Annotated in this window: 61 protein-coding genes, 2 tRNA genes and 1 pseudogene; 44 read left to right on the top strand and 20 right to left on the bottom strand. The window is 46.9% G+C overall.

Translation table 11 applies throughout. The annotated features are described in order from the left end of the window. Window positions 1-40 precede the first annotated feature (40 nt). From L3N51_RS09265 to L3N51_RS09225, 9 genes are all read left to right on the top strand, one after another. A complete protein-coding gene (locus L3N51_RS09265) occupies window positions 41-1,306 on the top strand; it encodes an MBL fold metallo-hydrolase (protein ID WP_238026866.1) in 1,266 nt (421 codons plus the stop codon). Further along, complete coding sequence (locus L3N51_RS09260) at window positions 1,303-2,463, top strand: threonyl-tRNA synthetase editing domain-containing protein (RefSeq protein WP_238026865.1); 1,161 nt, start codon at window positions 1,303-1,305, stop codon at window positions 2,461-2,463. The genes L3N51_RS09265 and L3N51_RS09260 overlap by 4 nt, the downstream gene beginning before the upstream one ends. After that, complete coding sequence (mvk, locus tag L3N51_RS09255; protein WP_238026864.1) at window positions 2,450-3,400, top strand: mevalonate kinase; 951 nt, start codon at window positions 2,450-2,452, stop codon at window positions 3,398-3,400. The genes L3N51_RS09260 and mvk overlap by 14 nt, the downstream gene beginning before the upstream one ends. Window positions 3,401-3,416: 16 nt before the next feature. Then, complete coding sequence (gene glmS / locus L3N51_RS09250; RefSeq protein WP_238026863.1) at window positions 3,417-5,204, top strand: glutamine--fructose-6-phosphate transaminase (isomerizing); 1,788 nt, start codon at window positions 3,417-3,419, stop codon at window positions 5,202-5,204. Continuing rightward, window positions 5,201-6,259 (top strand): sugar phosphate nucleotidyltransferase, encoded by a 1,059-nt coding sequence (locus L3N51_RS09245; RefSeq protein WP_238026862.1) that lies wholly within the window; start codon window positions 5,201-5,203, stop codon window positions 6,257-6,259. Before glmS ends, L3N51_RS09245 begins: the two co-directional genes overlap by 4 nt. Window positions 6,260-6,334: 75 nt before the next feature. Further along, window positions 6,335-6,736 (top strand): DsrE/DsrF/DrsH-like family protein, encoded by a 402-nt coding sequence (locus L3N51_RS09240; protein WP_238026861.1) that lies wholly within the window; start codon window positions 6,335-6,337, stop codon window positions 6,734-6,736. Continuing rightward, window positions 6,733-6,951: a sulfurtransferase TusA family protein gene (locus L3N51_RS09235; RefSeq protein WP_238026860.1), complete on the top strand. Its 219-nt coding sequence runs from the start codon at window positions 6,733-6,735 to the stop codon at window positions 6,949-6,951. Before L3N51_RS09240 ends, L3N51_RS09235 begins: the two co-directional genes overlap by 4 nt. Before the next feature lie 37 nt (window positions 6,952-6,988). Then, window positions 6,989-7,882: a cysteine synthase family protein gene (locus L3N51_RS09230; RefSeq protein WP_238026859.1), complete on the top strand. Its 894-nt coding sequence runs from the start codon at window positions 6,989-6,991 to the stop codon at window positions 7,880-7,882. A 147-nt stretch (window positions 7,883-8,029) separates the two neighbouring features. After that, a complete protein-coding gene (locus L3N51_RS09225) occupies window positions 8,030-8,692 on the top strand; it encodes a serine/threonine protein kinase (RefSeq protein WP_238026858.1) in 663 nt (220 codons plus the stop codon). Here L3N51_RS09225 and L3N51_RS09220 read toward each other — a convergent pair. After that, complete coding sequence (locus L3N51_RS09220; protein ID WP_238026857.1) at window positions 8,676-8,861, bottom strand: hypothetical protein; 186 nt, start codon at window positions 8,859-8,861, stop codon at window positions 8,676-8,678. The genes L3N51_RS09225 and L3N51_RS09220 overlap by 17 nt on opposite strands. 38 nt (window positions 8,862-8,899) lie before the next feature. Between L3N51_RS09220 and moaA the strand changes: the two genes are divergently transcribed. From moaA to folE, 3 genes are read left to right on the top strand one after another with little or no spacing between them, the layout of a single operon-like run. Further along, window positions 8,900-9,853 (top strand): GTP 3',8-cyclase MoaA, encoded by a 954-nt coding sequence (moaA, locus tag L3N51_RS09215; protein WP_238026856.1) that lies wholly within the window; start codon window positions 8,900-8,902, stop codon window positions 9,851-9,853. Next, window positions 9,834-10,898, top strand: coding sequence for a M24 family metallopeptidase (locus L3N51_RS09210; protein ID WP_238026855.1), 1,065 nt, complete (start codon window positions 9,834-9,836; stop codon window positions 10,896-10,898). Before moaA ends, L3N51_RS09210 begins: the two co-directional genes overlap by 20 nt. A gap of 54 nt (window positions 10,899-10,952) precedes the next feature. Further along, a complete protein-coding gene (gene folE, locus L3N51_RS09205) occupies window positions 10,953-11,582 on the top strand; it encodes a GTP cyclohydrolase I (RefSeq protein ID WP_238026854.1) in 630 nt (209 codons plus the stop codon). Window positions 11,583-11,643: 61 nt separating this feature from the next. Here the strand turns inward: folE and glnA are convergent, their stop codons facing one another. The 4 genes from glnA to L3N51_RS09185 all read right to left on the bottom strand — a co-directional run bounded on the left by glnA (window position 11,644) and on the right by L3N51_RS09185 (window position 15,584). Next, entirely contained in the window at window positions 11,644-13,056 is a 1,413-nt protein-coding gene (gene glnA, locus L3N51_RS09200; protein WP_238026853.1) for a type I glutamate--ammonia ligase, read from the bottom strand. Between the two features lie 120 nt (window positions 13,057-13,176). Further along, a complete protein-coding gene (locus L3N51_RS09195) occupies window positions 13,177-13,782 on the bottom strand; it encodes an ATP-binding cassette domain-containing protein (RefSeq protein ID WP_238026852.1) in 606 nt (201 codons plus the stop codon). Between the two features lie 61 nt (window positions 13,783-13,843). Then, entirely contained in the window at window positions 13,844-14,242 is a 399-nt protein-coding gene (gene trxA / locus L3N51_RS09190; RefSeq protein WP_238026851.1) for a thioredoxin, read from the bottom strand. Beyond that, complete coding sequence (locus tag L3N51_RS09185; protein ID WP_238026850.1) at window positions 14,235-15,584, bottom strand: class I adenylate-forming enzyme family protein; 1,350 nt, start codon at window positions 15,582-15,584, stop codon at window positions 14,235-14,237. The genes trxA and L3N51_RS09185 overlap by 8 nt, the downstream gene beginning before the upstream one ends. Window positions 15,585-15,920: 336 nt before the next feature. On the opposite strand from L3N51_RS09185, the gene L3N51_RS09180 reads away from it, so the two are divergent. The 3 genes from L3N51_RS09180 to L3N51_RS09170 are packed head-to-tail and all read left to right on the top strand — an operon-like array spanning window position 15,921 to window position 18,323. Beyond that, complete coding sequence (locus L3N51_RS09180) at window positions 15,921-16,775, top strand: beta-ribofuranosylaminobenzene 5'-phosphate synthase family protein (RefSeq protein WP_238026849.1); 855 nt, start codon at window positions 15,921-15,923, stop codon at window positions 16,773-16,775. Window positions 16,776-16,806: 31 nt separating this feature from the next. Continuing rightward, complete coding sequence (locus L3N51_RS09175; RefSeq protein WP_238026873.1) at window positions 16,807-17,802, top strand: RsmB/NOP family class I SAM-dependent RNA methyltransferase; 996 nt, start codon at window positions 16,807-16,809, stop codon at window positions 17,800-17,802. Window positions 17,803-17,804: 2 nt separating this feature from the next. Next, a complete protein-coding gene (locus L3N51_RS09170) occupies window positions 17,805-18,323 on the top strand; it encodes a DapH/DapD/GlmU-related protein (RefSeq protein ID WP_238026848.1) in 519 nt (172 codons plus the stop codon). Here the strand turns inward: L3N51_RS09170 and xerA are convergent. After that, a complete protein-coding gene (gene xerA / locus L3N51_RS09165) occupies window positions 18,320-19,180 on the bottom strand; it encodes a site-specific tyrosine recombinase/integron integrase (protein ID WP_238026847.1) in 861 nt (286 codons plus the stop codon). The two genes, L3N51_RS09170 and xerA, sit on opposite strands and share 4 nt — an antisense overlap. A gap of 47 nt (window positions 19,181-19,227) precedes the next feature. Further along, complete coding sequence (locus L3N51_RS09160; RefSeq protein ID WP_238026846.1) at window positions 19,228-20,859, bottom strand: hypothetical protein; 1,632 nt, start codon at window positions 20,857-20,859, stop codon at window positions 19,228-19,230. Window positions 20,860-20,946: 87 nt separating this feature from the next. Between L3N51_RS09160 and L3N51_RS09155 the strand changes: the two genes are divergently transcribed. Then, window positions 20,947-21,945, top strand: a complete 999-nt coding sequence (locus L3N51_RS09155) for a DUF711 family protein (RefSeq protein ID WP_238026845.1) — start codon at window positions 20,947-20,949, stop codon at window positions 21,943-21,945. A gap of 49 nt (window positions 21,946-21,994) precedes the next feature. Beyond that, window positions 21,995-23,044, top strand: coding sequence for a phosphate signaling complex PhoU family protein (locus L3N51_RS09150; RefSeq protein ID WP_238026844.1), 1,050 nt, complete (start codon window positions 21,995-21,997; stop codon window positions 23,042-23,044). Here L3N51_RS09150 and L3N51_RS09145 read toward each other — a convergent pair whose 3' ends face one another. Continuing rightward, entirely contained in the window at window positions 23,045-24,211 is a 1,167-nt protein-coding gene (locus tag L3N51_RS09145) for a nicotinate phosphoribosyltransferase (protein WP_238026843.1), read from the bottom strand. It abuts the gene before it with no gap. A 60-nt stretch (window positions 24,212-24,271) separates the two neighbouring features. Here L3N51_RS09145 and L3N51_RS09140 point away from each other — a divergent pair, with 60 nt between their 5' ends. The 16 genes from L3N51_RS09140 to L3N51_RS09065 all read left to right on the top strand — a co-directional run bounded on the left by L3N51_RS09140 (window position 24,272) and on the right by L3N51_RS09065 (window position 34,806). Then, window positions 24,272-24,742 (top strand): 30S ribosomal protein S19e, encoded by a 471-nt coding sequence (locus L3N51_RS09140; protein ID WP_238026842.1) that lies wholly within the window; start codon window positions 24,272-24,274, stop codon window positions 24,740-24,742. 8 nt (window positions 24,743-24,750) lie between these two features. Beyond that, on the top strand, window positions 24,751-25,104 hold the full coding sequence (locus L3N51_RS09135; protein WP_238026841.1) for a DNA-binding protein: 354 nt from the start codon (window positions 24,751-24,753) through the stop codon (window positions 25,102-25,104). Continuing rightward, on the top strand, window positions 25,101-25,256 hold the full coding sequence (locus tag L3N51_RS09130) for a 50S ribosomal protein L39e (RefSeq protein WP_238026840.1): 156 nt from the start codon (window positions 25,101-25,103) through the stop codon (window positions 25,254-25,256). The genes L3N51_RS09135 and L3N51_RS09130 overlap by 4 nt, the downstream gene beginning before the upstream one ends. A gap of 3 nt (window positions 25,257-25,259) precedes the next feature. Further along, window positions 25,260-25,523 carry a 50S ribosomal protein L31e gene (locus L3N51_RS09125; RefSeq protein WP_238026839.1) on the top strand — a complete coding sequence of 88 codons (264 nt, stop codon included), beginning with the start codon at window positions 25,260-25,262 and terminating at the stop codon, window positions 25,521-25,523. Further along, a complete protein-coding gene (locus L3N51_RS09120; protein WP_238026838.1) occupies window positions 25,523-26,194 on the top strand; it encodes a translation initiation factor IF-6 in 672 nt (223 codons plus the stop codon). Before L3N51_RS09125 ends, L3N51_RS09120 begins: the two co-directional genes overlap by 1 nt. 1 nt (window position 26,195) lies before the next feature. After that, window positions 26,196-26,456, top strand: coding sequence for a 50S ribosomal protein L18Ae (gene rpl18a, locus L3N51_RS09115; RefSeq protein ID WP_238026837.1), 261 nt, complete (start codon window positions 26,196-26,198; stop codon window positions 26,454-26,456). Window positions 26,457-26,461: 5 nt separating this feature from the next. Further along, window positions 26,462-26,896, top strand: coding sequence for a prefoldin subunit alpha (gene pfdA, locus L3N51_RS09110; protein WP_238026872.1), 435 nt, complete (start codon window positions 26,462-26,464; stop codon window positions 26,894-26,896). Beyond that, the gene (gene ftsY, locus L3N51_RS09105; protein WP_238026836.1) at window positions 26,893-28,011 is read left to right on the top strand and encodes a signal recognition particle-docking protein FtsY; all 1,119 of its coding nucleotides are present in this window, start codon (window positions 26,893-26,895) and stop codon (window positions 28,009-28,011) included. The genes pfdA and ftsY overlap by 4 nt, the downstream gene beginning before the upstream one ends. Window positions 28,012-28,285: 274 nt before the next feature. Then, entirely contained in the window at window positions 28,286-28,465 is a 180-nt protein-coding gene (locus tag L3N51_RS09100) for a preprotein translocase subunit SecE (protein ID WP_238026835.1), read from the top strand. An 11-nt stretch (window positions 28,466-28,476) separates the two neighbouring features. Beyond that, window positions 28,477-28,938 (top strand): transcription elongation factor Spt5, encoded by a 462-nt coding sequence (locus L3N51_RS09095; protein ID WP_238026834.1) that lies wholly within the window; start codon window positions 28,477-28,479, stop codon window positions 28,936-28,938. 11 nt (window positions 28,939-28,949) lie between these two features. After that, window positions 28,950-29,456, top strand: coding sequence for a 50S ribosomal protein L11 (locus L3N51_RS09090; protein WP_238026833.1), 507 nt, complete (start codon window positions 28,950-28,952; stop codon window positions 29,454-29,456). 4 nt (window positions 29,457-29,460) lie between these two features. After that, complete coding sequence (locus L3N51_RS09085) at window positions 29,461-30,117, top strand: 50S ribosomal protein L1 (RefSeq protein WP_238026832.1); 657 nt, start codon at window positions 29,461-29,463, stop codon at window positions 30,115-30,117. Next, window positions 30,114-31,112, top strand: a complete 999-nt coding sequence (locus L3N51_RS09080) for a 50S ribosomal protein L10 (protein WP_238026831.1) — start codon at window positions 30,114-30,116, stop codon at window positions 31,110-31,112. The genes L3N51_RS09085 and L3N51_RS09080 overlap by 4 nt, the downstream gene beginning before the upstream one ends. A 42-nt stretch (window positions 31,113-31,154) precedes the next feature. Beyond that, the gene (gene rpl12p, locus L3N51_RS09075) at window positions 31,155-31,463 is read left to right on the top strand and encodes a 50S ribosomal protein P1 (protein ID WP_012021579.1); all 309 of its coding nucleotides are present in this window, start codon (window positions 31,155-31,157) and stop codon (window positions 31,461-31,463) included. A 51-nt stretch (window positions 31,464-31,514) separates the two neighbouring features. Beyond that, the gene (gene alaS, locus L3N51_RS09070) at window positions 31,515-34,226 is read left to right on the top strand and encodes an alanine--tRNA ligase (protein WP_238026830.1); all 2,712 of its coding nucleotides are present in this window, start codon (window positions 31,515-31,517) and stop codon (window positions 34,224-34,226) included. Next, on the top strand, window positions 34,186-34,806 hold the full coding sequence (locus L3N51_RS09065; RefSeq protein ID WP_238026829.1) for a DUF434 domain-containing protein: 621 nt from the start codon (window positions 34,186-34,188) through the stop codon (window positions 34,804-34,806). Before alaS ends, L3N51_RS09065 begins: the two co-directional genes overlap by 41 nt. Before the next feature lie 330 nt (window positions 34,807-35,136). Here the strand turns inward: L3N51_RS09065 and L3N51_RS09060 are convergent, their stop codons facing one another. From L3N51_RS09060 to L3N51_RS09050, 3 genes are all read right to left on the bottom strand, one after another. After that, entirely contained in the window at window positions 35,137-36,540 is a 1,404-nt protein-coding gene (locus L3N51_RS09060; protein ID WP_238026828.1) for a hypothetical protein, read from the bottom strand. A gap of 224 nt (window positions 36,541-36,764) precedes the next feature. Further along, window positions 36,765-36,855 (bottom strand) — tRNA-Arg (locus tag L3N51_RS09055). A 163-nt stretch (window positions 36,856-37,018) separates the two neighbouring features. Next, complete coding sequence (locus tag L3N51_RS09050) at window positions 37,019-38,365, bottom strand: hypothetical protein (RefSeq protein WP_238026827.1); 1,347 nt, start codon at window positions 38,363-38,365, stop codon at window positions 37,019-37,021. 430 nt (window positions 38,366-38,795) lie between these two features. Here L3N51_RS09050 and L3N51_RS09045 point away from each other — a divergent pair, with 430 nt between their 5' ends. The 10 genes from L3N51_RS09045 to glyA all read left to right on the top strand — a co-directional run bounded on the left by L3N51_RS09045 (window position 38,796) and on the right by glyA (window position 48,585). Beyond that, complete coding sequence (locus L3N51_RS09045) at window positions 38,796-39,359, top strand: hypothetical protein (protein WP_238026826.1); 564 nt, start codon at window positions 38,796-38,798, stop codon at window positions 39,357-39,359. Then, window positions 39,356-40,909, top strand: coding sequence for a hypothetical protein (locus L3N51_RS09040; RefSeq protein WP_428846162.1), 1,554 nt, complete (start codon window positions 39,356-39,358; stop codon window positions 40,907-40,909). Before L3N51_RS09045 ends, L3N51_RS09040 begins: the two co-directional genes overlap by 4 nt. After that, on the top strand, window positions 40,906-42,492 hold the full coding sequence (locus L3N51_RS09035; protein WP_238026825.1) for a hypothetical protein: 1,587 nt from the start codon (window positions 40,906-40,908) through the stop codon (window positions 42,490-42,492). Before L3N51_RS09040 ends, L3N51_RS09035 begins: the two co-directional genes overlap by 4 nt. Before the next feature lie 8 nt (window positions 42,493-42,500). Then, window positions 42,501-42,932, top strand: a complete 432-nt coding sequence (locus L3N51_RS09030) for a hypothetical protein (RefSeq protein ID WP_238026824.1) — start codon at window positions 42,501-42,503, stop codon at window positions 42,930-42,932. 100 nt (window positions 42,933-43,032) lie between these two features. Next, the gene (gene speD / locus L3N51_RS09025; RefSeq protein ID WP_238026823.1) at window positions 43,033-43,419 is read left to right on the top strand and encodes an adenosylmethionine decarboxylase; all 387 of its coding nucleotides are present in this window, start codon (window positions 43,033-43,035) and stop codon (window positions 43,417-43,419) included. Between the two features lie 77 nt (window positions 43,420-43,496). Beyond that, entirely contained in the window at window positions 43,497-44,543 is a 1,047-nt protein-coding gene (locus L3N51_RS09020) for a hydroxymethylglutaryl-CoA synthase (RefSeq protein ID WP_238026822.1), read from the top strand. A gap of 9 nt (window positions 44,544-44,552) precedes the next feature. Beyond that, window positions 44,553-45,635 (top strand): thiolase family protein, encoded by a 1,083-nt coding sequence (locus L3N51_RS09015; protein WP_238026821.1) that lies wholly within the window; start codon window positions 44,553-44,555, stop codon window positions 45,633-45,635. Between the two features lie 4 nt (window positions 45,636-45,639). Then, window positions 45,640-46,047, top strand: a complete 408-nt coding sequence (locus L3N51_RS09010; protein WP_238026820.1) for a Zn-ribbon domain-containing OB-fold protein — start codon at window positions 45,640-45,642, stop codon at window positions 46,045-46,047. Further along, window positions 46,034-47,266, top strand: coding sequence for a hydroxymethylglutaryl-CoA reductase (NADPH) (gene hmgA, locus L3N51_RS09005; RefSeq protein ID WP_238026870.1), 1,233 nt, complete (start codon window positions 46,034-46,036; stop codon window positions 47,264-47,266). The genes L3N51_RS09010 and hmgA overlap by 14 nt, the downstream gene beginning before the upstream one ends. A gap of 23 nt (window positions 47,267-47,289) precedes the next feature. Beyond that, window positions 47,290-48,585 carry a serine hydroxymethyltransferase gene (glyA, locus tag L3N51_RS09000; RefSeq protein WP_238026819.1) on the top strand — a complete coding sequence of 432 codons (1,296 nt, stop codon included), beginning with the start codon at window positions 47,290-47,292 and terminating at the stop codon, window positions 48,583-48,585. Window positions 48,586-48,712: 127 nt separating this feature from the next. Here the strand turns inward: glyA and L3N51_RS08995 are convergent, their stop codons facing one another. The 6 genes from L3N51_RS08995 to L3N51_RS08970 form a co-directional block, all read right to left on the bottom strand. After that, window positions 48,713-49,918, bottom strand: a complete 1,206-nt coding sequence (locus L3N51_RS08995; RefSeq protein WP_238026818.1) for an ATP-binding protein — start codon at window positions 49,916-49,918, stop codon at window positions 48,713-48,715. 357 nt (window positions 49,919-50,275) lie between these two features. Continuing rightward, the gene (locus L3N51_RS08990) at window positions 50,276-50,683 is read right to left on the bottom strand and encodes a universal stress protein (RefSeq protein WP_238026817.1); all 408 of its coding nucleotides are present in this window, start codon (window positions 50,681-50,683) and stop codon (window positions 50,276-50,278) included. 4 nt (window positions 50,684-50,687) lie between these two features. After that, a complete protein-coding gene (locus L3N51_RS08985; RefSeq protein WP_238026816.1) occupies window positions 50,688-51,710 on the bottom strand; it encodes a phosphorylating glyceraldehyde-3-phosphate dehydrogenase in 1,023 nt (340 codons plus the stop codon). Further along, a complete protein-coding gene (locus tag L3N51_RS08980; RefSeq protein WP_238026869.1) occupies window positions 51,707-52,948 on the bottom strand; it encodes a phosphoglycerate kinase in 1,242 nt (413 codons plus the stop codon). The genes L3N51_RS08985 and L3N51_RS08980 overlap by 4 nt, the downstream gene beginning before the upstream one ends. A 41-nt stretch (window positions 52,949-52,989) precedes the next feature. Beyond that, a complete protein-coding gene (locus L3N51_RS08975) occupies window positions 52,990-53,733 on the bottom strand; it encodes a hypothetical protein (protein ID WP_238026815.1) in 744 nt (247 codons plus the stop codon). Between the two features lie 92 nt (window positions 53,734-53,825). Continuing rightward, entirely contained in the window at window positions 53,826-54,011 is a 186-nt protein-coding gene (locus L3N51_RS08970; RefSeq protein ID WP_238026814.1) for a hypothetical protein, read from the bottom strand. A 37-nt stretch (window positions 54,012-54,048) separates the two neighbouring features. Between L3N51_RS08970 and L3N51_RS08965 the strand changes: the two genes are divergently transcribed. Beyond that, complete coding sequence (locus L3N51_RS08965) at window positions 54,049-54,243, top strand: hypothetical protein (RefSeq protein WP_238026813.1); 195 nt, start codon at window positions 54,049-54,051, stop codon at window positions 54,241-54,243. Window positions 54,244-54,488: 245 nt separating this feature from the next. Here L3N51_RS08965 and L3N51_RS08960 read toward each other — a convergent pair whose 3' ends face one another. From L3N51_RS08960 to L3N51_RS08950, 3 genes and pseudogenes are all read right to left on the bottom strand, one after another. After that, window positions 54,489-55,004, bottom strand: a complete 516-nt coding sequence (locus L3N51_RS08960; RefSeq protein ID WP_238026812.1) for a PaREP1 family protein — start codon at window positions 55,002-55,004, stop codon at window positions 54,489-54,491. A 929-nt stretch (window positions 55,005-55,933) separates the two neighbouring features. Beyond that, window positions 55,934-56,006: transfer RNA gene (locus L3N51_RS08955), tRNA-Gln, on the bottom strand. Window positions 56,007-56,204: 198 nt separating this feature from the next. Continuing rightward, window positions 56,205-56,694 (bottom strand): annotated as a pseudogene (locus tag L3N51_RS08950) (hypothetical protein); the annotation flags it as partial.

The following is a 56,694-nucleotide window of genomic DNA, read 5'->3' as shown; positions in this document are numbered from 1 at the left end:
ACTCAAACTTAATATTTGCGGTTAACCTTTACTAACAGATATGGAGTATAGCATAAAGATACTTGGCGGAGGCAATGAAGTAGGCAGAGCTGGAATTGAAATTTCCAACTCCGACGAATGCCTAGTTCTTGACTACGGAGTAAATTTTAATCAAAAAGATGAACCAAACTTCCCACTTCAGGAAGCGCCATCCAAGGTCAGGGGATTCGTGGTTTCACATGCTCATTTGGACCACGTTGGGGCCTTACCCATTTACCAGATATCCAGCAGTAAGCCGGTTTACGGAACAGGGATCTCAAAGTATATCACGGAGTTGATGCTGAAAGACTTCATAAAGCTGTCAGGACCTAAGGTTCCCTTTGAATGGGTGGAAGTTAAGAAAACCATGGATAACTTCAGGACGTTTAATTACGGTGAGGAGGTGGAGATAGGAGGCTTCACCATAACAACCTCTAGCGCGGGCCACATACCCGGAAGCGCCATCACCGTGGTGAAAACGGAGAAAGGAGACATTGCGTATACTGGTGACATAAACGTGGCAATGGCAAAACTTGTGAAGCCTGCAGAGCTAGACGTTATGAAAAAGTCTAGGGTTATAATCACTGAGGCCACGTACGGGAAGTTCAACCATCCCACCAGGAAGAGCGTTGAGGAGGAATTCTATACCTCTGTCATGGAGGTGCTTGAAGGTGGGGGAACAGTCCTGGTCCCTGCGTTCAGCCTGTCCAGAAGTCAAGAGATACTTTCAATCCTTGCGGAGAAGAATATACCCTATCCCGTCTATTATGACGGTCTTGCTAGGACAATAATGGAGATCATGATAGATAATAGCCAGTACATAAATAACAAGGAAGCGCTAAGGAAGGCCTATGACGAGTTCCAGTACGTAAAGGGGTGGGAAGACAGGAGAAAGGCCTGGAGGTCTAATGGAGTCATAGTTGCCAGCGCGGGAATGCTCAAGGGTGGACCAGCCGTATACTATTTCAAAAAAATAGCTGATAGCCAGAAGAACGCAGTGTTCCTTGTGAGCTACCAGGCTGAGAACACGCCCGGAAGAAAGCTTTTGGAGATGGGTAAGTTTGACGACTCTTCGCCGTTGCTGAAGGCCAGACTTCAGATGTTTGATTTCTCAAGTCATGCAGGGAAAAACCAGCTACTGGACATTGTGAAGACCTCTGAAGCCCTCGAGAAGATAGTAGTGGTGCATGCGTCTCCAGATAGCGCACAGGCGTTCTCAGATTTCGTGAAGGAGAAGTTGGGAGTAGAAGTTTTAGTACCGGAGAATGGACAAGAAATCCGGCTATGATACTGTTATTCATACACGCATCCAGTTTCTCCTTTGAGGTAAAGCAGAAGGCACTGGAGATTGCTGAGGACCCAAATCCCGGCTCTTTCTCTTCCCAAAATACGCTAGTTACATTTGTTTCCGTTGAGAAGGGGGATGACCAGGAGATACTTGAGAGAGCCCTAGAGAACGTTAGAGATGTGATGAATAAAACCAGGCCTGATACTCTTGTACTCTATCCCTACGCCCATTTATCCTCAAATCTAGCTGACCCAAGAACGGCAATCCAGGTGCTTAATTCCCTTTACGAAAGGCTCAGAACTGAGAAGGAGAAGGTGATTAAGGCGCCTTTCGGATGGTATAAGGCCTTCACGGTGAGCTGTTACGGTCATCCGCTCAGCGAACTGTCAAGGAGAATAACCAAGGCCGTGGAATATCAGAAGAGCAAGGAAATGGAGGTTTGTTCCAAGTTTGGATTTCCAGGATCTCCGGAGTCCACGTTCATGAAGATGGCAGTTCTGGAGAGGATAAAGAGAGATTCGGGTGTCAAGGGGATCATTTACGGTGAGACCAATACCAAAGGTTTCTTGAGCGTGAGGTTTACAAGACCGGAGGGTAGAGCACTTCCGTGCGTCAACGAAGATCCTCGTATTGAGGTTGTGTATGAGAGTGATAGGGACCCCGATTTTCCCAGGGAATTTCAGGACTCAACAAACAAGTTTCAGATCTGGAATAGGAACGGAGATAAGGTGAGAATAGATGTTGGCCTAGCGCTATATTACATTCTTCTGAAGGCCAGGGAGAAACAAACGCCCACCTTACCCCTGTGGCTATCACCAGTTCATGTGAGGATACTGAAGGTCAGGGAAGAGGATAACGTGGAGGACATGGTGAATTCCTTGAGTGAAAGGGGAATAAGAGTGCAGGTAGACGACCTGGAAGACGGGCTGGGCAATAAAATACGTAGGGCAGGGATGGACTGGATCCCATTCGTGGCCATAGTGGGGGAGAGGGAACTCAAGACGGGGAACCTGACCGTAAGGATAAGGGAGACGTCCGAACAAAAACCCATGACACTAGATGAGATAGAGAGAGCAGTTAAGTCCACGGATGATCTCCTCCTACCATCTAACCTGCCTGTGAGCCTGAAGGAGAGGTTAAGTAATGAGAAGGGTTGAGGCTATAGTTCCCCTTAAGCTTACTCTATTCGGGGAACATGCAGTAGTGTACGGAGAACCTGCTATAGCCATGGCAATATCAGAAACAATGAAAGTTCGCGTCACGGAGAGCGACAGAACCATCGTGTCCTCCTCGTCCCTCAACATCGGGAACATAAAGGTGGATTTAAGGGATATGAGGGTGGAGAGCGAGCAGGTTGGAAGGGCGCTATCGTTTGTCTTGGAAGCGCTTAACTATTTTGAGGAGAAGGAACCTGCTCTAATCTCCATAGAATCATCAGTAGATCCCTCAGTTGGATTGGGCACCAGCGCTGCAGTGATAGTGGGAGTCGTCTCCGCTTACTCCAGGTTTCTCGGTTACGATATGACCAACTTGGAGATAGCCAAGGTATCACGGCACATTGAGAAAAAGGTCCAGGGTTTAGGCAGTAGAATGGATACCTTCACTACTTCGCTGGGAGGTATTCTATACTTTCCGAGAAATTCGGAGGACGTGGAAAGGGTAAACTCGTCATTGAGCATCTCAGGAGGATATGTGAGACGCATCTCCTCTACCGCTGAAATTCTGAAGAGGGTCAAGGCGGTGAAGGATAGGAGCAGGGAATTCGACGATATACTTCACTTGATAGGGAAATTGGTGGATGAGGCTAGATGGGGAATTGAAAGAGAGGACATCGAAACTGTGGGACAATTAATGTATGTGAATCATGGACTGCTGATGTCCCTAGGAGTTACTTCACCCGTGCTGGACGAACTGGTTTCCACCGCGAGAACCATGGGACTTCCCGGTTGCAAAATGAGTGGCGGAGGAGGGGGTGGGTCCGTGGTCTGTCTCAAATCACCAAAGGCTGAACTTCTTTTAGAGTCAAGGGGCTTCAAGATTGTCAATACTGAACTAAATCAAACAGGTGTGGTGATAAAGGAAATAAATGATTGAACATTAACCATGTATTATGTGCGGAATCATCGGAGTGGTCTCCATTGGGGCCAAGGACGCTGCTTTAGCCAAGATCACTTTGGATGCATTGAAGAGCTTGGAATATAGAGGATATGATAGCGTGGGAATGGCCTCCATGGACAGCTCTCACCTGGAGGTAAGAAAGGCAGCAGGAAATGTGGAGAAGTTTGAGAGGATAAAGAGCCCATTGAGCATGAAGGGAAACATTTTCTTGGGCCATACCAGGTGGGCTACTCACGGCGAGCCTAACGATATCAATGCGCATCCCCACCTTGACTGTACAGGGGAGATAGCAGTTATACATAATGGTACAGTTCTCAACTTTCTGGAACTCAAGCAGGACTTAATTGCCAAGGGACATAAGTTCGTTAGCGATACCGACACTGAAGTGATTGCCCATCTCATTGAACACTACAGAAAGCTTGGAATGGACAACTTCTCCGCATTTAAACAGGCGATATATAGCATCCAGGGAGATCACGCTGTTCTGGCTATAATAAAGGGGGATAATAGAATATTCTTCTCCAAGAAGAACAATCCCCTTATAATAGGACTAGGAGATGACATGAACCTCATATCCAGTGACGTGTGGAGCCTTGTTAGAGTTACCAACAGGACCATAACCGTTGGTGACGATGAACTGGGTTACATAACGGCGACCTCAGTTTACGCGGAAAAGATTACGGGAGAGAAGGTCAACCTCGCATCCAGGCTCATTATTCAGCAGATAGATGGATCTGCCACATCCCTTCAGGGATACGAATCATTTATGATGAAGGAGATCAGGGAAAGCTGGGGAGCTGTCAGGGATACCATTGTTTCCCTTATGAGCGATATGGAGAACATGGGTAAGGCTGTAAAGGCTATGGATAAGGCAAGGAGGATATTCGTGGTTGCAGCTGGAACGAGTTATCACGCTGGACTAATATTTGCATCTAGGTTGATGAGGATTGGAAAGACCGTTATCCCCGTCATAGCATCAGAGCACGATAACGTGAAGACGGGAGAGGATGATGCTGTCCTGGTCATTAGCCAGAGCGGAGAGACCATGGACTCGCTTCTGGCAATGAAAAGCTACAAGAGTAACGGTTCCTTTGTGATCTCGCTTACCAACACCCTTGGAAACAGCATATCATACCACAGCGATGTTGCACTTCATACTAGGGCAGGACCAGAGATAGGCGTGGCAGCTACTAAGACCTTCACCTCTCAGGTAGGAGCTTTACTGCTGATCTCCTCCCTAATGCTGGGAGAAAGCTTGGATTATCTCAAGGAGGCTGAAAGCACGGTATCGAACAGCTTCTCCAAGTCAATTGGTTACGCGGAAAAAATAGGAGTAGAGGTTGCAAAGAAGCATAGCTTATATTACTTGGGAAAGGGACTTGGGGTTCCCATGGCCATGGAAGGTGCGCTGAAAATCAAGGAAATTGCATACATTCACGCGGAAGCATATCCCGCAGGGGAGAGTAAACACGGACCAATTGCGCTGGTAGAGAAGGACTTCCCTGTAATCTTCGTGAATACAGGCGAGCATGTGGATGAGCTCAGGAATAACCTGAAAGAGATGCAGAGTAGAAAGGCTAGAGTATACGTAATCAGTGCAGGTTCCGAGCTCAGGAGCGATCAAGAAATTACTGAAATAATGGTTGACATTAATGATAAAAGACTGGCGCCACTGGCGCTGGCACCCCCTTTGCAGCTAATCGCGTATTATGCAGCAAAGGAGAGAGGATTCAATCCAGATAGACCCAGAAACCTGGCTAAAACGGTGACCGTTAGATGAAGGGGTTAATATTAGCAGCGGGTAAAGGAGAGGGGTTGAGCCCTTACAGCGAAAAGATACAGAAGGAGACTATACGCGTTGTTGGTAAACCTGTCATAGAATATGTGATAGATGGGCTCACCTCCGTTGGAGTGACCGAGTTTACCATCGTGGTGAATGAGAAGGAGGAACAGGTTTTACAGGCAGTGAAGGACCTTAACGTGAGGGTGGAAACGGTTAGACAGAAGTCTCCAGGAATATCAGGGGCAATTCAAGATGGGATGGAATACATGGATGACATGTTTGTTCTGGCCTTTGGAGATATAATAGCGCCCAGGGATTTCTACAGGGAACTCATTACCACATATCACAGGTCCGGTTCGCCCGTGTTTTCTACTGTTCCTGTATCCACGGGTCTAGATACATATGGTCTTGTGAAGGTTGATGAGGGATTACGAGTAGTGCGTGAGGGATCAACTCTCGCGTTGGCAGGGGCCTATGTGATACCCAAGAAACCATTCAGGGACTTCCTTCAATACCTAGATGAGGTAGCCAGGGACGCTGACTATTTCGTATGGACAGGAACGTGGGTGGACATAGGATATCCAGAGGACTTAATCCAGGCAGTGGAAGAGTTGCTGAAATCTGAGTCATCAAGAATCTCCAACAAGGCTAGCATAGCCAGCACTGCAGTAATTGGAAAGAGCGTGATAATTGAGGATGGGGCAGTGGTGGAGGACTTCGCCATAATTAAGGGCCCGGCGTATATTGGAAGAAATGCTTACATAGGGTCCTTCTCTTTGGTCAGGGATTTCTCCTCCATAGAGGAGGGAGCAGTGGTCGGAGCCTATGCGGAAATAGCTCATTCGTTGTTGGGACCATACTCCGTCACTGGATCAAAGTCATATATTACTCACAGCGTGGTTGGAGATAGAACCAAGGTGGGAGCTTCTGTCATTACTGCTAGCTATCCCGCGACAACTAAAAGACAGGTTTCCGGGAAGTTCGGCGCCCTCATCTCACCAGATGAGAACATACCCCACGGAGTCGTGATTGGACCTTCCTACAGGAAATAACGTCAACTCAATCCAGTCTCTGGTAACAGGCAGGTCTTTCTGCATCTTTTTAATTCGGTCACATTATCTTCAATTATGGGAAAACTAACAATTCTCCTTGCGGATAACAGCATGGATAAACTATATCACGGACTCGTGTTGGCGCTGGACGCCAGATCTATAGACTGGACCGTGAAGTTCTTCGTAACATCTCAGGCCGTGTCCATCTTTACTAAACGCTTCAAGGGGAAGTCGAAACTGAGGCTCGGATTTCTGGCTAGACTTTTTGTAGAATCAGAAATGAAAAGAATGGGACTTCCGGATACTTCCGTCCTCATAGAGGAAGCCATAAAGGAAGGTGTTGAGTTTTACGTGGATGAGGTGGGACTTAAGATAGCACACTTGGGGAAAGAGGATCTCCTTGATAACGTGAAACTCTCCGGAGGAATCACGTATCTGAAGGAGGCCCAAGATTCCGATGTGGTGGTAACATTATGAAGGAAATAGAGACTAGCGAGGTTTGCCCAGTAGTAATTCTTAAGGTCATGAGGGAGTGGAGAAACGTCAAGGGGGAGGAAGAACTGGTAGTTAAAACTCCGTGGGAGGCTGTAACTCAAGAGCTTGAGAAGTGGTGTAATGAGACTGGGAATCAGTTCTTAGGTTACACTAAGGAAAAGGGAAAGTTCGTAATCAGGTTGAAATTAAAAAGATAGATTATTATATCACCCAGATTTCCTTTTCTAAGGGTAGATGCGTATTGTGTCCTCAGATAAGGTATACTTCGATCCTATCCAGCTTTTAGAGGAGAGCTGGCCCACTCCCCTTCTCAAACTTTCAATTGGTCAAGATGTGTGGGCTAAACTTGAGTTTTTCAATCCCTTTAGCAGAAGCATAAAGGACAGAACTGCCCTTTTCCTCTTCAGGGAGGCACTCAAGGAAGACGCAAAGCAGATAACGGAAGCAACTTCGGGGAACATAGGTGTTGCCTTATCATCACTTTCGGCCATATATGGCAGGAAATTCGTGGCTTTTATCCCAACGCAAGCTCCAAGGGCGTTCAAAATCGCTATGAAGGTGCTTGGAACCGAGGTTATAGAGGCTGGAAAGTCCACCAACGATCTATTACCACTTGTGAAGAATTACGCAAAAACCTCGGGAAGCTATCATCTAAACCAGTTCAATAACCCCCTCAATGTCAAGGCACACATGGAAACTACAGCTAAGGAGCTTGATGAACAGCTGAGGTCCGTGAACAAATTTCCAGAGAGAATAATTGCAACTATGGGAACTGGAGGACATATTGCAGGGATATCCAGGTATTTTAAGGAGAAATATGGGGATGAGGTGGAGATAGTTGGTGTTCAGCCAGCGGAGAATGAGAGGATACCTGGAATAAAGAGGCAGAATGGCGACACACTGATCTCTTCTGTAAAGGTAGACAGAGTAATAGACGTAACTTCTAAGGAGGCGGTGGATGGAGTAGTTAAGGTAGCGAGAAGTTCTGGCATACTTGTGGGACTTAGTTCCGGGGCCACGATAGCGGCGTATCAAAGGTTGAGCGATGAGAAAACCACTGTTCTCATTTTCCCAGATGACGGCTTCAAGTATCTTGATGAAATAGAAAGGCTACTTAACGGAGCTTAATCTCCTGAAACTAAGATGCAGATTTACTTTTTCCTGAATGGATTCGCACTGGACCTTGGGGGATGGCGAAAATACCAGATAGCTTTCAAACCCACATACTGCTTGAAAACACCATTAGTTAAAAGGTCAAGAATTCTATAAACTACCATGAAAATAGAAGACGCCATCAGAGTGCTTTATGCTCAAACTAAGATTCTGGAGACTCAAGGGCAAAAATACGTTGTAAAGTGCTATGACTCTAGCGTAGCATTGAAATGGTACTTCATTTCCTCCATGTTCAGACCCTTCCCTTACGTTGCCAATGCTCTTACCAGGATGAGCAGGGAAATGGAGTTCATGACCTATCCTTGGAAGAACCTAAGGGTCCCAAAAATAATAGATTTCGACATCAAGGAAAAATGCGTTATCAGGGAATTCGTGGATGGGAGAACTCCCAGCACAGAGGATGATTTCATAAATCTGGCGCCCGCGTTAAGGGAAATACATGATAACGGATTCGTTATGGGAGACACTAAGTTTGAAAATTTTCTAATAAATGATACAATTTACGTAATAGATGCGGAGGAAGCCATAGTGAGCGATGAGCCGGAGTTGAGGGCATGGGACATCTTGGTGTATTTCCTTTTCGTCGCTTACAAGTATATACAAGATCTAAAGGGATTTGAAAAGATTACCCGGGGATTCCTGGAGATGTACAAACCGGGTAGAGACGTGGCCCTTAACGTAATGAGTTTAAGAAACGTTCAGCTTCTTTCCCTCTTCCCTCCAATTCATCTGAGCGTGCTCAGAAAAATTATTTCCGAATTTTAATCAACAGCGTGTTATCTGCCCTTTCCAGGGCAATTTCTGAGTCAGTCAACTTGGTACCACAGGCAGGACATCTATAGAAGTATCTGATTATCTTTCTGTTATTTGTCGTCTCCGCCTCTGAGATGAATTCCATCTTTACCCCGCATCTGGGACAAATTACCTCGTTCATATTCGAGTTTATAAGTTTCCTCACGGGTATAAAACTTAATGATTGACAGGTATGGAAGGCCTCTAGAGGACTTGAGAGTTACATTGACTCACGTATGTAACTTTTCCTGCTTCTTCTGCCACATGGAAGGAGAAGGTACTGAATCCATGCAGGGATTATCTCCCTATCAGATAGGCCTTGTCTCTAGGGTGGCTGTGGAATTTGGAGTGAAGAGTGTAAAACTTACAGGCGGGGAACCGACCCTACGAAGGGACCTGCCAGAGATCATAAGTGAAATCAAATCCTCAGGCGTTAGCGACGTCTCAATGACCACCAATGGATTTCTTCTGGCAAATATAGCAGGTAAATTGAAAGATGCGGGTCTGGACAGGATCAATGTTAGCCTACATGCTCTAACGAGGGAAAAGTTCAAAGACGTCACTGGAGTTGATGGGCTAGACAGAGTAGTAGCAGGGATAAGGGAGGCAAAGAATCAGGGTTTTAAGCCCATAAAATTGAACTTTGTGCTAACCAAGAGAAATAGCGAAGAGGCCAAAAGAGTAATAGAGTTTAGTGAGGAAAACGGTATTGACGAGCTTCATCTCATAGAACTACATCCGGTGGGTCTTGGCAAATCAACCTTTTCCTATCATAGGAGCATGGAAGATCTGGAGAGGGAAATAGCCAAGATGGCTGTGAAGTCTGAGATAAGAGAGAAACACTTTAGACCAAGGTATACATTGCCCTCAGGACTAGTGATAGAGATAGTTAAACCGTATGCTAACCCGATCTTCTGTGCAGGATGTAATAGGGTGAGGTTAACTGTTGACGGTAAGCTGAAGACGTGCCTCTACAGAGAGGACAAGGTAATAGATGTCATGTACGCGTTGTCCAGTGAGGATCTAACCTATGAGGAGAGATTGGAGCTATTGAGGCATGGATTTGAGGCAACTATTTCTATTAGGGAGCCTAACTTTAAGTACATGACGAAAATTGAGGCTCAACAAGCTTGAGAAAATAAAGGAAAAATTCAACACTAGAAACCTGGCCATAGTGGGAGAGCCTAACCTTTTCTACTTTACGGGATATAGAGGAGTTGGAGGTTTACTGGACTGCGACGGTACCAGGACCCTTCTTGTACCACTACTGGAAAGGAACAGGGCCTTGGGAATCAAGGATATGGATGTGAAGGTATACTATCCTGTGAAACTCGAGGTAGACGTAATTGAGGGTACTCTAGTTTCAGCAATGGAAAAGATTTGCCCTCCCTCCGAGGATAAGAGACTCTTGATGGATCTGGGCTACGCCTCCGTAGATTTATTCCTTCAGCTGAGTTCCAAATACGAGGTAAAGAACATTACAGACGAGATACTGCAAACTAGGGCGATAAAGGAGGAGCAAGAAATAGAAGCTATCCGCCGTGCACAGAGTGCAACTGCAAACGCAATGAGGAAAGCGAGTGAATCCCTTATGGATGGGGTGACCGAAATAGAGCTTGCCGGTATAATTGATGAGGCCATGAGAAGGGGTGGCGCAGAGGACTACGCTTTTCCCTCCATAGTGGCATTCGGAGAGAACTCAGCTGAACCTCATCATATTCCCTCTGAAAGACGTTTACGAAAAGGAGATACGGTGGTAATAGATATAGGAGCAAAATATAGCGGATATTCCTTTGATAGCACTAGGACGTTCCTGTATGGAGTCACGGAGAAAAGTAAACGGATATATAATGTTGTTCTTGAGGCCCAGCTGGAGGCCATAGATGCCATTCAAGAAGGGATAGAAGCCTCCCAGATCGACAGAATAGCCCGCTCCAGAATAGAGAAAGAGGGTTTTGGAAAACTCTTCGTTCACTCCACAGGGCATGGGGTTGGAATAGAGGTCCATGAAAATCCAGCAATCTCCATGAAATCTAAAGATGTTCTAAAGGAAGGGATGGTGATAACGGTGGAACCTGGAATCTACGTTCAAGGAGAACTGGGAGTTAGAATTGAAGATACAATAATAGTCAGGAAAGGGAAACCTGAGGTCCTTGAAACTCTTTATAAGAGCTTGTAAGTACATTTAATATAAGAATTTTTAGTAGATGCATCTTAAGATACCTGTTTGGCCATGGAAACTTCATTGAGCAAAGAAAAACTAGAAGAAGAGATAGCCAAAAGAGTTAGAGAAATTCTAGAACTTTTGGGAGAAAATCCTGATAGGGAGGGACTAGCAGAAACGCCCAATAGAGTAGCCAGGGCATTTCTAGAAATGACATCAGCCCTGAGAACTTCTCAGCCTGAGATAAAGGTATTCAAACTAGGGGAAGATGGAGTCTCATACGAGGAGGATCAAATCGTTTTGGCTTCCGATATCCAGTTCTCATCCTTGTGCGAGCACCATCTCCTACCCTTTGTGGGGAAAATACATGTTGCCTATGTTGTTGGTGAGGAAGGGAAAGTTGCAGGTTTTAGTAAGATAATAAGAATTGTGAATTATTACGCCTCTAAACCACAGATTCAAGAGAGACTGGTTAGCGAAATAGCTGATGCCATAATGCAGAGCGATCTACATCCTAAGGGCGTAATGGTAATAGGAGACGCTGTTCACATGTGTTCTTATGTTAGGGGAGTGAAGGATAAGGAGGCTAAGTTGTTATCCGTAGCAAGCAGGGGGATCTTCAAGACTAATAGGACCTTAAGAAACCATGTATTTAGAATGCTTGAAGTGTCAAACAGAAAGGGATTCAGATTAGGATAATTTTCTTAGAAACACTTTAAATCACTCCAGAAAAGTATTATAGAAATAATTAAGGAAAAAGTTAGACATCCAGGTAGTAGTATATTTCCATTGGGTGTGGATACATCTGAAGAGTTCTGCTTTCATCCCTTTTCATGTCTATATAGGTCTCCAGTATGGATGAGTTGAAGATGGGTTTCAGAAACTCCATATCTGATTCCAGTTCATCTAATGCCTCATCCAACGAACGCGGTAACTCCTTTATTCCGAGTTCCCTTCTCTTTTCCGGAGTTAAATGATAGATGTTAGTATCTACAGGATTGCCTGGATCGATCTTCTTTTTTACTCCATCTAGGGCTGCTGCAGCTATAGCTGCAAAAGCTAGATACGGATTGGTTGAGGGATCTGGAGCCCTGTACTCTATTCTCTTAGCCTTTTCCATTCCCTTATAGTAAGAGGGGACCCTGATCACGGCACTTCTATTTCCCTTACTCCACGCCACGTAAACGGGCGCCTCAAATCCGGGAATTAACCTTCTGTAACTATTAACGGTGGGAGAGACTATAGCTGATAGAGATCTTGCGTGGGACAAAATTCCGCCTATAACATATCTACCAAATTGACTAAGTTCTGCGTACTCATCATTAGGGTCATACATCAAGTTCTTGCCATTCTTGGTCCATAAACTGAAGTGAGTGTGCATTCCTGTTCCATTATCGCCGAACATGGGCTTGGGCATGAACGTTGCAACAAGACCATATTTGGCTGCTACGTTCCTGATAACATACTTTAAGGTTTGCAGTTTATCTGCAGTATCAACCATGGTAGAGAATCTGAAATCTATCTCTCCCTGACCTGCAGTTGCAACTTCGTGATGTGTGGCCTCTACGGTAAAACCAAAGTATTTAGTCAACGTCTGAACAATATCTAGCCTTACATCCATGAGCTGATCCACTGGGGGAGCTGGGTAGTAACCTTCCTTGTATCTTATAATATATCCTCCACCACCGTTCCATGGGGCCTCCTTAGCGGTTATCTTATAACCTGTGCCCTGTTGGGGAGTCTTGACGTCTACATCGACCCTGTCAAATAGGAAGAACTCCAATTCTGGTCCATAATAGGAAACGTAACCTTCACCTGACAAGACACTTTCTGCCGTCTCCGCTACGTATCTGGGATCCCTTTCAAATCTCCCCTTTCCTCCACCCCAATAGACTTTGGTCAGAACTCTGGCCACTGAAGGAGACCAGGGTAAGGCAACAAGACTCTCTAGAACGGGTGAAAGAACCATGTCGCTTTCATATATTGTGGTGAAACCCTTGATACTGCTTCCATCAAGTTTCCCAAAGCCGTTCTTTATCTCCTCCACTGTGAAATCGGAAGCAGGTATGGTAACATGCTGTAACCTACCCGGTAGATCTGTAAATTGCAAATCTATCCATTCTACCTTATTTTGTTTCACGTATTCTACCGCTTCTTCAGGTGTCTTAGGCATGTATTTGGCATAATTGACTGAGTATAAAAGTCTGTTTGTATTTATGATAAAAAGAGTTCAGGAACTTAAATTCTAAATTAAAAAGTACTTCCTATATAGCGTAATCTATAAAGCAAGAAACTAGAACCTTTTCATCAAAGAACCATTGCTCATCACGTAGTGATGGTCCGCATAGTTCGCGTCTGAAATGTCCTGAGTGGTGAAGAGCAGGTCGAAACCAAAGGACTTTCTTACCTCAATCAGATTTTTGATGAATTTCTCTTTATCACTGATGTTGGCCATGGCCTCATCTATCAGGAGTAGACGTGGCCTTCTCAAGATCGCCGTAAGTATGGAGACCCTTTCCCTTTGTCCTAGACTCAGTTCTTTCATTCTCCCTGTGAAGTTTATGGAAAATAGGTTCTTCAGTTCCTCCATCTCCTTATCCGTTATTTGATAACCGCCAAGTTTGACGCCGAAATATAGGTGATCGTCCACCTTCATAGACGGAATATAGGATTCTTGGGTTATCAACACGATTCCCCTCTTTTCTGGAGGAAGGCGAGTTACGTCTTCCCCAAACAGCTTCACGTTACCCCTGTCCGGTTTAATGAAACCGGCTATTATGTTCAGGAAAGTGGATTTCCCGGATCCGTTGGGACCAGTTATGCACACGATTCCTTGGTCGTGAAGTTCGGCATTCAGCGTAAAATTTCCAAGTTTCTTGAGAGCCACAACGTCAAGCATGTTGTATTTACTAGGAGAAAAAGAGATAAAAATCTTCATCGGGTAAATTCACTAGGTGAAATCAGATATATTTCTTAAGAGCGCTCTCCAGGGTATCTTCATCAACTGCTCCAACAAGTGTCTCTTTAACCTGTCCATCCACTAGGATGAGGGTGGTCGGTATGTTCATTATTCCGAACTTATCTGCGGTCTTGGGATTCTCATCCACATTTAACCTACCAAACAGAGCCTTTTCGCCATACTTTGATGCTACTCTCTTAAATACAGGTTCGTAGAGGTGGCAAGGAGCGCACCACTGTGCCCAGAAGTCTATTACCACCACCTTATTCTTGGAAAGTATCTCTTCCAAGCCATCGTCAGTAATGGCAACGATCTTCTCATCGCTCCTCCTCTCTAGGGAGGATGCCTTCCTTTTTAGTCTCTCCGAGATTTCCTTGGCTAACTGTTCAAGCTCACTCAAGTTTATTCACTATGTAGACTCTCTTTAACTTCTTATAAAATGCTACCTTTGAGTTAACGTAATCTAGAAGCTCCTGCTCGCTTACCCTGTCTCTCAACACGACCTTGGCTACCGGCTGTTGCCCCATATTGCCCGCATCCTCCCCGATTACCCTCGCTTCCTTGACTGCTGGATGGGTGAGAAGAATGGACTCTAGGTCCTTGGGAAATATGGGATAACCCTTGTATTTGAGCATCCTTTTCTTCACTCCCTTGAAGAAGAGAAGTCCACGCTCATCAATTGTGACTAAATCTCCTGTCTTGAGCCAACCATCTTGCCAAACTGAGGCGTTCTCCTTGGCATCCTTGTAACCCAGCATTAGCCAGGGTGCTCTAACCCATAGCTCACCTACTTCCCCTGGTCCAGCGTCTTTACCGTCATCCTTGACTATTCTGATGTTCACATGTTTAAGGGGCTTCCCAATGGTTATCACCCCCGTTACATCCCTGGGTTGAATCGTTAAAACCAGCCCCTCAGTGAAACCATACTGCTGAATAATATCTTTGCCAAATTTTTCCTTGAACCCCTTGACAGTGTTGGGGAAGAGAGGTGCAGCGGTGCTTATACACACTTCGAGGGACCCCAACCCGTACCCCTTCTCTATAAGGGAGTCGTAAACCATTGGCACGGTTGCCAGAAAATTAATGTCGTGTTTCTTTACAATTTCACTCACCTCAACAGGATCGAACTTTTTGATTGGTATGATTTGTCCTCCAGCCTCCAGTGCAACTCCAAGGACACTGTTTCCTAGAACGTGAGCTATGGGCACGGTTAGAATGGTCGAGATGCGTGAAAGTCCTATGGCATCATACAGGACTTTATCGTTGAGTTCTACCCTAGACCCGCTATGGATGACCTCCATTGTCCTTCCAGCTATTCCCGCATAATAATAGGATAGGCCGGGAGTATTATCGTCGTAATCTTCAGGCCTCTCCCTCATCTCACCATCAAAGGATGGTATTATAGCCTTGTAGTCCTTCAGAACTTCCTTCTCCCTAGTGAGGGTTTCTTGATCCACAAAAACGAGGTCCGGGGAGCTGTCCTCCAGAATGAATCTCAGATCCTCTGCTGAGGTTAATGGATCTATGGCCACTACTTTAGCGCCGGCCCAGAATCCTGCAATATAGGAAAGCACTGATTCCACCGAGTTGGTCATGAAATGTGCCACAACGCCACGTTCGGGTATACTTGAGGCAAGCCTGGCTACCTTGTCCTTCGCCTGCTCATAAGTTATTATCCCTGGCACGAGGTAATTGTTGGGTCTGACTTTACTCCACTTCTCAAGAACCTTAGCTATGCTCATTTCCAAATCCATTTTCATTCTCTTTTAATAGCTTTTTAATCTAGCCTGTGTGAGTTGCGCCAGATGAGTTGGGGGACCGAATCATATCCTGTCTTGCCGGCCCCAGAGATACCATATTTGTATACTTCACTAACGTTTCCAGTGAACAATGAGCTTGCAGGCCTGCAGTTAACTGGAATCGCATGCTACAGTAGTGATGATTCTCAAGATTTTGTTATCCTCTGTTCTGGATTAGATTCGGAGATGCATCGGGTAAAATCTCGAACTAGGTACAGTGAATTTTCCCTGACCTCAAAGGAAAGGGTTTAAGATTCTGTCGCTTCCTGAGTCTTAGGGATGCTAACAGTTAGGGGGCTTTCGAGAATCCACATAACCCTGTTCGATCTGGAAGGAAAGCATGGCCGAATCGATGGGGGTATGGGGGTTGCACTTAGATATCCACGAATAGTGGTGAACTCAGGCAATTGTGAGGAGGTAAAGGTAGGAGACTCACGCGCGTCTATCTGCGTTAAGGAGGATTACGAATCCCACGTGGGATTGGGACATACGACTCAGTACCATCTTTCAGTGGCTAAACTGGTTTCTGAGCTTAACTTTGAGAGAAAGAGTGCCTATGAACTTGCCAAGCTGGTGAGAAGAGGTGGAACTTCAGGGGTTGGAGTTCACCTTTTTGATAGGGGTGGATTCGTGGTTGATGGAGGGCATTCAACAAGGATCAAGAACTCACCGTTACCTTCTGATTACTCCAGCGCACCTCCTCCTCCCATGTTGCTCAGGGTGAACTTCCCGTGGTATATTTACGTTAACATACCATCGGGGAGAAGGATATTTGGACCGGAGGAGCTCAAGGCTTTCAGGCAACAGGCTTCAGGTTTTGACGAATTGGCCAGGGTAGTTCTCATGGAGTTCATCCCATCGGTCGTGGAGAGGGATCTGTCAGGAGCTCTGGATGGATTATGGAAAATTCAGGGTTTAGGTTTTAAGAAGGTAGAGGTGGAACTGCAATCTGATACTGTTAGGGAGTACATGTTGAGACTTTACAAAATGGGATTTCCCTCCGGTCTATCCTCTTTCGGACCCGCCATTTTCACCTTCACCTCATCAAGGAGGGAAGGAGAGGAACTGGTTTCCAGATTTGGAGGATGGGTCACAGAGCCCAACAATAGGGGTGCTGAAGTTGAGTGGTCCTGAACTGGTGTATGACGAATACGTACTGGAGGAATTGAGGAAGGTATATGGAACTTCGCTCAACGAGTTCTTGGAATCTCTGGGGAAACCTAACCCCAGGCTTTATCTTAGACTCAATACATTAAGGAAGAAGGAATTGAAAGATGAACTGGATGCTTTTAAACAGGATGAAGACTTTGAGGAGGCCTATTTTGTGGAGGTGAAGGGACCAAACTCTCTGGAGCTGTACAACACAAAAGTTGTGGTTGACAAGAAAACGGCTGAAAGCGCGCTACTTGGCTCCAATGTGTACAGGCCTGGAATAAAGAAAATTGAAGGAAACGACTCCAAGGTTTCCGTCATCTCGGAGACTGGACAGCACGTGGCCAACGGTATTCTAAGAAAGGATAATATGACGGTGGAGGTTACGGAGTCCCTTTATTCCTCAATTAAGGTTGCGGAACTTGACGTGGTTAAGAAGGGGCTGGCCATCTCTCAGGGAAAGGCCTCCATGTATGTGGCCAAGCTGTTGGATCCAAAACCCAACGAGTTGATAGTGGACATGAATGCGTATCCAGGAGGGAAACTCACCCATGTTTATCAGCTTGAACCTAGGGCTAGAATCGTGGGTTTTGATCATACAAGGAAAAAGATAGAGAAACTAAGGAACATTCTGGATATTCTCAAGATGAAGGTGGATGTATATGTGGCTGACTCACGATACCTCTATGAGGACCTGGGAATTAGGGATGTGGACAAGGTTATGATCGACCCACCCTGTTCTGCGCTCGGCGTCAGACCTAAAATCTTCGACCAGAAGACCAGGGATGATATACAGAACTTCTCCTCATACCAGAAACAGTTTCTCAACTCAGCATACAAGATCCTGAAGCCTGGGGGAACAGTAATCTATTCCACATGCACCACTACTCTGGCTGAAAACGAGGAAGTCGTCACAGATCCGCGTTTTGAAATTGAGCTCATGATAAGGTTCCATCCCAACGTTCACCAGATGACCGGATTCTTTATAGCGAAGCTAATCAAAAGGTGACTATGCCCGTTGAAGAGTTCTTAGGTAAGAAGCCAAGGATATCTCCCAGGGTCTATCTCCACCCTACATCCTATGTTATAGGAGATGTTGTAATAGGAGAACTAACTAGCGTATGGCATTACGCTGTGATAAGGGGCGACAACGATAGTATAACCATTGGGAAGAAAGCGAACATCCAGGAAAACTGCTCCCTTCATACGGACAAGGGATTCAAGATAGAGATAGGGGACCTAGTAAGTATTGGCCATAATGCAGTGGTCCATGGGGCGACGATCGGCAATAACGTGATTGTTGGAATGGGGGCCATCCTACTCAACGGTTCCAAGGTGGGAGATAACGTTATCATTGGAGCAGGCGCGGTCGTGACCGAGGGCAAGGAAATACCATCCAACAGTTTGGCTTTGGGCGTTCCAGCTAAGGTTGTTAGAAAATTGACGGAGGAAGAAATACACATGATAGAGGCCAACGCCATGGAATACGTCCACGAGATACAGTTACTTCTTGGAGGGCAGAAAGTCTAGGTTTCGAAGGCCTTCCTGTACGCGTTTTCTAAATCCTCGGTGATGAGATGGGTGTATATCTGGGTTGTCTTGATGTCCTTATGTCCCATGAGCCTCTGCACGGCAGGAAGCGGGATACCTCTCCTTATGGCATTCGTGGCGAACGTGTGTCGCAATATATGTGGTCTTAACCACGTTAGTCCTACCCTTTTGCCGAGCCTTTTTATCAGCTTGTATAAAGCTTGATATGTCATATTGAACAACGGATCGTTTTGGTCGCTTTCTACACGCGTCTTCCTTAGATACTGTTTGAGAAGAGTTGCAGTCCTAGATGTGAAGAAAACTATCCTCTCCTCGCCGTTCTTTGTCTCCCTAACTCTTATCACCATTCTATCCAAGTCAACGTCACCTCTCTTTAACGAAAGTAACTCCGAGGAACGAAGGCCCGTATCCACTAGGAGCGAAATTATCACCTTATCCCTCAGTCTCTTACATGCCGAGAGAAGAGCCGTGATATCCTCCTCCCTGAGGGCTACTCTTTCAGGGCCCCTAATCCTTGGAACCGGGGGCCTCACATTCACCCCCAGCCACTTCAGGAACCTCCTTACTGCTATCACATAGCTCCTTATGGTCGCTGATCTACCCCTTCTATCAGTCGTTCTCGATCTTCCCTTTCTGGAGTTAAGGGAACTGATCCAGTTGATCACGTCCTGAGTGGTCACGGTCCTGGGATCTTTCTTCACAAACTGCAAGAAGTCCTGAATTGCGGTGGAGTACAGCTTTATGGTTCCCTGCCCGGCCCCAGAAAACCTTAGCGACTCCATAAAATATTGGAAGGGATCCGCATCAGCAGGAGGTTCACCAAGCTGAAGTTTCATAAAAAGATCATTGGATGTGAGATCATAAAAGCCAGAGTGCCACGTTACTAGTATGCTTTGAGGTTCAGGTAAAGCTCACCTCCGCTTGATAGAGGTAGGGAAACCGAGTAATACTGTCCCTGGTTCAGGGAGGGTGATACTAGGTGACCACCCAAGGCAACATATGAGTATGTAGTGCCGAAGTAAAACGTGTAGTTGTGTATACCCGGATATATTGCAACTCTTTGCTCATTAGGTGAGAAATAAGACCACGTGCCAGTGTAGTACTGGTTCCCGTTGAAGTTTACCGGTTCGGCATAGACCACTGAAGGATATGTGGAGTCTAGGGTTACATTAACCTGATAGAAATAGATTGTGCCTTGCGTATTCCAGCAGAAGATATTGGTATTAACCAGAGTTATTCCTCCGTTACCTATCTGAAACACTGATCCAGGGGAACCATTCAGCTGAGTGCCGTTAGCTATACTGAGTTTATTTAACAGGATCACGGCGTAAGGTCCATTGGTAAGCGAGACGGGGTTACTTGCTACAACATAGTTTCCACAGTAGGCCTCATCACCAGCCGGAAGATTCAAGATCGCCTCTCCGTGGAGTAGATGTTCAGGTATGAAAGGAGTGTCATATTCTGTAACGCCATTCCCCGTAACGGTGTTAAATACAAGGGGTTGACCATCAAGGAGTATCTCTATCCCCCTAGGCGTATCCTGTATAGTCATGTTAAGGCTCCCAATAAATGTTTGAGCCTGAGAGGTAGCAGTTATTGAACCGACCCTGACTGTGTAATAGCCTATGTTTGGATTGTCCATTACATTCGCTGGAGAAAAGGCAGCCACAAAGGCTAACGGAGTAAGGAAAGAAACCGGATAGCTATGATACTCCATCCATATCACTTGCGTCTGCTGGGGAGTATATATGACGAGCGAGATGGGGAGAGTGGCATATCCTAAATCGAGGTAACCGTTAATAGGGCCAGACTCGTAACAATTACTATATCCTCCAGTTTCCCATATCCTTCCTAGTGTCCAAGAAAACTGTAGTTCTAACGCCGATCCATTGTAGAATGGGAAGAGAATTGAGGAATTGTAAATAGACCCATAAAGATAATGGCTAGGAAAAGTGTAGGTGAAACCCTGACTCATTAGTGGGTCAAATCCAGTGAAAGTTGAGGAAACATATCCCTGAAAAGATGAAGGTATAGTGGATCCTATGTCATATTGCCCAGGCACATAATAATAGACCTTACCTCCATATTGATATGAATATCCGCCCACTAATGAGCCGGAGGGAAGCCAAGGGAATATTGACTGTGAATCCCCTCCAGACAACTGTATATTGGAGATATTAAATACCTGTCCCTGATCTGTTACAGCTAGAGCCCAGCCGTAACCTCCTAGGATTGAGCCTATATACTTGGGCTGGGCTCCTATCTTCATGTTTACCTTTTCAAATTGACCGTTTGGAAATATTACATATGATATATTTACTGGTTCGTTTGAGTAGATCTGGCCTCCAGGCAATTCCACCACCGATGCTGGCACATTATCAACTTGTGAAGCCACGTACGAAATACCCTTAAAGGTAGAGTTCTGTACGTAAAGAATTACGCTCACAGCTGAGACAAAGATTATCACCAATATTAGACTAGAGATTATTCCAGATATACCCCTCTCCTTCTTCATGAACACCTGATGATTTCACGGTTAATTTAGAATAGACGCTCAACCGAAACTTAATAGATTTATTTTGATCCACCCAAAGCAATAGTCATGAGGATTAGAGCCTTCACGGCCTTCCTTAATAGAACGTCCCGCGATATAATTCAGGAAAATGTAGAAAAATTGACCTCTATAAAGGTTGAAGCTTTTTCCAAAAGATTAACCCTCCCTCATCCCTCCAGGGATCTTACACTAGACAAGATCGTTGATATGTTGCCACAGGGGGATATCCTTTTCTCCCTAGGAGGACTGAGAGACGACGACCCCAGGATAGAGCAAATTCCAGACGTTCTGTCCACCTCAAATAACGTCTTCATTCACGTTCTACTGAAAAATCATGACAACATTTCCACGATAGTTAAGGTGATGTCTAAACTTGAACCAGAGCAAGCAACCAGATTTGCCATTCTACTCAACGAGGAATTCCTCCTTAGCCCCTATTACCCCACATCCTCCGGAGATGGTATTCACAAGGGATTCGGGATGTCCCTGATTTACGTTAACGAGGTCATGAGAGGAGAAATTACCTCCTCCATCATCAAGGCCAAGGAAATAGGTGAAAAGGTTGAGAAGGACATCGGACTGCGTTTCCTTGGGATAGACCCTTCTATTTCGCCCTGGATGGAGGAAAGTGTTGGGGACCTTATTGAAACAAGATTGGGAAAGGAACTGTTCTCTCCAGGCTCCCTTTCAGTTATCAAGGAACTAAACAATGATATCATGACCAGTTCTGTGGAGGCAGGAATTAATCCGCTTGGATTCTCAGAGCTCATGCTACCCATAGCCGAGGATGAGACACTAAGGAAAAGGGTACTAGAGGGTAAAATCACGCTAACTCACCTAGTTGCAATGAGTACCGCATGTGTTGCTGGATTGGATATGGTTGGAATTGAATATGACTTGAAACTTTATACCGATCTTATTAAAGATCTAATTGTTATTCATTTCTTGAAAAAGAGACCATACGGCATAAGAATCATACCTTCCCATGGAGAAGAAAAAATATTCACCAAAAGTTTTGGCATTATACCAGTGATCAAAACAGTATAGACTCGGTTTAAATTACTTTTATATACTCTTGAACTATATAGAGAGTTATATGGAAGTTAGAAGAGTTCAAAAATTCGGGAAATCTACCCTAATGGTTTCCCTTCCTGCTGACTGGGTAAAGGAGGTAAGCCTGAACCCAGGAGAGAGCATTTACCTTGAGGTTGATGAAGATGGTAGCCTCAAGGTTTACCCCCCAAATCTGAAGACCGAGAACGCACCAAGAGAAATGAGGGTGAAGATCTCGGTAACCACTTCCCCCGAGCTTGTAACGAGGATAATCTACAGCCTGTACATCTTAGGATTTGATAGAATACTCATTGAGACAACTAACGGGCCGTTCAATGAGGACCTCCTCAGAAAGATAAAGGAGACAGCTAGGAGTTTAATAGGTCTGGAGATAGTTTCGCAGGACATAACCAGCATTCAAATACAGTCATTCCTGGATCCCACCAAGTACAACATTGGTAGTCTGATAAATAGATTGACCAACACACTCAAACAAATGCTTCACTATCTGAACCTTGGAATCAGAGAGGCTAGCAGAACCTTCCTGCAGGAAGTCGTGGAACTGGAAAAGGAAGTTGATAGACTCTATTACCTTTCCCTGAGGCAGTTACTTTTAGCACAGGTGAACAGAAGCCTTGCCTACATGATAGGAGTGAAGAGAATACAGATAGTGGGGAACAGGATACTCATGAAGGCTGCGGAGGAGGCTGCTGATGAGATAAGTGAGGCGGCAAATGACTTACTAAGTCTACACCCCGAGGATTTAGCACTACTTAAAATGTCGTGGGATAAGATGGACATGTTGATAGATCAAACCGCCGTAGTAATAGATCACGTGGTTAAGGTGTTAAACAAGGAGGACATAAAACTTGTAAATGAAGCATTGGAGGAGTTAAGGACCTTAAGAAGGGTGCTTCTCTCAGACGCTCTAATACTTGAGGAAAGAATACAAAGAATGAACGCTCCCAAGGTGGCAACTGCGATTAGAACCCTGAACCTCAGACTTTATAACGCCATAAGAAGGATGGAACCCATTGCGGAGATTGCCTTCAACAGGGGTATAGAGAGCCTGAAAGAAGTGGTAATAGAGTAGCTAGTGTTTTTCCTGCTGAGTGATTGAGAATTTCCCGAGCTGGGAGAGAACTCTTTCCCTTATTTCAGACGGTGTTGGCAAACTTCTCGTTAATTTCCCTGATTCCATGTACTTCTTGAGGAGAGGTTCACAATCCATTTCCTTACCCCAAGGAACTATATGATCCTCAGTTCCGCAACGATATACCTGTTTGAAGCCAGGCCATTTTCCCCTCTTGGTAATGGGGATCCATCTCCCATTAACGAATTTCTCCACTATATCTGCACTGAAGTCAACGCTCTCTGGAAATGCCACGCTAGTCCCAACCCCGAAACCGTCAACATAGTCTCGCAACTCGGTTACTTGGGCCTCATCCAGTCCCCCGCTCACGATAATCCTAACGTGAGTAAATCCGTGAAGATTGAGGGTCCACCTAACCTCCTGGATTATTTTCCTGAAATTCCCTCTCCTGCTTGAGGGGGTATCGAGCCTGATCCCGTAAAGCCTGTTTCCCAGAAGCTGAGCAGCCTTGAGAGCCTCAGTTCTCTCATCCTCAAAGGTATCCACCAGGATTATTCTAGGAACGTCGGGTTCAACACCGGCATCAAATATTTTCCAAGCCTCCACATTATCCCCAACCGCCAGCATGAGTGCGTGGGGCATGGTGCCGGAGGGTTTTACTCCCAACTCCTTTTCACTAAATGCCCCCGATACCCCATCCATCCCGCCTATATAGGCCGACCTGTCAACCATGGGAGCTATGGCCGGGTGAACGGACCTGAGACCAAAGAATATCACTTGCTTATCCATTGCAAGGCTCTTAATTCTAGCCGCCTTGGTTGCCACGCTGCTCGCATGTCTCAAAACTCCCAGGAGCGCTGTCTCCAGTACGCCGAAATCCAGATAGTTTCCCTCTATTACGAGGACCGGCTCTACCTCCTTGAACAGGGTTCCCTCGTCCATTGCGTAGACATCGACATTCTTGCCCTCCAAGAGGTACAATGCCTCCTCCAATCCTGCAAAAACTCCCCACTCATAACCTCTTGGTAGTCCGTAGGAATGAAACTCCATTCTAACCCTCACGTTGGTTATTCCAGCCTTCTCCAGTGCCTTTGAGGTTCTCTCAAAATACACGTCCGTTATTTTTCCTTCCCTTATTTCCTGTGACGTAGCGATGTGTAACTTCACGTGACCATATTGATGAGGTTAATTTTTAAACCTTGAGGAAGAGCTACTACTGAATCTAATATGATCACAGCTAACATGGTACCGCCAGATTTACTGGTCAAAAGATTATCAGACTATATCAAGAACAACGTCAGTGAAGTCCAACCTCCCGATTGGTCACTCATCACAAAGACTGCTTCATTCAAGGAGAGAATTCCTGACGATCCACAGTCCTGGTGGTATATGAGGGCGGCGTCAATCCTCAGGAAACTTTACGTTCTTGAACACTTTGGAGTCTCAGAGTCTACCAGGTTATATGGAGGCCTTAAGAGAAGAGGAACAAAGCCACCTGTCTCGGCTAGGGCACCGGGCCATTCCACCAGGTTATTATTCCAGCAACTGGAAAGGGCTGGTCTTGTTGCCAAGACTAGAGGTGTTAGGAAAGGCAGAGTCTTAACACCCAAGGGAAGATCCCTTTTAGATAAAATGGCTCACGAAATCTTTATAGATCTAGCAAACAATAATCCTGCTTTGAAGAAATACTTGGAGTGAGAGGATAAATGTCACAGGATGACTATTCTGATCCAGAATTGGAGGAGCTTCTTAGAAGGAGGGCGCAAACAGAGAGCAGAAGAGCCGCTGAGGAAAGGCAAAAGAAAGCAGAGCTAGAAGCTAGGAAGGAAGCTTTACTTCGTTCCATTCTGACCCCTGAGGCAAGGCAGAGGTTAAATAACGTGAAGCTGGTTAAGCCAGAACTCGCAGAATCGCTGGAAGATCAGTTAATAGCTTTGGCCCAGAGCGGAAGGATAAGAGTACCGGTCACGGACGAAGAACTTAAGGAGATCCTGTCTCAGATAGCTGGTCAGTCAAAGAGAGACTTTAAGATCCAGATAAGGGAGAGGGGTTGGAAATGAGTAGATATAAACCATCTGGGCTAAAGAAGAGATTAAACAAGGCACTCAAGTCAAACTCCTCTGTACCAGCTTGGGTTATTCTTAAGACTAATGGAGAGGTCAGATTTAACCCCAAGAAGAGGAACTGGAGGAGAAACGACCTAAAGGTGTAGGGAATGGAACAGAAAGACAATTTTGAGATGGTTATAAACCTGAGAAAGGCACATGAATCCAAGAGGCCAAGGAAGTTCAAGAGCGCCGTGAACCTGATAAGAGATACCGTAATGAGGCACTTTGGTGCAGAGAAAGTGGTTCTTGATCCATTTCTCCTTAGTTACATCTCCGCAAATTCTAGGGACAAGGTGGCAAGAAGAGTAAGGATTGTAGTGAGTAAGATAGGAGAAAAGACTTTTCTTGTGAAGCTAGCAGTGAAGCCTTAATGAATCTACAAAGATTTAGTGTCTTCGGCAGTGATAACATAGGTGTTTACATTTTTACAAATGATAAGTACACAATAATTCCGACCAATCTGGACAAGCAGAGTAAGAGCATAATACAGGAGAATCTAAAAACCGAACTCATCGAGACAACCGTGGCCGATAGCTTCCTTACGGGGATTTTCGTGGCGGGCAATAATGAAACCATTCTCCTTCCACGGATTGCTAGGGATGTGGAAATAAACACGATAAAGGGAATAGCTAAGGATGTACGGGTGGAGGTGGTGGATGTTAGAGCTACTGCGCTGGGTAACGTGATACTGGCCAACGATAATGCTGCTCTGGTCTACCCTGAGTTCTCTGATGCCGAAATGAACATCATTGGTAAGGCTCTGAACGTTAAGGAGATAAGGAAGGGGACCATAGCTCAGGTTCTGGTTGTGGGATCGGCCGGAGTGGTGACCTCCAAGGGAGGTCTTCTTCACGTTGAGGCAACAGAGGAGGAGGTGAAGACATTGAGCTCATTTTTCAAGGTCAATCTTGAGGTGGGCACTGTGAACTTTGGAAGCGCCTTCGTGAGGAGCGGAATGGTAGCTAACAGCCACGGGATACTCGTTGGGTCCTCAACCACCGGGCCAGAGATTTTAAGAATACAAAGAGCGTTTAGTGATTGAGATGACTGAAGTTAAAACTTACATGGTTAAAGGGACTGCTCTCTTCAACGAGAGTGAATTCCCAGTAAGACAAAACTTCACCAAGTACGTGAGAGCGCTCAACGAGGAGCAGGCTAAAGAGAAAGTATACATGGAACTGGGAAGTAAGAACAAGATAAAGAGGAGGAACATAACCATTCAGGAAGTTAAGGAAGTAGATCCATCCACCGTGAAAGAAAAAAGGATAAAAGAACTATCTAAGATAGATAAAATAATATTGTGATAGAAATGGCTGAATCCAACAATAGGATGGTAGTCAGCTTAGAGGATTTACTGGCTCAGGCCGATGCCCTAAGGAAAGAGATAGATGCCCTTCAGAAGCTGAGGGATGAGATCGCGGAATCGTTAAACGCTGCAAGAAGCGCCAAGGAGGCGATAAATCTGATAAAGGGACAGGGAAAGGACCTCATGTTATCAGCAGACAGGAGAGGGTTCGTTCTGTTGAAGGTCACGGAAATTCCCTCCTCCAAGGTTTTGGTTAACTTGGGTTTAGGTTACTACGCTGAGATGGAGCCAGATCAGGCTTCCAAGATACTTGAGGAAAGGGAAGAACAGCTGAACAAGAGCCTTCAGGACATAACAGCCAGGCTTAACAATGCAGTTAATGCATACACCCAGATAGCCGAGATTCTGAACAGGGCCCAGCAACAACAAGGTGAGTGAACTGTTTCGACAGGCTGAAGAAGGCCTTTTCGTCCTTCACTGAGAAGTTATCCAACAAGTTTGAGAAGGAAGAATCCAAGGAAGATAAACGGGAACAGGTTTCTCAACTCGCTCAATCTAGTGTTCCTCAAGAAAATCAAGCCCAACAGCAAACACCCCAGCAAGCTCAGCCACAGCTAGATAGACAGGAAAAGGAGGAAAAGCCTGAAATTAAGGAGAGGGAAGAAAAGCAAGAACAAAAATCAGGTCTCTTTGGCTTCCTAAGGTACAGGGAAATAAAGGAAGATGACATCTCTGACCTGATAGAGGAACTTAGGATAGAACTCCTAGAAGACGACGTGTCAATGGAGGTAACCGATAAGATACTGGAAGACCTGAAGAACAGTCTTGTGGGACAGAAGGTCTCTAGAAAGGAGAACCTTGAGGAGCTTATTCAAAAATCACTAAAAAAATCACTAAGGGAAATTCTAAGAAAAAATTACAGAGAAAAAGACGTAATTGATACCATCAAGAGTTCCAAAAAGCCCTACGTAATCGTGTTCTTTGGGGTTAACGGAGTGGGAAAGACCACCACCATAGCAAAGTTTGCCATGATGCTCAGAAAGAGCGGACTGTCCGTCATAATAGCAGCATCCGACACCTTCAGGGCAGCCGCCCAGGAGCAACTTGCCTATCACGCCTCAAAACTGGAGGTACCATTGGTTAAGGGAAAATATGGGGGAGATCCGGCTTCTGTGGCCTTTGACGCCATTCAATCAGCTAAGAGCAGGGGTATTGATGTGGTCCTTGTGGACACTGCGGGAAGGATGCACACTGACAAGGACCTAACGGAGGAGCTCAAGAGAGTGGTGAGGATTGCTAAACCAGACCTCAAGATTCTGGTTCTGGACTCTCTCGCCGGTAACGATGCTCTACAGCAGGCTGAATACTTTGAGAAGAACGTGGGATATGATGCGGTCATTCTCACGAAGGTTGACGCAGACGCCAAGGGTGGTGTCGCGCTTTCCCTGGCCTATAAGCTAGGGAAACCCGTGATCTACTTGGGGATGGGCCAGGATTATGATTCCCTGGTCAAGTTTGACCCAGACTGGTTTGCGGATAGGTTACTGAGCTAGGAGTACCCTAATGTATTTAGTTAACTGCCCGCCCTTACGGATAGATTTTCTACCCCCAATCCCCAACAAGAAGTAACTTATTACAGGGCCTAGCTTGGTTTGTTGTGTATTTCACGTTAAAGGCTCCTTAAATACATAACAATATGGGATAGCCCCATTGCGCAACCAACGCACCAAGCCAAGGAGAGTGTTCAGTTTCCATTTATTGACGTTCTTAACACATGTCCCTAGTCCGTTCAGTTAAATTAATATTTTCAAGGACAAGATAGAGTGTATGGGCTTAGCTGATAGGATAAAGAAACTTAGGGAAGACTGGAAAAGGATAATCAGCGTAGCTAAGAAACCTGACAGAAACATGTTCTACCTGAACCTGAGGGTAACGCTTATTGTCCTCCTATTCGTGGGCTTGTTGGCATTCCTGGTTCAATTGGCCTTCTCAATCCTCCTTGGTTAGAGGGATGCTAAGTGGAGACTCCAAAAGTTAGGAACTTCTATGCCGTGAAGGTGACAGGGGGTCAGGAGATAAGCGTTGCAATCATGCTCGAGGAAAGAATCAAGACAAACAACATTGGGGACGTTTACTCCATAATAGTCCCTCCTGGTCTTAAGGGATACGTTATCGTGGAAAGTTCAGGCCCTCACGTGGTGAAGTTCATAATTGCCGGCATCAGACATGTGAGGGGGATTGCCCCTGGACTGGTTCCCAAGGACGACATCATGAAGATGGTTTCCAAGAAGCAGACAGGGCCATCCATAAAGACAGGGGATATGGTGGAGGTCGTGTCAGGGCCGTTCAGGGGAATGCAGGCCCAAGTAATGGGCTATAATGCTGATCGCGGAGAAGTAGTTTTAAATATACTGGAATCGGCCTTTCCTCTACAGGTAACAATACCTGTGGATCAGATAAGACCAGTTAAAAAGACGTAAGGTGAAATTTCATGGCTAAAAAATCCATAAAAGTAGTGGTAGAGGGAGGGAACGTTAAACCCGGTCCACCCCTCGCCCCAACCCTATCCCAACTTGGGTTAAACGTTGGGGAAGTGGTCAAGAAGATAAACGAGGCCACGTCCCAGTTTAAGGGGATGACTGTCCCCGTCACGCTGGACGTGGACACGGACACCAAGAAGTATGAGGTGTCCGTAGGAGTTCCGACCACTACTTCTCTCCTGGTGAAGAAGGCCGGAGCTAGCGGGCCTTCAGGGGATCCTGAGCACAAGAAAATAGGCAACATCTCAATGGACGACGTGATAGAGGTGGCCATCTCCAAGAAACCATCCCTTACAGCAAAGGAACTTAAGGGAGCTGTGAAGACTATCCTGGGAACAGCCAAGTCCATTGGCCTGACCGTGGACAACAAGGATCCCAAGTTGCTGGTGAGGGAAGTGGAAGAAGGTAAATATGACGATAAGATAAAGGAAATGGAGGAGAAGTGGTCTTCAGGGTGATTAAATGATAGTCCCAAAGGAGAAAATTGAGGAAGCGGTGAAGCAGGCCCTTTCCAAGGAGAACAACCCCAAGAGGGAGTTCACGCAAAGCGTGGAGCTGATCATTGCCTTCAAAGACGTGGACATGAAGAGGGGAGACATAAAGCTCAGGGAGGCCATTGTGTTGCCCAAGCCCCCATCAAAGCCAAGGAACGTTCTAGTGGTACCCTCCCTAGAACAGATGGAGTCGGCAAAGAGGGCCGAGCCCAACGTTATCCTATCAAAGGAGGAGCTTCAGAAGCTCCAGGGCGCCAAAAGGGCAGTGAAGAAGCTTGCCAGTAAGAACCAGTGGTTCCTCATAGCACAGGACTCCATGTCACTTGCAGGTAGGATCCTGGGTCCCTCCCTCGGTCCCAGAGGTAAGTTTCCCACTCCATTACCCTCTTCCTCTGACATCTCTGAGTATATACTCAGGTACAAGAGATCGACCCTAGTCAAGACCAAGGATCAGCCTCAGACCCAGACCTTTGTGGGAACGGAGGATCAATCACCGGGAGATCTGGCGGAGAACGTGTTTGCCGTACTTAACGGAATTGAGGGAAAGATAAAGGGTCCTTCCTACATCAAAGCTATATACGTGAAAACCTCTATGGGTAAACCAGTTCAGATTAATCTGAAGTGATCACCATGAGCATAACAGAAGAAAGGAAAATTCCCAAGTGGAAAATTGATGAAGTGGCTGAGCTGGAGGAAAAGATCAGGAACTCGAGCACAGTGATGATTGCCGATATCCAGGGGTTTCCCACGGATAAGCTTCACGAGATAAGGAAAAAGTTGAGGGGAAAGGCAGAGATCAGGGTAACCAAGAATACCCTGTTCCTTATCGCAGCCAAGAGAGCTGGAGTGGACGTAAGCAAGATAGAGAACTACATCACCGGTAGCAACGCCTTCATTTTCTCAAATGATAACCCCTTTGCAATCTCAATCTTCCTCTCAAAGTTCAAGCTAAAGAGGTATCCAATGCCGGGCGACAAGGCAGACGAGGAAGTGGTCATTCCGGCGGGAGACACGGGGATGACCGCAGGCCCCATCCTCAGTACCTTCGGAAAACTCAAGGTTCAGACCAAGGTTCAGGATGGGAAGGTTCACGTAGTGAAGGACACAGTTATAGCGAAGCCCGGGGATCCAATACCTCCCGAGGCAGCGCCAATTCTCCAGAAACTGGGAATAATGCCAGTTTACGTAAAGCTGAAGCTGAAGGCAGCATATCACGAGGGACTGATCATACCAGTAAGCGAACTGGAGATCAATCTGGATCAGTACTCCTCCATGGTTGCGGAGGCCTCGAGGAACTCCCTAGCGCTAGGAGTGGAGATAGCATATCCAGTGCCAGAGGTGCTGAAGTTAACCATAGGGAAGGCTCACTTGAGAGCGTTAGCCCTCGCTGGAGAGGCGGGCTTCCTCACTCCAGACACAGCAAACGCGGTCCTGAGCAGGGCAGTGGCCAAGGCCTACGCCCTGGTATCAGCCATAAGCGGAAAAGTGGATCTGGGAGTAGAAGTTCCCAAGGCACAGCCCGTCCAGGAAGAGAAGAAGGAGGAGAAGAAGGAAGAGGAAGAGAAGAAGGGTCCAAGCGACGAGGAGATCGCTGGAGGACTCTCCTCCCTGTTCGGATAAATTAGTTTTTTAAAGTGTGTCACCACATCATAGGTGATCGAAATGGAATACATATACGCAAGTTTGCTTTTGCATACAGCAAAGAAGGAAATAACTGAGGACGCCGTAAAGAGCGTGCTCAGCGCTGCTGGAGTTGAGGTAGACGAGGTTAGGGTTAAGGCAGTGGTCGCTGCGCTCAAGGAAGTAAACATTGACGAGGTTCTAAAGAACGCCACCGCAATGCCCGTGGCAGCTGCACCTGCAGCGGCTCCAGCACAGGAGGCAAAGAAGGAGGAGAAGAAGGAAGAGGAAGAGAAGAAGGGTCCAAGCGACGAGGAGATCGCTGGAGGACTCTCCTCCCTGTTCGGATAAATTAGTTTTTTAGAAGACGTTTTAATCTTCTCGGGTTTTTATTTTACCTGTATGAAGGGAAATCAGGAGGAGTACAGGCTCAGGTTCTTTCTCGATCACGATTATCTGAGAAGGGAATGTAAGGTATGTAAAACTCCTTTCTGGAGCAAGGATAAGACAAGGGAGGACTGCGCAGACATTCCGTGTTCGGACTACTATTTCCTTGACATGAAGGAAAGCAACCTTAACTGGAGCGTGAGCGAAGCTAGAAGAAGGTTCCTGGAGTTCTTCAGGAGGAACGGACACGAAATTATCCAGCCCAAACCCGTGCTCGCCAGGTGGAGAGAGGATCTCTACCTCACCATTGCAAGCATTGTGGATTTTCAGCCATACATCACCAGCGGCATCTCGCCTCCACCTGCAAATCCCCTGGTTGTATCCCAGCCCTGCATAAGAATGGATGACGTGGATAACGTTGGAATAACCTTTGGGAGGCACCTCACCACCTTCGAGATGGGTGGTCATCACGCGTTCAACTACCCGGATAAGTTCGTATACTGGAAGGATGAGACGGTTGCATACGCCAAGGAGTTCTTCACCAAGGAAATGGGAATCCCTGAGGAGCTCCTCAACTTCAAGGAGTCCTGGTGGGAGGGAGGTGGGAACGCTGGTCCCTCATTTGAGGTAACAGTAGGAGGGCTGGAGCTGGCCACCCTGGTGTTCATGCAGTACGAGATAAGGGGGCAGGAGTACATACCCCTGAAACTCAAGATAGTGGACACTGGGTATGGAATAGAGAGGCTGGCGTGGTTTACCCAGAAGACACCAACTGCGTTCCATGCCATTTACGGGGAACTGGTGGACAGGTTCTTTGAGAAACTGGGGCTACCCAGGGTTAACTCCGAGATGTTGAAGGTTGCATCCAGGTTTGCGGGGAGGATAGACCCTGACGTTCCTTCCACTGTCCAGGGCCACAGGGAACAGGTGGCAAGGGCCATGGGGCTTCCCGTTGACGAGGTGAGCGAAGAGTTAACCAGGGCTGCCAGGGTGTTCCAGGTCCTGGATCACACAAAGACCATTGCCCTCATGCTGGGAGATGGCCTAGTTCCCTCGAGCGGAGGGGAAGGGTACCTGGGAAGGCTCCTGATCAGGAGGGCCCTGAGAACCCTGAAGCTACTGGGCGTGGACGTGAGGCTGTCCGAGCTCGTGGAAATGCAGATAGGGTTCTGGGGAAGGGACTTCACTCAGCTGGTGAGGAACAGGGACTACATTCTGGATGCAGTGAACCTGGAACAGGAGAAGTTCAACGACGTACTCACTAGGATTAGCTCAGTGGTTAGCTCCCTTTCCAAGAAGAAGATAGGTGTTGAGGACCTCATCCAGCTTTATGACTCCCAGGGAATCCCGCCCGACCTGATCGCGGAGGAGATGAGGTCCAGGGGTCTCAGGGTTGAGGTCCCGCACAATTTCTACTCCATAGTGGCGAAGAGGCATCAGAGCGCGCCCGTCAAGAAGGAGTGGGACTCAACCAAGCTACCAGCTGAGATTGCGAACCAGGTTAAGGAGTTGCCCCCAACTGAGAAACTGTACTACAGGGATCAATACGCCAGGTCCTTTGAGGGTGTTGTGGTCAAGTCACTGGGTAAGTATCTGGTACTGGATAGAACAGTGTTTTACCCTGAGGGAGGTGGACAGCTGGGAGATCAGGGATGGCTCCTCGTGGATGGTCAGAAAGTGAGGGTGGTGGACACACAGAAGGTAGGCGACGTTGTGGTTCATGTTCTGGAGAGGGAGGTCACACTGAAGGAAGGGGCGAAAGTGAAGGGGGAAATCGACTGGGTGAGGAGGTTCAGAATGATGAGGCATCACACCGGGACTCACGTGGTACTCGCAGCGGCAAAGAAACTCCTGGGGGATCACGTGTGGCAGGCTGGGGCAGAGAAGACTCCTGAGAAGGCCAGACTTGACATAACCCATCACAGAAATCTCACAAGGGAGGAGGTGAGAAGGATAGAGGAGATGGCCAACCTGGTGATAGACGACAGGAGACCCGTGACCCCGTTCGAGATAAATAGGACTGAGGCCGAGTCCAGGTACGGGGTCTCAATTTACGAGGGAGGAGTTCCCAACAAGGCGGTGATCAGACTCCTGGAGATTAAGGACTGGGATGTGGAGAGCTGTGGAGGAACCCACGTGTCCAACACGGCTGACATAGGGGGAATCAAGATCGTGAACGTGGAGAAAATACAGGATGGCATCATCAGGCTAGAGTACGTGGCTGGGGACGTCATCTCCTCCTACGCTGGACAGCTGGAGGATAAGCTTGAGGGACTGGCCAACAGACTTGAGACGTCCTCATCACAGGTTGAGAGCAGAGTGGAGAAGCTGAAGGAGGAGAACGAGAGGATGAAGGAACTTGTGGCGTTTTACAGAAGACAGTTCCTGGACGAGCTGGAGAAACGGGTTGAGGTGAGAAACGCGGGAAAGGTGAAGATTGTGATCCTGCCCGCCCTGAAAGACGGAGAACTGGAGAAGGAGGCAATGAAGAGGCTGACCTCATCTCAGGGAGTGGTTGTGGTCCATGTTAACCAGGTGAACGGAAAACTCCAGGTCGAGGTGGGGACAAGTAAGGATCTTAACGTGTCTGGCGTGGTTGCGGAACTGGTGAAAGCTGGAGGAAAGGGAGGAGGGAAGGGAACCTTCGGATCAGTGATGATGGAGAAGGGATCAAGGGAGGAGGTAATTGATATCGTGGAGAGAGCAATTAAGGGAGGCAATTCTTGACTACAGATACCTTCTGGATAGGGGATATGGAAGCAAGCCCTCCCTCGATCTGATCACGGGGAGATACGGGTTAAGCAGAGAAGAGAGGCTACTCCTTTTTAGATGTATTCACCCTGAGGAGGAAGTTCTCAGGATCAGGGAGAAGGTTGGACTGGTGGAACCTCTGGTGGTGGATGGATTCAACGTTGGGCTAAGTCTAGTGAACGCCTGGAGCGGGGAACAGCTCTTCCTCTGTGACGATAACTTTGTGAGGGACCTGGGTCTTGGAAAGAGAAAGGGCGACTCCAGGCTCGTGGATGCGCTGGTTACCGTGGGGGAACTTTTGATCTCACTTGGACTGGAATTCAGGATAGTGCTGGATTCCCAGGTGAGTATGAGCGGTGAGCTTGCCAGCAAGCTGAGAGTGATGGGTTTTAACGTGAGTGTTGTGAGCAAGGCTGATAAGGAGGTTATAACGTCCAGGGGAACCTCCCTGACAAGCGACTTTGTGATTCTCCGTAAGTCCGCCAGGGTCTTCGATGTGGTGTCCCTCATGGTGGATAGATTCATGGTAAACAGGATCCTAGACCTTGTGGATTGAAGGAAGAACTTCATGTCTAGAGGAGGGACAAGAATTCTACTCTTTTCACTCTGTTAGAAGGTTAATACCATCATGCTAGCTACAGGTTCTTATTGAGGTGCCTAAACAGACAAATGCGTTTATCTCTATCTTGAATGATGCTTCACAGATTAGACGCGATGATATTCTTCAAGGAAGTTAGTGCTGAAATGTAAATCGTTTATAGATGAACAATGTCGTGGGCCTTAAAAGTGAAAGATAATTGTGACACTGCAGGGCAGAACTGAAAGACATAGACAAAATAGACTTGAAGTGATTTTCAGGAAACTTTTGAACTAGGAAGCAAGGTTCCTAATCTGGATAGCCGGCGCAATCCTGCGTCTCTGTCTGGAGTTCATCATATGCGATATTGGGATTGTCTAGGATTATGTAGCGGGCGCAGTTCTCAACCTTGAGCTTGTACAGGGTCCATTGTTCGTAGAGTAGTCTGTCAGAGAGTGGTGGTGGGTTACCCGCGAGCTTCTGGACGACCTGATTATAGAGGCTTTGCAACTCCTCAGCTTTCTCCTTAGCTTGGGCCAGTCCCTGCTCATAGCTCTGATCTATCCAGTCTACGGTTGAGGCAGCGACGGCGATGAAGGGTAGGGAGGCGAGATCGGTTATTGCTCTCTTGAACCTCCTAGTACCCTCCAGAAGGGTTGAGAGGAGGTCACCTATCCCAAGCTCCTGGGCCCAGGCCTCAATCCCGGTAGAGGTAAAGACAGGTGGCCTGACCGCGGAGATCAAGACAAGCTGAAGGCCGGAAAGGAAGATCTCCTGGACCTTACTGACGAGGCCTGTGATGCCGAACTGGGAGCACTGGTTTCCGCATGCAAGGGAACCCACGATTGGGGAGCCTATGTTGGCCTCGTCTATCTTAAGGTAATCTGATGCTAGAGTACATTCGGATTTCAATGTAACTTCCTGGCATATTGAGGCTATCTCCCTGCTCATCACGTTGAATGTGAAGAATGGAAAGTAAATCTTTTGCACAAGGTTACCCAACTTGATGGATGAGGGGCTAGGGCCAACTCCCTCGTAGACGACGGGGTAGGTATCGGAGGCTACCCTCATAACGTTGTTCTCTGCCTCCTTGGAGAGGTAGTAATGTCCGTCCTTGGAGCTATATGAGAGACGAGGGTAACGTTCACTATACTCCCTTATTACAGGGACATTGGTCAGCATGGCGAGAAAGCCAAGCTGATATGCTGATAGGGCATTCCACAGGATCCCCAGCGTTCCTCCACATTCCCTGAACTGGATTGGATTATACCACGGAGACGGAATCCTCTCCCTGTAAAGGGGAACGGCTCCAACTCCAACCCTATCCGCGTAACCCGATATTATCCTTGCGGGTAGCTTGCCCGCAGAGGTAGCCTTGGACCCTCCCTGATACACCACGAGCTGATCCGCAGCCCAGTAGGGGGATATCCCACCAATGTAGTACCACTCCCCCGTGTCCTCCGTCCTGATCACCAGACCCTCCCTGTATACCCTGTCCACCGAATCCGCTCCTGCCTTCAGTGCCCCTGACGAGGCCACAGCTGGATAGACCTCGTACCTCTGATAACTATGCTGTCCGAACAGGTTGAACTCCTTCCTAAGCGCTTCTTGCAGGCATTGCTCCTGCTTCACATCAAGGGAGATCTCCGTGCCTATCAAGGGACCTAATGCGCTGGCTATCCCGGAAAGTGACGGGTAACCTGAAATAGCCATGAATTTTATTCTCGTAGTCTCATTATATACCTTTTGGCTACATTCACGCTGAAGATAAAAGTTGAGTTTATCTTTCAATTCTTTCAAGATTCTCATTTCTTTGCTAGTCTACTAGGATAAACTAAGGAAAAGAGAATAACAGTTAAACATGGGGGAAGGAGTGAAGTGAAAGGCAAGGTTTAGAATTCCACCAAATCAAAAGTCTAAAGATTGAATTTTTATTGCGGACCCGGGGGGATTCGGACCCCCGACCCTCGGCTCACTCTTGCCTCCGCTTAGGAGGCCGGCGCTCTATCCTGGCTGAGCTACGGGTCCCTACAACTAGAGGGGGAGGTATCAAAAAAGATTTACGCTCATTATAAACGTCGAGCATGTTCGCTCAGTATGAAGATATTCAGTAATAAAACGGAACCTCTTGATAATATTTAAGTTAAGTAGTTTATTATACAAAATACTACTATTAAATATGATATCAAAATCATCCTATAATCCATGTATTTGGACCGGCTTCACTAATTGACGTACTATAAAGCTTAGATGGATTATAATAATACCATACTGTGGCAGATAACTCGCTAGGGGGAGATGATGAGGGATAGACAAAATACCAGTAAACTATAGCATACAAAGATGAATCAGTCTTAATTATGTTATAAAGATTGTTCGTGTTGTTATAATATTGAGGATATGAGACTCCTAGATGATATACTGTACTAGATACATTATAGAAGGCAGACACACCTTTTTCATTTTTTAGTGACTCAAGAAACGCTTGAGATACAGCATCAATGGAATCAGGAGATCCAAACGTAATCTGAATTGCATATCCATTGGTCTCTCCTCCAACTTCAATACTCTGTTTACCTATTAGCTTTGAGGAATTATAGAGTGTAATAATATCACTCAAATAACCATGATTAACTTGGTGTCCATAAGATATATTCAGGAAATACCACTCAAATGGAGTCACGGTTCCTAAATAGGTGACATTAGGACTACCAGAACTGTTAGTATCAATATATATCTTGAGTCCACTTTGATATATTCTTGAATAATAAGATTGACCATTAGTAATATTTGTTATTACAGTATAAAATATTGTAGAATTGGTTGTAGCATTGCCTAGGGGTTCAAACCAAAATCCCATCTGAATTCCCTTATTATTTGTAAGATATAATGGTGGATTGACGTTAAGTTGTCTATTATTTCCTAAATAAACTCCTGTATGTGTAACGACATAGAGCCCCAGGCCAGCGTTTGCAGGGTTAACGAAGAAGTATCCAAGTCTGTACCATTTCCCAAACTCGTGCGTCAAGATCCAGACCACAATGATCTGTCCTGGCTTTACGATGGAGTGCACAATGTAGGTTCCTGTACTCGACGCATTATATGCAGGTACACCCGACTGAAGTTGCTGACCCTGTGGAGTGAAGATGGGGAAGGACAAAGTGAAATAGGGCAACACCTTGGCAGTCCCCGTGGAGTTTACCAGTATAGTCGCGTTGGGTTCACCCTGAGGACTGTACAGGTAAGTTCCTAAACCAGGTAACGGATTGACCACAAAGGGAACCAGAACTACGTTCTTAACTGGCGCGGAGTACCACAGCAGAAATGAGACGTTAAAATAGGTGAAACTGGGACCTATTCCCTTAAACGTTATTGGGGAAACGAAGATCTGCGTCTGCTTTGACTGGGATACAACAATCTCATTGCCGGCAATAGCAGTGCCCTCAGTCGAAAAGTAAGAATTGTAGATCCCGAAGACTCCTATGGCTAGCATTAACGTAACTACAACAACCAGCAGAGTCACTACAACTGATGGCATAAAATAATTCTGACCAAACTAGTATATAAGTCGATGAAGAAATCTCATAATAGCTTTAGGTCTCTGAGAATAACCAGCGTGAAACCTAACGTGAAACCAATGTTACAAGGCTATGCATAACATCATTTTACCTCATAACAACAGATTAGCCTTGAAATAATCCATTACAGGTTAAAAACCTGGTCACCTTTCATTCTAACGAAACATTCAAGGCCGATTTCTTTTGTAGACCTCATGAAATATTATTTTCTCAAGCATCTAGATTTTATTTAAATTTATACTAACTCTTCTAGATGTTGATCTAAACGGGTCTTCCTAAACCTTAGGATTTGGTCCAACGTTAAACCCTTATTTAAGATTCGTTCACCAAAACTTATTTACAAGGACATTCATCATTTATCAAGGACATTCATCATTTATATAGAAGTTCATGCCTGAAAACGTTGTCCAGGAAATTATACTGATTGCGGTGGTTGTGGCTCTGGGTATAGCAATCGTTGCCTTTTCCATCTCCGTGTTATATCCTCAGATAATCTTAACGTCCGAAGAACAAACCGCAAGTAACATTGCCTCGCAGACCACTCTCAGCGTTGGACCCCTCATCACCAACTCCACCTCAGGTAGTTTAGTACTTGAGGTTTACGATCCAGCTGAGAGCGGTAACGTCTCCATTGTGGCTTTCTACGTACCGCAGAGCTTTGAGTCCTCCATCTCACTGGTAACCCCTAGTACTCCTCCAGGTCCCTCAACATTCAAGGTCTATTCGATTACCGGGGCTCTTAACAAGGCCGTTAACATCTCGCGAATTTATGACCTTAATGGTCACATTCTTTACGGATCACCCTTGACCGCGTACAGCGTACCCTTTAACACCCCTGTGACAATACAGGCTAAGGGATACACCCAGGGCGATGTAATCGTGATCTGGGTTCTTTACGGTCAAGGGGATACCTTCAGGATAGGTTACACTTTCACGGGGGTGCCCTCCTCATGATGAGAAGGGGTATTTCAGTCCCTATCTTCATGGTTCTCATGTTTATTTTGCTTGTGGCAGTCCTAGTACCGGCATATCTTTTTATGAGTTCCACACAGATTTACTCGAATCAGGGATCACAGCAGGCCACTGGTTACCTTGAAGGGCAAAACCAGGAGGTGAATCAGGTGTTTAGGGGAAATCCCAACGTTTACTACAACTCTAGCAGATCTCCTTTCCTGCAGGTTCTGTTCACATCCATCCCTTACCCATTAAACGTGACCCAGATTTACTTCTATAATGGGACCACGTGGAGCCCTGTGTTGAAGAGCTCGCTGGTGGTGGCTGGAAACACGTTTATTCCCCTTCCTAGCAAGGCCTTCAATAGGCCCGTAATCATGGTATCCGGGGAGGGGAACATCTACTTCCTAAACCCCAACACCTCCATAAACACAGTGAATATAGTGGGGCCTGCCGGGAAACTTCCCGTGTACATAGCATCATTCGTGGAGAACGGATCCAACTTGATCCCCGTATCGGTTCAGGTGATTTTCCCCACCACGGGGAGTAGCGCATTTACTCCTCAGGTATACTTTGTTACACCTGGAACCTATCCGCTCACCGATAAAAGTCAGACCGTATTCCTTCCCCAGTATGGGATTACGGGAGTGTTTCAAAACTGGAGCATAGTTGGGGGTACACTGAGCAGTACCAACCAGCTATCTACCAGCGTCACGGTTTTCTCTCCCACCGTGATAGTGGCCATTTACAAGGCTCAATTAAACAAGTATTTGGTGAAGATTTCTCCTTTTAACATTCCTTTGGCACCTAATACTACTACTCTCAAGGGAAATAGTTTAACCTCATTAAACTATACTATCCCGGTCAAGATTGATAACAAAACCTTTTACTTAAACAAAACTGGAATAAAGTTAAACCTCACATACGGTTATCATCTTATACAGTTCCCGTCTTACTATAATATTTCCTTTAACTATTCTTATAATCATGGAAGAAGCCATTTCTTTATGTATGCAGGAGAGATAAACTGTTATCAGTTCACCAGTCTAATATCATCTAGCAACAACATCTCTATAAAAGGGCCTGACATAATTTTTGTGAACGGAACAGGACAAGTTTATGGTAATTACACATTATCTGAAGTTTATTATGCGGTGTTGACAAATAACAGTTTCAGTCTTCCAAGTGGCGCCCAACTGAATAGCAATAGCACACAAGTTTTAGGGGACGTTGGTGGTCAACTGATACAAGTTAATAACACGTTCGTTATCGGACCAGTAAATAATAATCAAGTACAGAGATTATATTTCAAGAATGGTACCGTACTTGAATTTACTTATGACTATTTACTTGGAATATCCGGTAGCTTTGTAATAAATAACGTCCAATATTCACAGCTACTTTCTTACCCTCAAAATGTTACTGCAGAGAATTACACCGGTGTTCCAATCACAATCTATCCAAATTATCTACCTTATCAAATTACAATCATTTCGCCCTATTATATAACCAATTTCCAGCAATGGATTTACGGAGGTGAAGCACTATGAAGCTTTCAATGTCTAAGGGTCTGACAAACGCTATTGCAATCCTCATGTTAATCATCGTCGTGTTGGTGATTGCCATCCCCATGATCACATTTTTCGCTAACAGTCAGCAGGCCGGCTCAGCAAAGCTGGCACTGGTCAATAACTACATCTTCCTTAAGTCCCTTCAGGTCAAGCAGGTAGAATATGGTCACCCTGCCATCTACTATGCAAATTCCTCCATTGAATTTTACTACACTAATGGCACATTCGTCCCTCCAACGAACTTAACCATTGTTAAGATCCTCTACTTCTCAGGTGGGGTATGGCTGAACCTTTCGTATAATTACCCAATTACCGTGAGCTCATTCACAAACTTGACCCTTCCCAGCTATGTGCAGAGTAAGCCAATCATTATAGTAACATCCCTGGGAAACGTATTTTTCCTGACACCCAAGTCATCAATAGGGCCCTACTCCACGTCAGCCAGAGGAGGATTGGTTATAGGAGCTGAGATCGCGGAACCCAGCGGACCGATAGGGGTATCTACCAACGTGACGACTAACATAGATGGAAGTTACAAGAACTACACCACACCTACTGCATTCCCCAATCAGACAGGCACCTTCGTGGTGAAGGCTCCAGAATACGTTTTCTATGAGAGACCTAACGGATCTATAGTGACGGGTGTGTTTCACAACTGGATAGTTGGAGGACAGGTGACATTGAACAGCACCAATTCCAGAGTAGCCCAAGTTACGTTAGGCGGAGGATCCATGTCTCTCATAGCGAATTATACTCCCGTAACCAAGATTATAACGTTACAAATTTCAAGTTATCCTTCAACTAAGTTCAATATCACTGTAGATGGAATATCTTATACTATTAATGGAAGCGAAAATATAACAGCCTTAGCCGGTTATATAAACATCTCTGTTAATACGTTACAGTTTAATAACACTAACCTTGAGAGCAAGGGTATAATATACCATTATACATATGGTTCTTCATTAATAAACTCAGTAAACTACCCGGTGGATAATTTCATCGCCTTTATAAATCCGTCAAATAACTATTCTGATTTATCTGTGCAATATATAAATAATTACAATTACATTAGAATTGAGGCAAACTATTCTGCGATAGACTATCCAGAAAATGTTACAGGGATATATCTTTATAATGTTATAGGGATATTTTATTATATTATTATTGTTTCTAATGTTACTCCCCTTACGTTAAACAAACCCAGCCAATATGGCCTATATTTTGAACTTAATAACAGCCTATACAACTATTCTAGTCCTTTCTGGATAAAAAACGGCACCTATTCACTTAGTGGAATAGGGAAATTCGTCCCTATAGGCTACTTGCCTTTAAAATACTCACACGAGGAGCTCATCTCCATTTCTAGCCTTCCTTCTACCTATATAAACGTGACCTATACAAACCATCCTCCTAGTATCTTTCAGGCAGGTTTGAGCTGGGAGACTTACGAATTTTTGAATACTAGCAGTCGTACAACTCTACCTGCAGTAATTACAATAAATTCTCCCTTAAATATTACCGTAGTTTACACCTGGTACGTGGGTTGGAACCAGCTTTAGGTGATTCAATGAAGGCTCAATCGGAGTTTATTGCATTTATCATTGCAATAATTCTCGTTGTTATAATCTTGGTCCCGCTTGCCTTCCTTGTCTTGGACTTCTCTAAACCATCTGCTCAACAGGTGGACGAAATTTCCGTCCTCAGGAGGCAGATAGATGGAGGCTCCATTCTTCTCTTCTTCAACTCCACTCCCACCCAGTCTACCCTGCTCACCATAAGAGGTGGTTCCAATTACACCCTTGATGCAGTCTTCTACGATTATCACGGGCAGTGGATTAACATTTCAAATCAAATTGCATCGCACTCCCTTCCAGCCCCTCTCATCCATAACTTCACCCTCCCCTCTTACGTCTGGAACAGGACCCTTCTCCTTGAAATCTCCGGTTACAACGTCTCAGTCTTCGCCACGGTTCTCCCAAACGAGACTGCCTTCGCGTAACAATGTCCTGGCTCCTCTCTTTTTTCCTCACCTCAAAACCTCTAGTTACATTTATTAATCCTAGAATCACATTCACGTTTGGAGGGTACAAGAACAGGAGATGTCTGAACAGGTCACGTTCCAATCCCCTGAAGACAGAATTGTAGGAAAACACGTTTTTGGAAACCTCTACGACATAGACCCGGAGGACCTGAACAACGAGCAACTTCTCAAGGATCTAGTTCTCAAGGCTGTTGAGATTGCGCACATGAACCTGGTCGAGGCTAAGTCCTGGAGCTTCGGAGGAAAGAAGGGCGGAGTCTCGGTCATAGCGCTCATCGAGGAGAGCCATATTGCACTTCATACATGGAATGAATACAACTACGCCACCCTTGACGTTTACACCTGCGGAGAGGACAGCGACCCCCAGGCTGCGTTCAAGTTCATTGTGGAGGCCCTGAAGCCTAGGAGGTACCAGGTCTTCTTCGCGGATAGAAGCTCCAGTTAACCTTTTTTCGACTCCTGTCTATAACCCTATAGACAATTACCGAAAACCTTTATAATCATGACGAATTATGGGACAGGATGCATACAGGAATCATTGGATGGGGTTCTTACGTTCCCAAGTACAGGATCAAGGTAAGTGATATTGCGTCGGTATGGGGAAAGGAACAGGGAGTTGTTAAGGCACTGGGTCTCACGGAGAAATCGGTCCCGGCCGCGGATGAGGACTCGACAACCATGGCCATAGAGGCGTCACGCGACGCCCTCACCAGAGCAATGATTGATCCCAGGGAAGTGGAGATGGCACTCTTTGGATCGGAGTCCAAGGTTTACGCGGTGAAGTCAACATCGGCAATCCTTATTGACGCCCTTGGCCTCTCCAAGTTCTCCCTCACTGCCGACCTGGAGTTCGCGTGCAGGGCCGCCTCAGCAGGGTTGAGGATGGCCTTCTCCATGGTGGAGAGCGGGCAGGTTTCCTACTCCCTCGTGGTTGGCTCCGACACGGCCCAGTCCAATCCAGGCGACGTCCTTGAACTCAGCTCCGCAGCTGCCGCCGTGGCCTTCGTTGTGGGAAGGGCAGAGGAGGCCTCAGCCGTGGTTGAGGCAAGTACGTCCTACGTGACTGACACTCCGGACTTCTGGAGGAGGGATGGGATGCCCTATCCACTCCACGGGGAGGCGTTCACGGGTGAACCAGCGTACTTTGCCCACATCTACGAGGCGGTGAACAGACTCCTTCAGGACACCGGTCTAAAGGTGTCAGACTTCGACTACTTCGTGTTCCATCAGCCAAATGGAAAGTTTCCGTTCCAGATGGCCAAGAAACTGGGCGTCCCGCTGGAGAAGGTGAAGCAGGGGATGGTTTCCACACTGATAGGGAATCCATACAATGCCTCGGCCCTCCTGGGCTTCGCCAGGGTTCTGGACGTGGCCAAACCTGGACAGAGGGTTCTCGTGGCACCCTTCGGTAGCGGTGCGGGAAGTGACGCTTACAGCTTCGTGATAACTGAAAAGATTCTGGAGAGGCAGAAGTTGGCGCACACCACTGACTACTACATTCAAAGGAAGAAGCTGGTGGATTACGCAAGCTACGCAAAGACCACCCACAAGTTCAAGGTTTACGATTAGGTGAATTACATGAACGTTTTCGTTGCCACAGGGTCCACCCTCAGGGTGGACAAGTACTACGAGAATAGCCTTCTGGACCTGGCCATAGCTGCGGTCTCGGAACTGGAGGAGGAGCTCAGCGAGCACAGGCCGGACGTTCTCCTCCTGGCCAACGCCTATGGTGAGAACACGGAAGAACAGGTTCAGCTTGCTGGTAAACTAGCTAGAGCCCTGGGTTACAGGATCCCAGCCATTCGCGTGGAGAATGGGGATGCCAGCGGAGGGTCAGCAATCTTCTCGGCCTATTCCCTGGTGAAGTCGGGCACAGCGAAATCAGTTCTCGTGGTTGGAGCTGAGAAGCTGGCAGATTTCCCCGCTTCCCACCTCAACGACGTGATAGCCCAGAACCTGGATGAGGAGTTCTCCTACAGGGCTGGGGTTATCCCGCAGGCATACGCCGCAATCCAGATGAAGCTTTACATGAAGAGGTATAACGTCTCAAGGGAGTACTTCGCGGAGTGGCCCTACCTCATGCACAGGTATGCCTCGGAGAACCACTACGCGTTCCTGAAGTTCCCCGTGGACAAGGAGACCATCCTCTCCTCCCAAGTGGTATCGGACCCTATCAGGCTCTTCGACACAGCTGCCAGGGCAGACGGAGCGGCGGCTGTGCTGGTGACAAGTGAGGAGGTTGCCAGAAAGGTGAGCGAGACTCCCGTCAAAATTGAGGGAGTGAACTTCTCCACCGCTGGGGTTAACCTGAGGGAATTGCTCTCCGTGAGGGATGTGGTGACCCCCTGGAAGGAGTTTAAGCCTGACTTCTACGAGATTCACGACTCCTACAGCATTACTGCGGCCATGATTCTGGACGAGTTGGGTCTTGAGAGGGGAAAGTCCCTTCACCAGCTGGACCAGATTCAGGTTAACTACTCTGGGGGTCTGAAGGCCAGGGGCTACCCTGGAGGTGCAACAGGGGTGTACCAGGTGGCTGAGGGCTATGCCCAGCTTGCGGGTACCTTCAAGGGAAGAAGGGTTAAGGATGCGAGAAGGGGGTTGATCCTGTCCATGGACGAACTGGGCTCACTTGCGGTTTCCGTTGCGTTGTCGAGGTGAGAACATGAGAATCCTACCACCCAAGATCTGGAGAAACAAGGATACCCACTACTCCCTTGTGGCATCGGTGTGCGAGAAGTGCGGTCACGTGAACTTCCCGGCCAGAACGGTATGCAGTAACTGCGGTTCGTTCAGGGTGACCACCAGGAAGCTCTCAGGAAAGGGAGTTCTTCTATCCTACACTGTCTCCCATCAGGTCAGGACAGGTCACGAAAAGGAATCTCCAGTGTACTTTGGACTCATAAGGCTGGACGAGGGGGTGGAGCTGGTTGCCCCGCTGGTGGACGTGGATGAGGAACCCAGAGAGGGACAGAGGGTTGAGGCTACCATAAGGAGACTGAGGGTGGACTCCAGCAATGGGCTTATAGAGTACGGTACCAAGTTTAGGTTGGTAGATGATGGACAAAATTGATGAAGTGGTGGAGAAGGTAGTAAAGGGAGAGATAGAGCTTCACAGGGTCGACGATCACCTGGACGCTAACGCTGCAATGGTCGCAAGGAGGCTGGCCATAGAGAGGCTCACGGGGAAGAGCTTTCCCTCCATTGGGGCAACAATCATTGACTACCTGGACGTGAAGGGAAGGAATGCGGAGAACGTGATAGGTGCAGCGCAGATACCGCTGGGAGTAGCTGGGCCAGTACTGGTGGAGGGAGATTACGCCAGGGGATCCTTTTTCGTCCCGCTGGCAACAACTGAGGGAGCGCTAATTGCAAGCGTTAACAGGGGAATGAAGGTTCTGAGACTTTCAGGTCCGGTGAGGACCAAGATCCTGAGGGATGGAATGACAAGGGCTCCCGTCTTCACCTTTGATAGTGCACTTGATGCCTTCAGGTTCACGGAGTGGGTTAAGGGAAACTTTCCCGAGATCAAGAGGGTTGCGGAGTCCACCTCTTCCCACGCCAAACTCGTGAAGATTGATACCCTTCAGCTGGGCAACAACGTCTGGTTGAGGTTCGAGTACGAGACAGGGGACGCCATGGGAATGAACATGGTAACTGTAGCGACTGAGGCTGCATGTTCCTTCCTTGAGGAGAAGTTTCCCGGGGCCAGATGCGTTGCGGTCAGCGGAAACGCCTGCAGTGATAAGAAGCAGTCCATGACCAACGAGCTTTTGGGGAGGGGAAAGAGCGTGGTTGCTGAGGCCCTCATCCCTTCAAGGGTTCTGGAGACCCATCTTAGGACCACGGCGGAGAAGATTCAGGAGGTTAACCTGAGAAAGAACTGGCTGGGCGGGGCCAGGGCAGGCACAGTCTTCCAGTTCAATGCCCACTTCGCCAACATCATTGCAGCTATCTTCATCGCCACGGGACAGGACGTTGCACAGGTTGTGGAGAGCAGTACGGGTTATACCTGGGTTGAGAACAGAAACGGAGACCTGTACATCTCCGTCACCCTGCCATCTCTGGAGGTTGGCACGGTTGGTGGAGGGACCAGATTGCCCACTCAGAGGGAGGCGCTCTCCATGATGGGAGTGGAGGGAGGAGGTAATCCCCCAGGAAGTAACGCGAAAAAACTGGCGGAGATAATCTCCGCTTCTGTCCTGGCTGGAGAGCTGAACCTTCTGTCCGCACTCTCCACTAGGGAGCTGGGGAGGGCCCACCTTCGCCTTGGGAGAGGCATGAAGACTTAATTTTTTAGAGTTAATCTAGAGTTATGGACGTTCAAAAGGAACTGGAAAAAGTGATTGAGCTCACCAGGAGCCAGAACAAGTGGAGAAGGACAGAGACCATAAACATGATTGCCTCGGAGAACGTTATGAGCCCCCTGGCTGAGGCCCTTTACATGAGCGATTTTATGTCCAGGTATGCTGAGGGGAAACCGTTCAAGAGGTTCTATCAGGGAACCAAGTACGTGGATGAGGTGGAGACGCTTGCCATGGACCTCATGAACCAGGTGACCGGAAGCAAATTCTGTGATCTCAGGCCTACCAGTGGCACCCTCGCCAATGCGGCCGTGTTCAGGGTTCTGGCAAGCCCCGGGGAGAAAGCGTTGATTGCCCCCGTCCAGGCTGGAGCTCACGTGAGTCATACCAAGTTTGGGACACTTGGAGCGCTGGGAATTGAGCACATAGAGATGCCGTACGACGAGGAGAACATGAATGTGGACGTGGATAAGGCTGTGAAAATGATAGAGCAGATCAAGCCCAGGTTCGTGGTTCTGGGTGGTAGCCTTTACCTCTTCCCGCATCCCACAAAGGAACTGGCCCCTCACGTTCACGCCGTTGGGGCAAAGCTGGTTTATGACGCAGCTCACGTTTACGGACTCATGACGGGGAAGGTATGGGCTAACCCCCTTGATGAGGGGGCCGACTTCCTAAACGTCTCAACCCACAAGACCTTCCCTGGACCACAGGGCGGTGCCATATTCTCCAACGAGGAGGAAGAGTTCAAGAAGGTGTCCAGAACTATCTTCCCGTGGTTCGTGAGCAATCATCACCTGCACAGGTTACCCTCAACTGCAGTGACTGCCCTGGAGATGAAGGTTTACGGTGAGGATTACGCCAAACAGATCACCAGGAACTCAAAGGCGCTCGCTGAGGCCCTGGCTTCCATGGGATTCAAGGTGGTGGGAGAACATCTGGGTTACACCAAGAGCCATCAGGTGGCGGTAGACGTGAAGAACCTGGGTGGAGGAGCTTACGTGGCTAGGACTCTGGAGAGCGCAAACATCATAGTGAACAAGAACCTTCTGCCACATGATCCACCGGAGGCAGTTAACGATCCCAGCGGGATAAGAATTGGAGTGCAGGAGATGACAAGGTTTGGAATGAAGGAGGGTGAGATGGAGGAGATTGCGGGGCTCATGAAGGAGATCCTGGTTGATAAGAAGGACATCAACGAGATGAAGAGGAAGGTGATCCAGATGAGATCCAGATTCCTGGAAGTTAAGTACGCCCTGAACTACGATCTATCCAAGTATAACTCTAAGCTGATCCCAATGATACTCTAGATTTTTAATAACAAACACCCGGGGCTCCCACATTGTTATGCATTTAAGGGGCCTTAGCCTGAAATCAACAAACCGGGCCGGGCCCAGGTTTTTCACCTCCCCTTTTTCCTAAGGGTAATACTCCCAATCACTCCAGTAGGAACTTCCACAGGGGGATTAACTTGATCCCATCAATCTCATCCTCGTAGTCCCAGGTCACCAGAATCTTCCTTTTTCCCCTCACGCTCTTCAGGTTCTCAATTTCCCTTTCGGGAATTTCATCCTTTCCGTTGGCATAGGTAACCTGTATAAAGGAGTCCGGAGTGACAAAATCCACTTCCTTACCCTCCTCCCTGTAGTACTGGAGTTTGATTTTCCTTCTGGCCAGGTGTAACGCGACCAGGTTCTCCATAATCCTTCCCATGGAACGATCCAGCAATACAAGGGAGATGATTCCAGGATCCACCAGGTATAATTTCTTAGGTGAGACCAGTGCAGTCTTCTGACTCTCGCTGTACCTTTCGCAGGGTAAAATTAAATGGGAACTTATCATGGCATCAAACCACTCCTCTACGGTGTTAATGCTCAGCTTGAGCATCTTGGAAATCCTGTTGAGGGAGATTTCGTTAGCGTAGTACTTCATTACACTGAAGGCAAAGTCATGAAAGGTCCTGATCCTCTTAACCCGTATCCTGTAAACTATGTCCTTGGCAAATATATCCGACACTATCTGATGTATGATTTCCTCGGAGATCTTGTGAACCTCCGGAAATCCCCCAAGCCTGATATAGTTCTCCAGTTCCTTCTTCAAAGTTGCTTCGGAGAGAGAAGTGTAAACATCTCTCATTCTCTCCAGTTTGACACCCCTATACCTGAGATACTCAGGGAAAGAAAAAGGAAACAGGGTGAAGTCGATATGCCTCCCTGTCAGGTGAGTTGCCAGCTCTCCAGACAGGAGTTTCGAATTACTACCTGTGAGGATTACCTTCCTGCCTTCCTCCCTTAGCCTGTTCACAAAGAGTTCCCAGCCAGTTACGTTCTGAATTTCGTCGAAGACCAGGTATTCGACTTCACCAAAAAGTTCGTAAAGTGCTCTCTCCACTTGGGAGAGATCCTCCATCTTGAGCCAATAGAGCCTTTCATCGTCAAAATTGACGTAACCGTAGTTTGAACCCCTCACGATCATTTTGGCAAGAGTGGACTTTCCTGACCTTCTAACTCCAAGGATTGCCAAAACGTTAGGCGAGACCAGATATCTCTCCAGGTCAGGGACGTCCCTCTCTATGAGTTTCTCAGATTCCAGACGCCTTTCCAGACGCGTCCTCTGGTCTAGGAGAACTTGTTTTAATTCCACATGTTACCTGATCTGCCTGGGATATAAGGTTTATCAGTATACTGATAAACTCTAACGAAGAGCTTCTTTAGTAAACTGAAGAAGTACGAAAAGGGATCTGCTGTGAATGGCTTACCTCTAAGAAGGCCGTTCGCTTTCAAGGCGTTGAAATCATGTGATGAGCAGTGTCCTCATCTAGACCTGAATAATTCCCCAGAAGGATCGAAGGTGGAGAAAGAAATATAGTGTCGTCAAACTTGCATGAATTTGTTCTAGGCTTCGGGGCTTAGCATTGAATTCCGTGAAACTTTAAAACCAACGTGACGACACTCTGAGAAAGAATACACTTCCTTAGCAGGAATCCACTAAAAGAGTGTATCATCTCACCACTATTACAGTCACGGGTGCGTTGACTACCACTGATAGGGCGTTTGAACCCGTGTTAATGTCACTGTTCGTGGTGTTGCCCCTGGCCCCCATAATAACTGCATCAAACACTCCCTCTGACAGAACCTTGATAATCTCATTAGAGGTACTGCTATCCCTTGGCACCTCAGCTACACGGAACTCATAATCAATTCTGTCCTCAACCTTCTCCTTCACAAGCTTCTTCACCGTCTCAGTGTCGGAACATCTGTCGCACGCGTAGAACACCGTGACTCGAGAGCCATATCTCAGGCTGAAATCCACTGCCAGCTCCAGTGCTCTCATGCTGTTCTCTGATCCGTCCACTGGCACCAGGATTTTTCTGAACCACATGCTTACAGTATAGGTTGGAGAACCCATCTTATCACACCAGATATCCCTTTCCAATTCCCATGGAGGCATTGGTCATCTCAATTGACTTCCTCCCGTCAGCGAAACCGGAAACTGCCCTTATTGCATCCACGTTTTCTGGAACCACAATGGACTCCTGATGAACTGCATACATCAAGAAGATCTCGTTCCCCTTTACAGATACCGAGTCCTCGAAGACCACCAGCTCATACAGGTCATTTCTGGGTCTTCCCATGTCCCTGGCGACTTCCACTATCTCGGCTGTTGAAGATACCTTGGATTTTCCCGATACCAGGAGTATCCTGGGTGTTGAGCTAATCACAGAAAGGACATCCTCCCTGGTGACAGGGCTACTCACCGTAACGTCAAGGAGATGAACGTGCATTAAGGTTGTAGGAGCCACAACTGCCATGGTTACGATATCAAGGTCCTTGAGAACTGTGTTCACGTCCTTGGCGTGATGGCTGGGTATGGAAGCCGGATCAGGCACCAGGGAATTGATGGGCCCCTTCTTTACCTCCTTGGGGTCTGCGCCCCTCCTCACTATGGTACCCCTGACCCTGGTTATCTTGCTCACCCTGTTCAGGGTGCAGAGGGTCCTCAACAACCCGGTAGTGTTGCAGGATACCACTCTCACATATTTCTTATCCACAGCCTCGTCGTAATTGCACAGTGCGGAGAAGGATACGTCTGCCACATTGGCCTTCTCCCCTCCCTGAAAGAGCGCCCTTTTCCCCATGGACGTGTAAACCTGCTTGTACTGGGCACCAACGCCGTTGGGAGTTGCGTCCACAACAACGTCAGCCTCCCTGATCATGTCCTCCAGTACTCCCTTTACCTTGATTCCTGCCTCCTCGAACTCCTTCAGCGATTCCTTGGTGACGTAGAGGTTAATTCCCATCCTCTGCGCCTGATATGCCTCGTAGTTGGGTGAGGTCTTGGATACTCCCACCAGCGTCATGTCAGGTTGAGCTAGGATTGCGCTGGCCACCCTCTTTCCAATGGTTCCGTAACCGTTAACCGCTACCTTGATCACCTCTTCAACACCTCCCTGGCTGAAATGTCAAGGGCCTCAAGGGCCGGTAATCTCTCTCCTGCAAGGAAGAGAAGGAGAGCTCCACCGCCCGTGGACACGTGAACCTTGGAACTGTCCAGAGGTCCCACTCCTCCCAGGAGGCTGATCATATGTCCTCCTCCAACTATGAGGTAACCTGGACTCTCCAGGGAGTTCCTGAGGAGAGCCCTGCTAGACTCCCTGAACCTTTCGTCCTCTATTACTCCCATTGGTCCCCTCATGACTATGATCTTTGCGTCTCTTATAAACGACGAGTATATTCCAACCGTGGTTGAACCCACGTCCTTGATAACGCCGGTGACCTTGCTAGCCGGTTCCTCGTACACCTGGCCTCCCTTCTCCACCTTGAAGTCCACGGGAATCTCCACCGGAGCGCCTGAGAGGAGAAGCTTCCTTGCCCTTGGGATCAGACTGAGGACTCCGGCCTTCTCAAGGACCTGAAGGTTATCCTTTCCCAGGTCCAGCCCCTTGGCAACTGCGAAGAGCTCAGCTATGAGTCCTCCCGTCAATATCCTGTCAGCTAGCCTTCTCTTCACAAGGTTCTCAATTATCCTGAGGCTGTCCAGAACCTTCCCTCCACCCATGATGAAGACCTTGGGTTCCTCTCCCTCATTGAAGACCTTGGCCAGAGCTGAGACCTCCTTCTCCATTACCCTCCCAGCACTGGATCTCAGCACGAGAGGGAATCCCACGAGGCTAGCCTGGCTCCTGTGGGCTGTGGCAAACGCATCGTTCACATATCCCTGAAAGAGCGGTTGGAGTCTGCGAACGAGAAAGCTCTTCGAGTGCTGAAGGGGAGAGGCCTCTATCAGTTCCTCTGAAACGAACCTGACATTGTCTAGGAGAAGGACTGACCCCAGTTTCATGTTCTTTATTCTCTCCCGGGCGTAGGGCCCCATGACGTCTCCCACAAACTCAACTTCCATATCCAGGTGTTTCTGGAGGAGTCTGGAGTGCTCCTCAAGGTCCGTGAAGTCGTTGTCTCCGGGCCTCCCCTGATGTGAAACCAGGACTACCCCATTTCCTCGATTCACAAGTTCACGAATGGTTTCCACGTGGGCCTTTATTCTGGAGTCATCGAGAAGTTTCCCCGTCTTTGAGTCAACGGGTGAGTTTATATCAATTCTCACCAGAACCTTGCTGTTAACGAAGTTGAGATCGTCCAGTGTGGGAATACTCATGTCATTTACTTTAATCAGAATTGATCCCCGCGATCATTTTAAACAAGGGGATTAAAATTTTAGCACGATGGATAGATGGAGAGAAAGTTATCCCACAGAAGGGGGATGAGGGATTCCCTCCTCAGGTTGAGGAGAACTATCTCGATCTCCGTGGTCTGGGGATTGGAACTCCTCGTTTTTAACCTGAAACCAACGGCATCATCGAGAAAATAGGAAAAGGACTCCCTTACCCTGAAATGGTCCAGGTGAACCTTTTTGCAGTTAAAGGTTAGCTTGGCCATTCTGGAATCCATGAAATCCGTCTCGACACTGCACTGGTCCCCTTCATTCCCCATCATGGCGTTGAAAAGGTGCTCCACGGTGTAGGGAATCTGAGAACTTGAGACTCCGAGCGGAGGGATGAGAAGTTTCACCTCCCCCGTGGAGTTCTTAACCTTCTTTGCGATGAAGTTGAAGTTGAAAAAGAGGAAAATGTCATTACACAGCCTGACCTTAACGGTCCTTATCTCGCCCACGTTACCTAGATCGTCAAATATCTTCCTGAGTGAGTCCTGAAATGCCATCTCAGATACATTGTAACTTGTCTCCACCATGCCCTTCAACGAGAAGAGATTTGGGATCACAGGGTCCTTGAGGTACTGGAGAACATAGATCTCGTTTTTCTTTGAGCCCGTCTTGGAGACTGCCTTGGAGATTGTGTTGACAAGAAAGGACAGTTCCTTGTTTGATCCAACTATTGCCCATTCTCCGAATTTATCTCTTTCAAATCGTCGCTTATCTTTCTTGAGGAAATTCCAGGGCATTCATTAATGTTAAGATATCCACAATAAAAACCTTAAGAAAGGGAGTGGTGAATCAGTTACCTCAGTATTTCCGGAAATTTCCTACCCAGGCTCTAGGAAGTTAGGAGGGTTATCACGGATAAAAAGTTCGTAGTGCCGGAAAGTGGGCCAGGCTTAAGGGGGTTCTCCCCGTGACCATGAACGTAACCCGGGAAGGGAGGAGGCTGGATTTCGTTCTGGTCTAGGAGGGCGCTAAGACTGGAAACTGAAAGCCAGACTCGGAGGAGGTTCAGCTTCACACTGTCACTGCAGAAATAATCAGGCCAGTGGACGTACTTGAGTTCTCCTGTAAACGCAGGACATCTCTACCCCTATCACGTCAAGAGACCTTTGAACCCAGGTGGGGAACTATCTCCTGATATCAGGCCTGCTTACCAAGTTCCGGACAGGGTTAAGGAACTTATGGAACAGGATCTCCTCTCCTTTATCTCCCTGCTCCGCGAACTTCAATGCTTCCTCTCTATGACATAGTGGAGTTCTTCAACTCGCTTGAGAAGAGGAGGTTAGGCAAGTTTCACACCGCATACAGACTCCGGATCATCCGGACTATAGCCCAGTACCACAACATTTTCGATAATCTTTCTCACAAATGGAATAAATCCCCACATATTCGTCATTATCTTCACTATTGAGGCGATTCTACTCAATTAAGTTACAGTGAATAATAAGAAATGAAGTGATCAGAATACAATTAGCAGGAGACGTGTGGCTCCAATCTATAAGCTGAGTTTCTTAACCCTTTCAACTAAATCTTTTACTTCAGTATCCTTTATTTCTTTGGAAAAATATTTCTCTATAAAACTAGGTAATTGAGTTATTACATTTCTTATATCCTCTAAGACATCCTCCTTTTTCAAGTAAGGAGAGAAGCCAGGCTCGAATCCATTATACTGATACTCGTGAAGATCATACGCTAAGTTTACCAAATTTTCCAAATCAATTCCAATCTTTTTCAAGAGTATGGATAAACTCTTCATGGAGTGTGTGGGCACAATATGAGCCTTCCTTTCAAACCATTCGGATTCAGACTCATCAACATATTTTTCGATTTCATCCTTATACTTTACTATAATAGCTGATAGGAGTGCTTTAACCGAATTAAATGCTTTCCCAGCTGAATTTCTTGTAAAACCTCTATTCCATAATTCCGCTGAGAGAAGCAGGTCGTCAAGACTTTCTATCAGTCTGGCAATAACGTAATTTTGATCCACTATTAGTAAATCCTTCTCCATTGATATCAGTTATTTTAAGTTTAATATCGCGTAGATTTAAACCTTATCCGTAAACCGTTTTAACTCTTGGATTATGCGTGAGATTGACGTGATATTCCCTATCCCTTAAATAACCTGATGATACTTTTTCAGGCTAGCTCAGTTCGTTGTATTTCGCGTTAAAGGCTCCTTAAATACAACATGGGCATGACACACGGATGCCTTCATCCCTCGAAGAGACAGGATGGGAGAACTGACGGAATAAGGTCGTGATAGGGGGAAGGAGCTGGATCCGGAAAACGTCTCGTTCAAGACAAAGAGGAACATGGATTTACGTCAAAGCTCATCTGGCTCAAATTGAATTTCCTTTGGTCTTGAGGCATCCGAGAGACCAAAGTTGTGAGTCCCCTCGCCTGCCTGAAAACTCTTTACCTTGACAGGAAACTGTTCAACCTGAAATAAGTTCCGAAAAGTGCTATTCTTGTAATGCTTTCCTGAAAATCCCTTCAAGTTCATTTTACATGAATGCTTTTCAGTTCCGTTCCAATTTTCTTACGGCTAAATTTCACTTTCAAGCTTAAGCTATTGTACATTAATGAACAATTTCCATTCCTGTACGAACTTTCTTGAAGATATCTCTCTACTTTAAAATCCGTAAGGGGTCGATGGACTCGTTTTCACGAATTTTGTATGGCAGGGCGAAGACCCTACTCGTTGACTAGAAACTGGTCCTGGAGGCTGGACCTCACATCACTAAAGGTTAGGGGTCAAATGATCGGGTACTTAGGCCCGAGGGGATAGAGCTGAAAATTGCTATTTATGTCTCTCTAGAGACTCTATAGACCTGGAGAGAGATGATAATTCTAAGATAGAACTTAGAATGTTATGATTAGTCTGATAAGAGTACGATACACGAAGTCTTGATGGAACAAAAGCCGTTAGAAATAAGGTAGCCGGGCAGGGATTCGAACCCTGGTCCCAGGGGCCAGAGCCCTGGATCCTTGGCCGCTAGACTACCCGGCTAATTAAATAAGCTGAATTTCTGTGTTATAAAGCTTCCCTAACATCACGTTATTAGTATTTCATTACCATATTATACTGGGCAATAATTAGACTCATTCTGCCCAACTTTGGTTATAAAATAGATTCAGGCTGGATCAATAATAAACAATTCTTTTCAGCGTAGGCTAAATACTTTATGTGCTAAGCCATCCCAACTCTCTAGCCCTGGGCGCAATAGTTCACCTCCTCCAGGAGATCATCATAGGAGTAGTCCGGGTGGTCCGCAATTATCTCCGAGGCGCAGTTCTCAACCCTCAACCTGTGCTCGTACCACTCTCTGTACAGTATGTCCGTGACGGGAGGAGGGTTACCTGAGAGCTCCTGCACAACCTTCTCGTAGGTGGCCTGAAGCTCCCTGGCTATCTCCCTGGCCGAGGCCAGAGCCTGTTCGTAGGATTGGTCCATCCAGTCAACTAGGGTTGCAGCGGCGAAGGAGATGAAGGGAGGGAAGCCCAGCTCGGAGAGGGCCCTCCTGAACCTCCTAGATCCCTCAAGGAGGGTGGAGAGCTCCTGATCCAGCCCCATTTCCCTAGCCCAGGCCATGACGCCCGAGGAGGTGAAGGGCGGAGGTCTCACGGCGCTGATGGCGACAACCTCGAGTCCCTGAAGGGAGATCCTCTCGTACCCTGAGACGAGACCCGCAATCCCG

This window comes from Metallosphaera javensis (ex Hofmann et al. 2022), from assembly GCF_022064045.1.
GTDB classification, from domain to species: domain Archaea; phylum Thermoproteota; class Thermoprotei_A; order Sulfolobales; family Sulfolobaceae; genus Metallosphaera; species Metallosphaera javensis.
Note: the sequence above shows the minus strand (reverse complement) of the source record. Positions and strands in the feature narration are given on the sequence as shown.

Excerpts from the sequence above, each read along its gene's own strand:
- alaS (WP_238026830.1), top strand. The coding sequence starts at position 31,515 with ATGAAGGGAAATCAGGAGGAGTACAGGCTCAGGTTCTTTCTCGATCAC.
- L3N51_RS09060 (WP_238026828.1), bottom strand. The coding sequence starts at position 36,540 with ATGGCTATTTCAGGTTACCCGTCACTTTCCGGGATAGCCAGCGCATTA.
- L3N51_RS09170 (WP_238026848.1), top strand. The coding sequence starts at position 17,805 with ATGCCCGTTGAAGAGTTCTTAGGTAAGAAGCCAAGGATATCTCCCAGG.
- L3N51_RS09085 (WP_238026832.1), top strand. The coding sequence starts at position 29,461 with ATGATAGTCCCAAAGGAGAAAATTGAGGAAGCGGTGAAGCAGGCCCTT.
- glnA (WP_238026853.1), bottom strand. The coding sequence starts at position 13,056 with ATGCCTAAGACACCTGAAGAAGCGGTAGAATACGTGAAACAAAATAAG.
- L3N51_RS09235 (WP_238026860.1), top strand. The coding sequence starts at position 6,733 with ATGAAGGAAATAGAGACTAGCGAGGTTTGCCCAGTAGTAATTCTTAAG.
- L3N51_RS09140 (WP_238026842.1), top strand. The coding sequence starts at position 24,272 with ATGATCACAGCTAACATGGTACCGCCAGATTTACTGGTCAAAAGATTA.
- folE (WP_238026854.1), top strand. The coding sequence starts at position 10,953 with ATGGAAACTTCATTGAGCAAAGAAAAACTAGAAGAAGAGATAGCCAAA.
- rpl12p (WP_012021579.1), top strand. The coding sequence starts at position 31,155 with ATGGAATACATATACGCAAGTTTGCTTTTGCATACAGCAAAGAAGGAA.
- mvk (WP_238026864.1), top strand. The coding sequence starts at position 2,450 with ATGAGAAGGGTTGAGGCTATAGTTCCCCTTAAGCTTACTCTATTCGGG.
- speD (WP_238026823.1), top strand. The coding sequence starts at position 43,033 with ATGTCTGAACAGGTCACGTTCCAATCCCCTGAAGACAGAATTGTAGGA.
- L3N51_RS09130 (WP_238026840.1), top strand. The coding sequence starts at position 25,101 with ATGAGTAGATATAAACCATCTGGGCTAAAGAAGAGATTAAACAAGGCA.
- L3N51_RS09230 (WP_238026859.1), top strand. The coding sequence starts at position 6,989 with ATGCGTATTGTGTCCTCAGATAAGGTATACTTCGATCCTATCCAGCTT.
- L3N51_RS09240 (WP_238026861.1), top strand. The coding sequence starts at position 6,335 with ATGGGAAAACTAACAATTCTCCTTGCGGATAACAGCATGGATAAACTA.
- L3N51_RS09045 (WP_238026826.1), top strand. The coding sequence starts at position 38,796 with ATGCCTGAAAACGTTGTCCAGGAAATTATACTGATTGCGGTGGTTGTG.
- L3N51_RS09260 (WP_238026865.1), top strand. The coding sequence starts at position 1,303 with ATGATACTGTTATTCATACACGCATCCAGTTTCTCCTTTGAGGTAAAG.
- L3N51_RS09265 (WP_238026866.1), top strand. The coding sequence starts at position 41 with ATGGAGTATAGCATAAAGATACTTGGCGGAGGCAATGAAGTAGGCAGA.
- L3N51_RS09220 (WP_238026857.1), bottom strand. The coding sequence starts at position 8,861 with ATGAACGAGGTAATTTGTCCCAGATGCGGGGTAAAGATGGAATTCATC.
- L3N51_RS09225 (WP_238026858.1), top strand. The coding sequence starts at position 8,030 with ATGAAAATAGAAGACGCCATCAGAGTGCTTTATGCTCAAACTAAGATT.
- moaA (WP_238026856.1), top strand. The coding sequence starts at position 8,900 with ATGATTGACAGGTATGGAAGGCCTCTAGAGGACTTGAGAGTTACATTG.
- L3N51_RS09120 (WP_238026838.1), top strand. The coding sequence starts at position 25,523 with ATGAATCTACAAAGATTTAGTGTCTTCGGCAGTGATAACATAGGTGTT.
- glyA (WP_238026819.1), top strand. The coding sequence starts at position 47,290 with ATGGACGTTCAAAAGGAACTGGAAAAAGTGATTGAGCTCACCAGGAGC.
- pfdA (WP_238026872.1), top strand. The coding sequence starts at position 26,462 with ATGGCTGAATCCAACAATAGGATGGTAGTCAGCTTAGAGGATTTACTG.
- L3N51_RS09040 (WP_428846162.1), top strand. The coding sequence starts at position 39,356 with ATGATGAGAAGGGGTATTTCAGTCCCTATCTTCATGGTTCTCATGTTT.
- L3N51_RS08975 (WP_238026815.1), bottom strand. The coding sequence starts at position 53,733 with ATGCCCTGGAATTTCCTCAAGAAAGATAAGCGACGATTTGAAAGAGAT.
- L3N51_RS09245 (WP_238026862.1), top strand. The coding sequence starts at position 5,201 with ATGAAGGGGTTAATATTAGCAGCGGGTAAAGGAGAGGGGTTGAGCCCT.
- L3N51_RS09125 (WP_238026839.1), top strand. The coding sequence starts at position 25,260 with ATGGAACAGAAAGACAATTTTGAGATGGTTATAAACCTGAGAAAGGCA.
- L3N51_RS09185 (WP_238026850.1), bottom strand. The coding sequence starts at position 15,584 with ATGAGCATAGCTAAGGTTCTTGAGAAGTGGAGTAAAGTCAGACCCAAC.
- L3N51_RS09135 (WP_238026841.1), top strand. The coding sequence starts at position 24,751 with ATGTCACAGGATGACTATTCTGATCCAGAATTGGAGGAGCTTCTTAGA.
- L3N51_RS09090 (WP_238026833.1), top strand. The coding sequence starts at position 28,950 with ATGGCTAAAAAATCCATAAAAGTAGTGGTAGAGGGAGGGAACGTTAAA.
- L3N51_RS09010 (WP_238026820.1), top strand. The coding sequence starts at position 45,640 with ATGAGAATCCTACCACCCAAGATCTGGAGAAACAAGGATACCCACTAC.
- L3N51_RS09155 (WP_238026845.1), top strand. The coding sequence starts at position 20,947 with ATGAGGATTAGAGCCTTCACGGCCTTCCTTAATAGAACGTCCCGCGAT.
- L3N51_RS09150 (WP_238026844.1), top strand. The coding sequence starts at position 21,995 with ATGGAAGTTAGAAGAGTTCAAAAATTCGGGAAATCTACCCTAATGGTT.
- L3N51_RS09015 (WP_238026821.1), top strand. The coding sequence starts at position 44,553 with ATGAACGTTTTCGTTGCCACAGGGTCCACCCTCAGGGTGGACAAGTAC.
- L3N51_RS09020 (WP_238026822.1), top strand. The coding sequence starts at position 43,497 with ATGCATACAGGAATCATTGGATGGGGTTCTTACGTTCCCAAGTACAGG.
- L3N51_RS09100 (WP_238026835.1), top strand. The coding sequence starts at position 28,286 with ATGGGCTTAGCTGATAGGATAAAGAAACTTAGGGAAGACTGGAAAAGG.
- L3N51_RS09180 (WP_238026849.1), top strand. The coding sequence starts at position 15,921 with ATGCTAACAGTTAGGGGGCTTTCGAGAATCCACATAACCCTGTTCGAT.
- L3N51_RS09050 (WP_238026827.1), bottom strand. The coding sequence starts at position 38,365 with ATGCCATCAGTTGTAGTGACTCTGCTGGTTGTTGTAGTTACGTTAATG.
- hmgA (WP_238026870.1), top strand. The coding sequence starts at position 46,034 with ATGGACAAAATTGATGAAGTGGTGGAGAAGGTAGTAAAGGGAGAGATA.
- L3N51_RS08990 (WP_238026817.1), bottom strand. The coding sequence starts at position 50,683 with ATGGGTTCTCCAACCTATACTGTAAGCATGTGGTTCAGAAAAATCCTG.
- rpl18a (WP_238026837.1), top strand. The coding sequence starts at position 26,196 with ATGACTGAAGTTAAAACTTACATGGTTAAAGGGACTGCTCTCTTCAAC.
- L3N51_RS09030 (WP_238026824.1), top strand. The coding sequence starts at position 42,501 with ATGAAGGCTCAATCGGAGTTTATTGCATTTATCATTGCAATAATTCTC.
- L3N51_RS09160 (WP_238026846.1), bottom strand. The coding sequence starts at position 20,859 with ATGAAGAAGGAGAGGGGTATATCTGGAATAATCTCTAGTCTAATATTG.
- L3N51_RS09035 (WP_238026825.1), top strand. The coding sequence starts at position 40,906 with ATGAAGCTTTCAATGTCTAAGGGTCTGACAAACGCTATTGCAATCCTC.
- glmS (WP_238026863.1), top strand. The coding sequence starts at position 3,417 with ATGTGCGGAATCATCGGAGTGGTCTCCATTGGGGCCAAGGACGCTGCT.
- L3N51_RS09195 (WP_238026852.1), bottom strand. The coding sequence starts at position 13,782 with ATGCTTGACGTTGTGGCTCTCAAGAAACTTGGAAATTTTACGCTGAAT.
- L3N51_RS08960 (WP_238026812.1), bottom strand. The coding sequence starts at position 55,004 with ATGGAGAAGGATTTACTAATAGTGGATCAAAATTACGTTATTGCCAGA.
- xerA (WP_238026847.1), bottom strand. The coding sequence starts at position 19,180 with ATGAAACTTCAGCTTGGTGAACCTCCTGCTGATGCGGATCCCTTCCAA.